Genomic DNA, 55,683 nt, shown 5'->3' with positions numbered 1-55,683 from the left:
GTCGCCGACGGAGGTGAGCAACGCGGCCATGTACTCGGCCGGGTGGTTGGCCTTGAGGTAGGCGGTCCAGTACGAGACGAGACCGTAGCCGGCGGTGTGCGACTTGTTGAACGCGTACCCGGAGAACGGGAGCATGACGTCCCACAGCGCCTTGATCGCCTCCTCGCCGAAGCCGTTGGCCCGCATCCCGTCGTGGAACCGGTCCCATTCCGCGGCCAGCACCTCCGGCTTCTTCTTGCCCATCGCGCGCCGCAGCAGGTCGGCGCCGCCGAGCGTGTAGCCGGCCAACTCCCGCGCGATGGCCATGATCTGCTCCTGGTAGACGAGCAGATGGAAGGTGTTCCCCAGGATCGGCTCCAGGGCTTCGCGCAGGTCGGGGTGGATCGGGGTGATCGCCTGGCGACCGGTCTTGCGGTGCGCGTAGTCGGTGTGCGCGTTCGCCGCCATCGGGCCGGGCCGGTACAGGGCGTTGACCGCCGCGATGTCCTCGAACCGGGTGGGTTCCATCTGCCTGAGCAGCACGCGCATGCCGCCCCCGTCGAGCTGGAAGACCCCGAAGGTGTTGCCCTCCGCGAGCAGCCGGTACGTCCTGGCGTCGTCCAACGGGATCACGACGGTCGCGGGGTCGCCGTCCATCGGGTCCACGGTGGCCAGCGAGATGCCCCGGTTCGCCCGGACGTTCTCGATGGCCTGGTCGATCACGCCCAGGTTCCGCAGCCCCAGGAAGTCCATCTTGATCAGCCCCATCGCCTCGCACGAGGGGTAGTCGAACCCGGTGATCCGCACACCGTCCGAGGCGCGCATGTGCAGCGGGATGCGGTCGCTGAGCCGGGTCTTGGACAGGATCACCGCGGCGGCGTGCACCCCGGTGCCGCGGATCAGGCCCTCCACTCCGCGGGCGGTGTCCATCACCCGCCGCACGTCCTGCTCGTCCTCGTACATCCGCCGCAGCTCGCCGGCCTCGGCGTACCGTTCGTGCGCCGCGTCGAAGACGGCGGCCAGCGGGGCGGACTTGCCGTTGTTGTCCGGCGGGAGCGCCTTGGTGATGCGCTCGCCGTGCGCGTACGGATAGCCCAGGATGCGCGAGGAGTCCTTGATCGCGTTCTTGGCCTTGATCCGGCCGAACGTGTTCACCATGGCGGTGTACTCGTCGCCGTACTTCTCGGTGACGTAGCGCACCATGCGGTCGCGCCGGCGGTCGTCGAAGTCGAGGTCCACGTCGGGCGGGTTGATCCGCTCGGGGTTGAGGAACCGCTCGAACAGCAGGCCGTGTTCCAGCGGGCACAGCTCGGTGATGCGCGTGGCGTAGGCCACGATCGAGCCGGTGGCCGAGCCGCGCCCGGGACCGAGCGGGATCCGGTTCTCCCGGGCATGCCGGCAGATGTCCGCCACGACCAGGAAGTACGAGCTGAAGCCCATCGGGCCGATGACCGACATCTCGGTCTCGAAGCGGTCCAGCACATGGTCGGGGACGGGGTCGCCGTAGCGCATGGTCAGGCCCGCGAGGACCTCCTTGCGCAGCCACGACTCCTGGCTCTCGCCCGCCGGCACGTCCGGGAAGTGCGGCATCTCGTCGACGTAGTCGAAGACGTCCTCGTAGGACTCGACGCGCTCGGCGATCAGCAGGGTGTTGTCGCAGGCCTGGGGCAGCTCGGCGAACAGGGCGCGCATCTGCGCGGCGGTCTTGAGGTAGTAGCCGGAGCCGTCGAAGCGGAATCGCCGGGGATCGTCCTTGTTCTTGCCCACACCGACGCACAGGAGGCTGTCGTGCGCGTCGGCCCGGTCCTCGGTGACGTAGTGCGCGTCGTTGGTGGCCAGGAGCGGGAGGTTCAACTCCCCGGCCAGGCGCAGCAGTCCGTCGCGGACGTCGCGCTCGATGGCCAGGCCGTGGTCCATCAACTCCAGGAAGTAGTTCTCCGGGCCGAAGATCTCCCGGTAGGCCGCGGCGGCGGCCTTCGCCTCGTCGTACTGGTTCAGCCGCAGCCGGGTCTGGACCTCGCCGGACGGACAACCGGTCGTGGCGATGATGCCGTCCGGCCGTTCGGCGATCAACTCCCGGTCCATCCGCGGCTTTCCGGCCGGGAACTGGCCCTGATACGCGGCCTGGGTGCTGAGCCGGAACAGATTGCGCAGGCCCTGGACGTTGCGTGCCCACATGGTCATGTGCGTGAACCGGCCGCCGCCGGAGACGTCCTTGGAACCCTCGCCGTCGTTGCCCACGGCGCGTCGGCCGCCCGGCCCCCAGAACTCCTGCCTCCGGGAGAACCGCGAGGACGGCGCCACGTAGGCCTCGATGCCGATGATCGGCTTGACGCCCTCGAAGCCCTTCGCGACCTGCGCGAACTCGTAGGCGCCGAACATGTTGCCGTGGTCGCTCATGGCGATCGCGGGCATGCGCTGCCGGGCCACCTCGTCGAACATCGGCTTCAGCTTCTGTGCGCCGTCCAGCATCGAGTACTCGGTGTGGTTGTGCAGGTGGACGAAGGAATCGGGCATGCGTGAGTCATCTCCGAGGGCGAGGGAGCGGGCGCCGCCCGCGAAACCGAGCGTTGACCGGAGACATCCAATCGAGCATTGCGGAGCGGGATCAAACAACCATCTCGCCCCTTGTCTACAACCCTTGGTTGTGTCTCTAGGATGTGCGACGTGGACCCCATCGCCGTGCGCACCTTCGTCGCCGCCGTGGACGCGGGACAGTTCCAGACCGCCGCCGCCCGGCTGTCGATCACCCAGCAGGCCGTCTCCAAGCGCATCGCCGCGCTGGAGCGGGAACTCGGGGTGCAGTTGTTCGTGCGCACCGCGCGCGGGGCCCGATTGACCATCGACGGGCAGGTGTTCCTGCCGCACGCGCGCGCCTTCCTCCTGGCCGAGGAGCGGGCCGCGGCCTCCGTACGTCCGGGCCGGCGCGTGTTGCGGGTGGACGTGGTCGGCCGACGGGCCGCGCCGGCCGGTCTGCTGCGCGGCTTCCACCGCGCGCACCCGGACGTCGGGCTCGACGTGGTGACCCTGTTCGGCGCCGACGCGGCCGTCGACGCGGTGCGGTCCGGCGCCATCGACGCGACCTTCCGCGCGGTCACCATGCCCGGGCGACAACTCCCGGACGGGGTCGAGGCCACCCCGGTCCTGGACGAGCCGCTCCGGCTGTTCACCGGCCCCGACCACGAGTTCGCCACGATGGCGGCGGTCGAACTCGGCCGGCTCGCCGGGCACCGAATCTGGATGCCGAGCAACACCCGCGGCACCGAGTGGGCCGCCTACTACGACGAACTCGCCGCCGCTTTCCGGTTCACCATCGACACGGTCGGCCCCGACTTCGGCCTCGAGGCGCTGCTCGACACGATCGCCGACTCGTCGACCCTGGCCACCTTCCTCAGCGAGCGCACGCCGCTGGTCTGGCCGGTCGGGCACGACCTGCGGCTGATCCCGCTGCGCGATCCGATCCCGGTCTACCCGCACTCGTTGGTCTGGCGCGCCGACAACCCGCACCCCGCGCTGAGCACGCTCCGCGAGTACCTCGCCGGACTGGAACCCGAACGCCTCGACTCCGAGGTCTGGACACCGACCTGGGCCCGGCGCCGCAGCCGGCGCGACGGCCGCACGGCGACAGCGGCGGCAGCGGCGGCAGTGCCGCCGGCCCGGTGAGGCACGTGCGCGGGTCCGGCATCCGGCCCGAAGTCCGCGCCCGGACCTTGCGGGTGCCGACGGCGGATGGACCCGACGTCATGGTGACTGAACTTTCAGTCGGACAAAAGGCCGACGGCGGGAGCGGACCGGGCCCGGCGGGCACCGGCCGGTCGATCTCCCGGGCGGGTCAGGGTTCGAGCCGGCTCAGCTCCGTGTCGATCGCCTCGGTGAGGAGGTCTCGGGCGTGCGATATCGGGAGGATCCCGGCCAGCCAGCGGCCGCTGAGGCCTTCGAGGAGGGCGGTCAGGCGCTCGGCGGCGGCCCGGGCCGCCGCCGGGGGCGCGCTCGGGACGGCCTCGGCGATCAGGTCGCCGATCTCGACCGACCACTCCGCGGTCGCGTTCGCCAGGTCGTCCCGGAGGGATTCGTCGAACACGGCGCTGGCGCACAGTTCGTTCCACGCGGTGCTGTTCTCCCGGACGATCGGGTCGTCCTGCAACTCCAGCAGCAGCCGGTGGGTCAGCTCGGCGCGCGCCGGCATCGGTGCCGCGCCCGGCTCCCGCTCGGTCGTGTACCGGTCGGCCCGGTCGTTGATGAAGCCCAAGGTGGCCCGCAGGACTCCCGTACGGTCCTTGAAGTGGTAGTAGATCAGGCCCGTCGACACGCCGGCTTCGGCCGCCAACTCCTCGACGCGCAGCCCTCGTACCCCCCGGCGCGCGATGACGCGCGCGGCGGCTTCCATGATCGTGATGCGACGGTCGGACACAAATCGACACCCTAGCGCGTGTCCCCATGCCCCCATCCGACCCCAGCCGCGACGCCCGAGAGGCACCGGTGACGATCGCCGTCGCGTCACGATCGAGACCGGCCGCGAGCGGTCGTGGTCGGACAGGAAACGCGAGCCGCACAGCAAACTGTCGCCCAAACGAATCAACCGGTTACCGGGTGTCGTGTGTGCCGTGGGGCGGGGTAGCTATCGAGATGCTCGACGGGCAACCACGGGACGTCGATGTCGACTGGGGGGCGAACATGATCCGGGTTCTGCTGGTGCACGACACGGAGCTGATCCGTTCGGCGCTCACCGCGCTGCTCGATCGGGAGGAGGACATCGAAGTGGAGGCGGAGAGTTGGGACGGTGCCGCTCGACGGGCGCGATCCCAACATCCACACGTGTGCGTGGTGGACGTGGACTGTCCGGGAGCCTCGCTGTTACCGATGCGGCCGGTCGACCCGGACTGCGCGCTGCTGGTCCTGGCCACCACCGCCCGGCCCGGCAGTCTGTGCCGGGCGGCCGAGGCCAAGGCGCTCGGCTTCGTGGACAAGGACGCCCAACCACCGCAACTGCCACGTGCGATAAGACTGGTGGCCGCCGGCCGGCGCTACGTGGACGGCTCGCTCGCGCTCGACCTGCTGCGGGCCGCGACCGCGCCGCTGACCCCGCGCGAACTGCGCGTACTCTCGCTTGCCGCCGAAGGGGCCTCGGCCCCGGAGATCGCCCGCAACTTGCGGCTGAGCATCGGCACGGTGCGCAACTACATGTCCGCGATCACCCGAAAGACGGGTGCGCGCAACCGGATCGACGCGATCCGGATCTCACAGGACGCGGGCTGGGTGTAGACCGGCCCGGTCGGATTCGGGCGCCGCGCCGGAGCCCGGGTTCAACCGCACTCGGTGTGCGGGTACCCGCACGGTTGCCCCGCCGAGACCGCGATCCGGATGTCGTTTCGCTCGGATCCGTTCGACTCGGATCCGTTCGACTCGGATCCGCTGCCCTCGGATCCGCTGCCCTCGGGGCCGTTGCCCTTGGATGCCTGGCGCCGGGATTCGCCGTGTCCGGATCCGCCGCCTTCGGGTCCGGCGCGACCGGACGCGTCTCGGATTCCGTTCCGCTCGGATGCGTTCCGCTCAGATGCGTTCCGCGTGCCAGTGTCCGACCAGATCGCGGTAGAGCGGTGAGCGGTCCAGGAGTTCGCGATGGGTGCCGCACACCGCGTGTGCGCCGTCCAGGACCAGGACGCGATCGGCGCGGCGGGCCGAGGTGATCCGGTGGGCCACCACGATCAACGTCCCGGGCCGGGCGGCGAAGGCCCGTTCGGCCCGCTCCTCGGCGATCGGGTCCAGATGACAGGTCGCCTCGTCCAACAGCACCAGCGGGGCCGGCGACAGATGCGCCCGGCCCAGCGCGATCAACTGGCGCTCGCCCTGGGACAGGGACGCGGGGTCCACGAGCGCGTCCAGGCCGCCCAGCCGACGAATCAGCGCGAGCAGGCCGACCGCTTCCGCCGCGGCGGTCAGCGCCGCGTCCTCGGCGCCGTCCGGGCACAGGTACAGCAGGTTCTCCCGCACGCTGCCGGTGAACACGTACGCCTGCTGCGGGATGAGCACCCGCAGCCGGGACGGATCGCCGCCGATGGGAGGCACCGAGCGACCGCGGACGCGCACCTCGCCCCGGTCCGGGGCCAGCAGGGCGGCGACCAGCGCGACCAGCGTCGACTTGCCGATCCCGCTCGGTCCGACCACCACGATGTGCTCCCCGGGCTCGATGCTCAGATCGAGGTCGCGCAGGACCGGCTGCGCGTGCGGCCCGTAGGCGAAGGTCACCCCGCGCAACTCCACGCGGGGCGGCCCACCCGGATCCGGGACTGCCCGCGCGGTCCGCGCCGGGGGGTTCGCGGCAGGCTCGGTGAGCCGATCGAGCACCACCAGGAGCCGGGTGCCCGCCGCGCCGAGCGCGTTCATCAAGGTGTGCAGAGCGGGCAGCAACGACTGGGTCAGATAGGTCAGCGCGCCGAGCAGGGCCCCGGCGGTCAGTCCTCGGCTCAGCAACCACGGGGTGCCGATCAGCAGCAACAACACCGGAAGTTGCCCGGCCACCGCCAGCGCCAGGGCCCGGGCGGCGGCCCAGCGGGCGAGCGAGCGCGCCGCCCGGGCCTCGGCCTCGATCAGGCTGTGCGTCCGGGCCGCGACCGGCTCGCGAGCGCCGGCGGCGAGCACGTCGCGCAGGCCCTCCGCGACCTCGCCGAGGCGCGTCGACAGTGCCTCGTCGGCGTCCAGGAAGGTGCGCTGCCGGGCGGCCATCGGCACCAGCGTGGCCGTGAAGAGCAGCAGTCCGAGCACCAGCGGCGGGCCCACCACCAGCAGCAACTCCGGTGCCAGCGCGGCCAGTCCGAACAGCGCGCCGAGCGCGGTGAAGACGAACGACCGGGCCACCAGGACCAGTCCGGCGAAGCTGTCCCGGGCGATCTCGGTCTGGTTGGTCAACCGCGACACCACCGCGCTGCCCGACCCGCGGGAGGGCGCCGCGATCGCATCGCCCAGCGCCCGCGCCGCCACGCGCCGCACCAGGCCGTCGCGCAACGGCTCGACCAGATCCGCCAGACCGCGAAAGATCCCGCCCGTGGCCAGGCCGCCGAGTACGATCGCCGCCGCCGCGACCGCCAGCCAGAGCAGGCCGAGCCCGGTGTTCCCGGCCAGGAACCCCCGATCGACGGCCATCGCCACGCCGTAACCGACCAGGAACGTCTGCGCCGCCTCCAGCAGCGACCAGGCCGCGAGCCGGGCCACCACCAGCCGCCGTCGCCCCAGGAACCGCCGGGCCAGGGTCCACACGCGAGACCGTTCGCTCCTCATCCGCGGTCCCCGTCGTGTCCGGTCGCGTCGACCCGGTCGCCGGAAGTCGAATTCGTCGCAGCCGGATTCGCGAACACCGCCCGGTAGTCCGGGTCCTCCCACAACCGCTCGTGCGTCCCGACCGCCCGCACCCGGCCGCCGGCCAACCACACGACCCGGTCGGCCCGGGCGGCCGAGGAGGCCCGGTGGGCGACCAGCAGTCGGGTGCCCGCGCGCACGTCCCGGACCAGCGCCCGGCCCACCCGCAGTTCGGTGACGCTGTCCAGACTGGAGGTGGCGTCGTCCAGCACCAGGAGTCGGCCGGCGTGCGCGAAGGCCCGGGCCAGGCCCAGGCGTTGCAGCTCACCGCCGGACAGGGGCGCGGTGCCCAGGGGCTCCGCGTATCCGGCCGGCAACAACCGGATGAAGGCATCGGCTCCGGCCGCCTCGGCGGCGGCCTCGATCTCGACGTCGGATGGTGCGTACGGCCCGAAGCCGATGCCCTCGCCGATCGTGTCGCCGAACAGCGCCGGTCGCTCGAACGCGTAGCCGATCTCCCGGCGCAGCCGCTCCGGTTCGATCTCGGCCAGCGGCACCCCGTCCAGCAGCACCGTGCCCGCGTCCACGTCGGACAGCCGCCCGGCCACCGCGGCGAGCACGGACTTGCCCGCCCCGGAGTGGCCGACCACGGCCATCGTGCTTCCGCCGGGCACGACCAGGTCGACGCCGCGCAGCACCGGTGTCCCGCCGCGTACGACGGTGACCCCGCGCAGTTCCAACCGCCCCGGGCCGTCGGGCGGCAGGTCGCGGTCGCCGGAGCGCAGCGCGGGTACGGCGAGCAGTTCGGCGATCCGACCGGCGGCGGCGCGGCTGCGCACGAGCGAGTCGAGGGCACCGACGGCGGCGCCCAGACCGGCGGCGAGCACCGCGTAGCGCGACGCGGCGAGCAACTCGCCGACGCTCAACTCGCCCTGGGCCAACCGCATTCCGCCCACGGCGAGGACCGCGGTGGTGAGCAGCGGCACCAGCACGCCGGCGCCGGCCATGGCGCGCCCGTAGACCTGCCACATCCGCCGCCCCTGGGCGCTCAGTTCGGGCAACGGGGCCAGGATGCGGTCGAGTTCGCGCCGCGAGCTGCCTGCGGCGGCGACCGAGCGGGCGCCGCCGAGGGTTTCGACCAGTCGGGTGGCGATCTCGGCCTGGACGCGCTGATAGTGCGACACGCTGTCCGAGGAGCCGCGGACGAAGACCCGCAACAACCAGAGCAGCAGCGGTACGCCGGCCAGGAACACCGCGAGCAGGCGCGGGTCGATCAGCGCGAGCGCGACCAGTGCGCCGAGCGGTACGCACAGCGCGGCCAGTGCGTTCGCCGCGGTGGTGGGCGCGGTGCTCGCCTCGGCGACGTTGCCGGTCAGCCGGGTGACCAGGTCGCCGGGTGTGCAGCGGGCGGCGGCGCGATGGGGGGCCAGGGTCAGCAGATGGTCGACGCCCCGGCGGCGCAACCAGGCGGCGGTGCGCGCCCCGGTGACCCCGCCGAGCAGGGTCTCCAGGGTGTCGAAGACGACCCCGGCGACGATCAGGAGCACGCACAGGGTGACCGCGCCGCGCTGCCCGGGGGCGTCGTCGAGCAGCAGGTCGAGGGCGTGTCCGAGGACGGCGGGCAGTGCGATCGCGACACCGGCGGAGCCCGTGCCGCAGACGAACCCGGCCGAGGTGCGGCCCGCGCTGTGCCGCAGCGCGCCGGCCAGGAGCCGCCCGGTACCGGGGTACGCGGGCGACGCGGGGTCGGGGGTCCGGCGCGAGTCGGCCATGCTGGTGCGGTTCCTCGCCTTCGGGAGAGGGGTACGGCACGGGCAGGTCCCGGGCGGAATGCCGCCGCCCGGGACCGCGGTGCCCTCGTCACCTCGGGGTGTTCACCCCTGGGTGCGGGTGCGTCAGTGGCAGGTGATCAGGCTCAGGCTGCTGTTGCCGCAGAGCAGGACGCTGAGGTAGCTGCCGCCACCGCCACCGCCGCCGCCGTTCAGCTCAACCTCTTCGGTCTCCATCGTCTGCAGGTCGAGAAGTGCCATGGTGTCGTTTCCCTTCGGTTGTCGTGCGCGATGGTTCGAGATGGTGCGCCGGCCCCGTGCGAGGCCGGTCTTGCCTCGATCCCGCAAGGGATCGGCTTCAGGGCCGCCGGGTCGGCGGCGGGAGGAAGGGCAGGTGCACGGGTCGGTCGTGCAGCGCGCTGCCCAACGCGAGCAGGCAACCGGCGGTGCCGGTGCTCAGGTCCATCGACAACCGCATCATCTGCTCGCCGGCGAAGGCCAGTTCCCCCCGATAGGGGAGCGCCCCGCAGGCCAGTGAGTCGATCTGGCGGCGGATGTCCGCCGGTTCGGTGCCGGGTCCGTCGATGGTGGTGCGGCTCAGGTGCAGGACCATGCCCGCCGCGCCCCGGAACAGTCCGGGTTGGGCGTAGAACCTGGCCTGCGCGGCCCGGACGATCTCGCCGCGGGCGGCCTCGAACTCGGGGTCGGCACGATGCGCGAGGTAGTCGTCGAGCACCATGCCGATGCCGACGCTGCCGGCCCCGAGGTAGGGCATCGTCCGTCGACCCTCGTCGACCTGGAGGGTGCCGCCGACGGCGATCACGCAGCGGGCCAGATCGCCGCGCAGCGCCTCCGCGGCGGCGTCCAACAGATCCGGCTCACCCACACGTTCGTACAGCCGCAGGTACAACAGCGCACTTCCGGTGGCGCCGTACAGCAGGCCGGCCCGGGTCGGCGCCGGTTCCCTGCGGGTCCGCTCGGCCAGCTCCTCGGCGCACGCGAACGCGTGGGATTGCAGGGCTTGTTCGCCGGTGGAGGCGGCCAGCGCGTCGAGCGCCAGGCCGAGGCCGGCCAGGCCGCTGTGCAGGTCGCGGGCCTGCGTGCGGCGGTCCCGGGCGAGGATCAGGTCGACCAGTTCCAGAGCCTGTTCGCGATGACCGAGCCGGTCCAGTGTCCAGGCCACCCCGGCCAGGCCGTCGTAGAAGCCGATCGGGGTGCCGGCCCGCGGGTTCTTGGCGGCGCGCAGCAGCCATTCCTCGCCCTCCGGACAGGCCTCGGCGCCGGTCTCGGCCAGCGCGTACAGCACCCCGGCCGCGCCGTGGCCGAAACACGCGCCTCCGCCGGGACTGGCGAACTGCGCGATGTCGCCCGGGAAACAGCGGTCCTCGCGGTCCGGGGTGGCCGACGCCCGGATGGCCCGCGCCATCGAATCGCGGCTCTCGGGCCAGTTCGCGGGAGCCACCGGGAGGTAGTCGTGCGTCGACTCCGTGCCATGCGTCGACCCCGTCCGGTGCGACACCGCCGGAGCCGCGGGCCCGGCCTGGCCGGCGGGCCCGTCCGGGTGCCGGTCGCGCAGGATCTCCTCGACCGCGGAGTCCAACCAGCCCTCGGGGATCGGGAATTCCGCCATGGCGATCCGGACCAGGTGCCGGGCCTTGCCCCGATCCACGGTGAACAGGCTGGTCAGCGGCAGGAACAGGGCGATGCGCAGGCACGCGAGCGCGTACCGGTCCACATCCGCGCCGCGCCGGTCGGCGGGAGCCAGGAAACCGGGGTTGGCGACCACCTGCCGGCGGGTCTCGTCGTCGATAGTGGCGGCCTCGAAGTCGAGCAGCGTCACCGAGCTCTCGTCCTCGGCCATCATGATGTTGAACAGGTGCAGGTCGTTGAACACCACACCGCGTGCGTGGATCTCCGCCACGGCGTTCTCGACCAGCCCGTACACCCGCATCGCCCACTGGGTGTACTCGGCGAGGCGCTCGGGCGAGGGATCCGTCTCGATCAGCGGGTGGCGGTGCGCGAAGAAGGTGTTCAGCGGGCTGCCCTGGACGAACTCCAGGACCAGGAAACGATGATCCCCGAGGGTGAACCAGTCGTGCACCTCGGGCGTGCACACGAGTCCGCTCAGTCGGCGCAGCGCGTCGCGTTCGCGCTCCAGGCGGGTGACCGCGTCCGCGCCGTCCGCGCCGAGTCCGGCGTGCGGGCGGGCCTCCTTGAGCACGACCTGCTCGTCGGTGCGCAGGTCCCGGCCGATGTAGACGCCGCCGCCGTTGGAGAAGTGCAGCGCGCGCTCGATCCGGTACGGGAGTTCACCGACGGTGGTCGCGGTCCGGGCGGCCAGGTGCGGGGCCAGGAACGCGGGCAGGGTGAGCCACGAGGGTACGTGGAAGGTGGGTTCCCTGCGGTCCGGGACCAGGGTGCCGGTGTCGTCCTCGATCGCGGGGCACAACACGCCGTTCGCGTCGTGACACGTGCGGTCGGCGAAGCTGCCGTAACGCACGTACACCGGGCCCTCGCCCCAGCGCAGATCGCTGAGGATGTACGGCCCCGGCTCGCCGTCCAGCAGCGCGGCCAGGTCCGTCGCGACGACCCGACACTGCTCGTCGTCGGCCGGGTAGACGGTGACGAACTTGCCGCTCCCGGCCCGATCGGCGTACTTGGCGTTGCGGGTGTGCAGCAGGTACGGACTCGGCATGCACTTGAAGGCGATGCCACGCGGGACGCAGTGGTCCCGGACCGCGGCGAGCACCTTGTCGGCGTTGTCCAGGCACGCCGACACGTGGATCTTCCAACCTTGGTCGGGCAACCGGCAGTCCACCGGGCGGAAGGCGAGCCAGTCGCCGGAGCGGTAGCGCAGCCAGCCTTCGGGGAGTTCGCGACGGGCACTCTCGTAGTGCGCCGCAGGGCCACCCTCGTCCGTGCGAAGGCGATGCGGCGCGTCGTAGAACTGCCGATCGGCGTCGCAGTAGGCCGCGTAGCCCTTGTCCATCGTGCTCCCTTCCCGGTGGCCGGGGTGCCGTGGGGAACACTGCCGGCGGGCGGGAGCGGCGGACAGTCGCAAACATCACGAATCATCGGTGAGGAACGAATGCCTCCGGGCGTGAGGAAGTCACGGCCGCGAGGGTCGAGTTGCCGGTCACCGGCGGCGGGGTGCCGGACCGGCGCACCCATTTCTCGGTGCGCGGCGACGGTGATGAACGGGCACCCCGTCGTCGGTGCGTGGTGCGTGGTGCGTGGTGCGCGGCGATGGTGATGCGAACGGGAGCGCCCGTGCGGTCGGTGCGGGGTGACGGCGACGGTGATGCGAACGGGAGCGCCCGTGCCCTCGGTGGGCGAGCGACGGCGATGCGAACGCCGCCCGTGCCGTCAGTGCGCCGTGAGGGTGAAGCGCACCGGAGTGCCCGGAACCGCCTGGGCGGCGTGCGCGAGGTACTCCTCGGGGACCACGCCGATCACCGGATAGCCGCCGGTGACGGGGTGATCGGCCAGGAAGAGCACCGGGCGCCCGTCCGGGGGCACCTGAACCGCACCCAACACCATTCCCTCGCTGGGCAGTTCGTCGGTGCGTGCCCAGCCCAGCGCGGGTCCCTCGGTGCGCAGCCCGATCCGGTTGCTCGCCGACGCCACCGTGTAGCGCGCGGCTCCGAGCGAGGCGAGGGCGGCGGGGGTGAACCAGTCCTGCCGGGGGCCCGGGATCAGCGGCAGCACCAGTTCGGTGGGCGGCCCCGGCCGCCGCGAGACGTCCGCGCCCGCCGGGGTGGGCCCGGACGGCTCGCCCAGCGCGAGCACGTCGCCGTCGGCGAGCGGAGCCGGGCCCAGGCCGGACAGCAGGTCGGTGGAGCGGCTGCCCAGCACCGGTTCGACCGCCACCCCGCCGGCGAAGGCCAGATAGCCGCGCAGCCCGGCGGTCGCGGGGCCGACGTCCAGTACGGCGCCGGCCGGCACCCGGATCGCCGCGCCCCACGCGACCGGGCGGCCCTGTACCCGGACCGTGCAGGGTGCGCCGACCACCGCGGCCACGGTGGTCGTGCGCACCCGCACGGCGGTGCCGGTCAGCGTGGTCTCCAGGGTCGCCGCGTCGAGCGGATTGCCGACCAATCGGTTGGCTTCGCGGTGCGCGGGCAGGTCCAGGGCCCCCGAGCGCGGCACACCCAGGTGCGCGAACCCGTCCCGGCCCAGGTCCTGAACGGTGGTCAGGGCTCCGGCCCGGACCACCTCGACGGCGCGCGCGCTCATCGCTCCACCGCCACGAAACGCACCCGGACGCCGGGCGCGAACAACGCGGCGGGCTCCCGGGCGGCGTCCCACAACACCGCGTCGGTGCTGCCGATCAACTGCCAGCCGCCGGGCGACGAGCGCGGGTACACGCCCGCGTACTCGCCGGCCAGCGCCAGCGAGCCGACCGGCACGGCCGTGCGCGGGGTGGACCGGCGGGCCAGGTGGTAGCGCTCGGGCAGGCCGGTCAGATAGCCGAAACCGGGCGCGAAGCCGCAGAACGCGACGCGGAAGGTGATCCCGCCGACGATCTCGGGGACGCGCTCGACCGGCACCCGCCACAGGCCGGCCACCTCGCCCAGGTCGGGCCCGTCGTAGCGGACCGCGATCTCGATCCGGTCGCCCGCCTCGGCGGACAGTGGCGGGATCCGCCAGTCGGGCACGTCGGCGGCCAGCGCGGCGGGGTCCGCGAGCCCGTCGAGCAGCACGGTACGCGCGGCCGGGACGATCTCGCGTACCGCCGGCAGCGTGCCCGCGGCGCGTCGGCGAAGCAGTTCGGCGTGCAGCGCCTCGGCCCGGTCGGCCGTGTCCACCTCCAGGAGCAGCGCGTGTCGGCCCACCGGCAGGGCCCTCACGCGAACGGCTCCAGGGACACTTCGGCGGCGAGCAGTGCGCGGCGGACCCGCAGCGCCAGCTCGGCCGCGCCCGGGGTGTCGCCGTGCAGGCACAACGACCGGGCCGAGACGGCGACCCGCTCTCCCGTGATGGCGACGACGGCGCCCTCACGCGCCATCGTCAACGAGCGGGACACGACCCGGTCGCCGTCCTGGACGACGGCACCGGGCTCCCCGCGCGGCACCAGGGTGCCCTGCGCGGTGTATGCGCGGTCCGCGAACGCCTCGGGTACGCAAGGCAGTCCGGCGGACTCGGCGGCTTCGAGCAGACGTGAGCCGGGCAACCCCAGCACCGGCAGCGCGCCGCCGGCCAGCAACACGCCGGCGACCACCGCGCCGGCCTGATCCCCGTCCCACACCGTGCGGTTGTACAACGCGCCATGCGGCTTGACATAGGCCACGCGGGCCCCGGCGGCGCGCGCGAACACCTCCAACGCGCCGATCTGGTAGGCCACTTCGGCGGCCAGCTCGGCGGCCGGCACATCCATCGCGCGGCGACCGAAACCGGCCAGGTCGCGGTAGGAGACCTGCGCGCCGATCCGCACGCCGCGCTCGGCGGCCAGTTCGCACACCCGGCGCATGGTGACCGGATCCCCGGCGTGGAAACCGCACGCGACGTTGGCGCTGGTCACCGCGGACAGCAGTGCCTCGTCGTCGGTCAGCGTCCAGCGGCCGAAGCCCTCGCCCAGGTCGGCGTTGAGGTCGATCACGGTGTCACTCACGCGCCGTCCATTCGCATCGCCGCGCAGATCATCTCGCACGCGTCGTCCAGATACCGCTCCAGGATCACCGCCGCGCCGGGCGTGTCGCCGGCCGTGAGCAGGTCGACGATCTCCCGGTTGCGCCGCAGGAACGGTTCGTGCAGCGCGCGGGCCGAGGGCATGGCCAGGAAGGCCAGGCGCAGTTCGGCGATCAGCCGGGTCATGTACTCGTCCAGCCGCGGGCTGCCCGCGAGCGCGACCAGGGCCCGGTGGAAGCGCAGGTCGGCGGTGCCGACCTCGGGCCAGTCGCCGATCTCGGCCGCGGCCTCGCCGCCGGCGACCGCCGCGTGCAGCGCGGCGAGCCGTTCCGGACCGGCCGAGACGGCGGCCCGCAGGCCGGTGCCCTCCAGGGCCCGGCGGACCGCGTAGATGTCGGTCACATCGTCGGGGTCGAGCATCCGGACGAAGACGCCGCGATTCATCTCGTGGACGACCAGGCGGCCGTCCACGAGCGTGCGGAACGCCTCACGCAACGTGTTGCGGGAGACGCCGAGGGCCGCGCCCAGGGCCTGTTCGGACAGTCGGGTGCCGGGTGGCAGCGCGCCCTCGGCGATGCGGTCCCGCAGCACCTCGGCGACGCGCTGTGCGGTGCCGGCGCGTCCGAGCAGGTCGCGATCGGCGGCAAGGCGTCCGAGCGTGTCGTCGGCCGACGGCCGGGCGAGGTCGACGTCTTGGCCCATGTGGGGTCCCCCAGAATGCGACGAGCGGTGCGGGAGGAGTAGATCAAGTTCCCGCACCGTTCACAAGGTCTTGTGGGATTGTTCAACAATAGCTTAGCCTCCTCGGCACCTCCTCGTCCCCCTGTTCGAGGACCCGAGCGTGGAAGGCTGCGCAATGATTGTGCTCCTCGGCGTCCTATTGGTGATCGTAGGGTTCGCCACACGACGCAACCCCCTGCTGGTGGTCGGTGTCTCCGGCGTGGCCACCGGCCTGCTCGGTGACCTGTCACCGCGTGAAGTGCTCGCCGCGTTCGGCAACGGCTTCGCGTCCAGCCGGGGCGTGACGATCTTCGCGATCACCCTGCCGGTGATCGGCCTGCTGGAGCGCAACGGCCTCCAGGAGCAGGCCCGGACCCTGATCGCGCGGTTCGGCAAGCTCACCACCGGGCGCTTCCTGGTCCTGTACCTGGGCCTGCGCCAAGTCACCGCCGCCGTCGGCCTGGTCAGCCTGGGCGGCCCGGCCCAGACGGTCCGGCCGCTGGTGGTCCCGATGGCCGAGGGCGCCGCCGAGCGCAGCCACGGCGCGCTTCCGGACAAGACGCGCGAGAAGATCCGTTCGCACGCCGCCGGCGCCGACAACGTCGGCCTGTTCTTCGGTGAGGACTGCTTCCTCGCGGTCGGCTCGATCCTGCTGATCACCGGCTTCGTGAACACCACCTACCACCAGCACATCGAGCCGCTGCACGTGGCGCTGTGGGCGATTCCCACCGCCGTCTTCGCGTTCCTCATCCACGGCGGCCGACTGCTGCGGCTGGACCGCACGCTGGCCCGCGAGTTCGCGACGGTGTCCGCCGCCGGGCCGCCCGCCGAGTCCGCCACCGTATCCGCCGTCGCAGGTCCCGCCGCCGGCACCGTCGCCGAGGGGAAGCTCAAGTGATCAAGGTCGAGTGGTTCTTCTGGCTCGTCGGCGCCGTCTTTTTGGTGATGGCCGCGCAGATGCTCGTGGACCGCAGCAATCCCAAGCGGTTCGGCAGCGCCGCGTTCTGGGGCCTGCTCGGCGCGGGCTTCATCTACAGCACGCGGGTCGTGGAGAAGACCTCCCCGGCCGAACCGCTGGGCGTGGCCGTACTGGTGATGGTGTGTCTGGCCGGCTTCGGGTTCACCGGCAAGGGCACCGTGCACACCACCGACCGCGAGCAGCGGGTGGCCATCGCGGCCCGACTCGGCAGCCGGATCTTCATCCCCGCACTGACCATCCCCGTGGTGGCGATGGTGTGCGCGGTGCTCGTGAAGAAGTGGCACATCGGCTCCGAACCGATCCTGCAAAAGGGCAGCGAGACCATCCTGGGCCTGGGGGTAGGCGCGATCGTCGCGCTCGTGGTGGGCATGCTCGTGGTCCGCGAGAAGCGGGTCAGCGTGCCGATCCACGAGGGCCGTTCGATGCTGGAGGCGATGGGCTGGGCACTGCTCCTGCCGCAACTCCTGGCCACCCTCGGCTCGATCTTCCAGGTCTCGGGGGTCGGCAAGCAGGTCGGTGTGATCACCTCGAAGGTGTTGCCGGACGGCAAGATCTACGTCGCGGTGATCGTGTACTGCCTGGGCATGTTCCTGTTCACCACGATCATGGGCAACGCGTTCGCCGCGTTCCCGGTGATGACCGCGGCGGTGGGCTGGCCGGTGCTGGTGGTCGAGGGCGGCGGCGACCCGGCGGTGGTCCTCGCCCTGGGTATGCTCGCCGGCTTCTGCGGCACGCTGTGCACACCGATGGCGGCCAACTTCAACATCGTTCCCGCGGCACTGCTGGGACTCAAGGACCAGTACGGACCGATCAAGGCGCAACTGCCCACGGCGGGCGCGCTGTTGGTCGTCAACATCGGCATCATGTCGGCATTCGCCTTCTGAGCCGGCCGCACCCGCCCCGCCACCCGCCCAGCCGTTCCAGGAGACCGCAGCCATGACCCGCGTACTCGTCACCGGATTCGACACCTTCGCCGGTGAGGCCACCAACCCCTCGTGGGAGGCGGTCCGCCTGCTCGCGGACCTGCCCGAGCCGGGCCTGGAGGTGACGGCGGTACGGCTGTCCTGTGTGTACGGGGTCGCGTTGGAGGAACTGCGGGCGGCCGTCGAGCGGGTCGATCCCGACCTGGTGCTGTGCGTGGGCCAGGCCGGCGGCCGGCCGGACGTCACCGTGGAGCGCGTCGCGATCAACGTCGACGACGCGCGGATCCCGGACAACGCCGGCCGGCAGCCGATCGACGTCCCCATCGTCGAGGCGGGCCCCGCCGCGTACTTCGCCACGCTGCCGGTCAAGGCGTGCGTCGCGGCGGCCCGCGCGGCCGGGGTGCCCGCGTCGGTGTCGCAGACCGCGGGCACCTTCGTCTGCAACCACGTCTTCTACGGGCTGATGCACCTGCTCGCCACCGAACGCCCGACCACCCGGGGCGGCTTCGTGCACGTCCCGTACTCCTCCGACCAGGTCACCGAGCGCGCGGCACCCTCCCTCCCGCTGCCCACGATCGCCGCCGGCCTGCGCGCCGTGGTGACCACGGCCGCGACCCGCACCCGGGACATCACCACCGCCGGCGGCGCCACACACTGAACCCGGCCGCCCGCTCAGGCGTCCGCGGCCGACCGGAACACGCCGACCTCGTCCCCGGCGACCACGACCGGTCCGACATCGCCGGCCACCGATCACCCGTCTCGCGCGGTGACCAGCCGGGCGGGGGCCGGCGGCGGGACGCGCTCACTCCCGGCCCGCGCGGGGGACCGCGGCGAAGGGCGGGAGGGTGAACCACGCGGGGACCCGGCGGCGCAGGGCCTCGGGGCCGGTGATCGCCACGGCGCCGCAGCGCAGTGCCTCGGCCCAGGTCGGGTCGCCGTGCCATACCTCGATCAGCGGACGCAGTCCGGCGGTCACCGTCACCGACACCTCGTAGCCGAGATCCGTACCGCACCGTGACGCCGGGGGCCGGCACCGAATCCCGACGCCGGAACGCATGCGGCGTCGGCGGTCACCCGTTCGGGTAGGCGGGCGCGGAGTTGTCCGAACGGCGCTCGCGGACCGGGTCTCGCGCGGAAACCCGGGGCCGCGCGCGTGACACAGTGTAGCCGGCCGACTCCGATGCGGCATTCTCCGCATGCGCGGGGTCGGACGCCCGGCTTGGCTGGAGGCCGCGAGCACGGCTGTCCCAGCGGTAGGTCGCTACCGCGTCCGGGCTCGCCGGAGGTTGCATCATGCGTTCGATCAACACGCTTGTGGGCACCGCGCTGCTCGGCGCGAGCCTCGTGCTGGCCGGCCCGGCGGTCGGCCACGCCGCCCCCGCCCGGCCCCAGGTCGACCCGGCCGACTGCGCCAAGGCGGTCGCCGCCGCCGCGAAGGCCCAACTGCAGTACGACGCCGCGGTCGCGGAATACGGCAAGGACGCGGCCGCCGCCGGCGGGAAGCCCGACAAGTCCCGGCAGGAGCAGCTCGACCGCGCCAAGCACGAGTTCGACGCCGCGGCCTCGGCCACCGCCAAGGCGTGCCCGGAGGTCGGGTCCGCCGGCGGGAAGAGCGGTGCCGGCGACAAGACCGGTTCCGGCGAGAAGGCCGCCACCACCGAGAGCGGCCACGACAAGGACGGCGAGGACTCCGCCGAGGACACGCCCGGCAGCACCGGTGGGTACCAGGACGGCCGCGCCGCGGCTCCCTCGGGCAGCATGCACACCGGTGCCGGCGGGACCTCCACCGGTGCCGGCGGCAGCGAGGTTGCCCTCGGCGCCGGCCTGTTCGCCGCCGGCGCGGGTGTCCTCGTGCTGCGTCGTCGTCGTCGACGCGCCGCCGGCCGGATCTGAGCGGATCCCCCCGGCCGCGGCACCGCGGCACCGCGTTCCCGCACCGCCCGACCACGGCCGGGCGGTGCGGGAACCGGGCGGAACACATCCACCACACCGGCGACTTCGGGCCGAGGCCGGTCGCCGGGCACAGTTGTTCAGGAGCATTCGTGGACCCTTCGGCGCCGGCCGACGCCGCACCCGGGCGCAAGCGCGGCACGGGACCGGTGGGCGCCGCCGCGGCAGCGATGTGCCTGGGCCTCGTACTCGTCGTCAACGGCACCGGGGCCGCCGACCCGCCGCCGCAGCCCGGCGAGGCCCGGGTCTATCCGGACGTGCCGCGCCCGGCGCCGCACGATCCGCCTCCGCTGGCCCCCCTGTCGGCCGCGGCACCGATCCGGGTGCGGATCCCGGCGATCTCGGTGGACGCCCCGCTGACCGGGCTGGCGCTCGAGGACGGCGGCCGACTCGCGGCTCCGCCGGACGACGAGGGCAATCTCGCCGGCTGGTACCGCGAGGGCACCGCGCCGGGGGCCGGCGGCACCGCGATCGTGGCCGGACATGTGGACACCCGGCAGGGTCCGGCGGTCTTCCACCAGCTCGGCGAACTGCGCCGGGGGAACACCGTCGAGGTCGATCGTACCGACGGCGACACGGCGATCTTCACCATCGACGCCATCGAGGTCTATCGCGCCGAACGGTTCCCCGACCGACGGGTCTACGGCGCCGCGAAAGGGGCGGAGTTGCGGCTGATCACGTGCGGGGCGGGCTTCGACGAGGTCGAACGGCGTTACCGGGGCAACGTGGTCGCGTTCGCCCACCTGACCGGCCGCCGCCCGACCGACGCGCCGGACGGATGACCTGCCGCCGCCCCACCGGCCGGGTGGCCGTCGGGGCGGGCCGGCAGCGTTGCGGTTCGAGTCGGTTGGCCGGGCCCGCGGCGACGGCGAGCTCGTACGTGTCCGCCTCGTTCGTGTCCGCCTCGGGCGCGTTGGACCCGGATGCGTCGGACCCGGGCTCGCGGATCAGGATCAGGGCGAGCGCTGCGGCGGCCAGGACGCCGGCGGCGCCGGCCCGGAAGCCGGCCGACATCGCGCTGGTGAAGGCCTCGCGGGCGGCGTCCGCCAACCCGTGGTCGCCGGAGGCGTCGGCCGGGGCGAACGCGTCGGAGATCGACTCGCGGGCCTTCTCGGGCGCCGAGTCGGGCATCGCGCCGGTGTAGGTACCGGAGAGGAGCGACCATGGCCACCGCGCTCCACGCGGTGATCGCCTTGTGTCGCTCCTCGTCGTCGAAGACGGTGATCAGGATCGACAACGTGCACCCGGACGGGCCGGTCGGACCGGGCGCGGCACCCGGCGGCGGGTCACCACATGCCCGGCCGGATCCCGGTGCGCACCGGGACCCGGCTCACGGCCGAGGCCGGGGATCGATGATCCCCGGCCTCGGCCGTGCCGTGCGCGTCGGTCAGTCCCGGTGCGAGCCCTGGACGTCGACGAAGATCGGGTTGCTGTAGAACCAGATGTCGCGCCACGGGTCGCCGTCGTTGTTCGGGTGCTGGATCGGCCCGGCCGGGTCGACGCGCGGACCGAACGGGCCGACGCCGTGCCGGTTTCCGTCGCTGCCCCGGAGCCGGACGTAGTACGGCTTGTTCCGGCGCGGCAGTTGCACCTTCAGGGTGTAGGTGCCGGTCCGGCCGGCCACGTCGATGCGCTTGCTCACGCGCGTGTCCGGGGCCTGCCACGCGTCGGCGTCGCGGGACTTGCCGGTGACGGTTCCGGTGATCACGTCCACATGCGCGAGCCGGGGGATCTCGCCGTGGTAGTTGGGCCGGCTCGCCGTGGTGACCCGGATGTAGAGCGTGGCGCCCCGGTTGGCCGCCAGCGGCAGCCGGCCGCCCAGGGTGACCGGCTCGGCGCGGCCGTTGTCCGCGACCAGCCATACGTCCAGACCGTCCAGCAACTGACCGTGGTCCACCCACACCCGCCCGGCGCGCAGGCCCGCCATCACGTCGCGGTAGCCGAAGCGCTCCACACCCACGTGGGTGCGGCTGAACTGCCCCGGCCAGAAGTCGCTTCCGGGCTGCGGGACCCCGGTGTCCACCGGCAGCGGCTTGGAGCCGAGATCGTCGAAGCCCTTGCCGGGCGGGTAGGCGCCGTCCGCGTAAGTGTCGAACATGGTGCGGTGGTTGTCCGAATTCGAGGTGACCGACCACAGCCGGCCCTCGGCGAGCAGCGCGTCCCACATGCCGCCGACCGTCGCGGTCATCCAGTCGAAGCCGCCGTGCGTGCGGTAGCTCTCGATCGGGTACCTCGGCCAGCTCTGCGGCGACGGCGCGTTCTGGTACTCGCCGCGCTGGAAGCTGCCCGGCCCCGACTGCCCCTCGCGGAACTTCACCCATTCCGGGTCGGCGTTGGCCTGCGAACCTGGCGCGCCCTCGAAGCCGAGGAAGATCGACGGGTCCGCGTCCTGCCACGCGCGCAACTCGTGCGGGGAGACGATGCCCAGCCGGCTCGGGTGGTTCGCCAACACCAGCACGTCGTCCACGTAGCCCTCGCGCCGGCGCTGCCCGAGCCAGCGGATCGCCTCCACGGCCTTGGCCTCGTTCGCGGCGGTGGCCGGGTCGCCCACCGCGCCGACGTCGAACTTGTTCAGCTTCGCGTCGAACTTCAGCTCGAACTGCCGCAGCAGCTCCACCTCGTTGGCGCCGGGCGCGACCATCAGGGTGGCGTGCTCGGCGGCGGGCACGTACCACTCCAGGCCCTGGAAGATCAGGACCCGGGGGTTCTCCTTGCGCGCCTTGACGATCTCCTCGTGCTCGCGCTGGGCGCCGCCCGCGTTGGCGTGGCCGAAGTTGGCGTGCTCGGTGTAGACGATCCAGTCCAGGCCGAACTGGCGACCCTGCGCGGCCGACTGGGCGAAGCCGTACTTGGCGTCGTGGCTGTAGACGGTGTGCACGTGGTGGTCGCCCACCAGGTAGGCGTACTTGGCGGGCGGGCCGTCGTGACCGGGGCGCGAGCTCGCCTGCACCCCGTCGTCGGACTCGGCCGCGGCGGCCGAGCCGGCGCCGACCGCGCCGAGCGCCGACGCGCCCAGGAAACCGGCCCCGAACAGCCCCGCCCGACCGATCAGGCCGCGTCGGGACACGCCCTGCGCGTCGAGCCGGTCCTCGGCCACCTCCGGGTCGGCCCACTCCGGCAGTCGCACAGCGGGGTGATCGGGTCGGTTCGAGTGGTCGGCGGTCGCCATGTGGGGTCCTTGCGGTCGGGGGCGTCGGGGGATGCCGCCGTGACGCTATGGGCCGCAGGTGGCGAACGGGCGACGAACATCCCGCGCGCACGTGACGGGCGCAATGATCTTCGGGTGTGCGCCTCCCGCGCGAGGGCCCCGCGACGACACGGAACGCCTCCACTCCACCCCGCCGTGTGCGCTCCCCCGAACGGAGGGCCTTGCCTCACTCGGTCCGAACCGGCGGATCGGGTGCGTCGCCGGGACGCCGCCGCGTCGCCGACCGACCCCGCCCGTTCCGACGCAGCAGCAGCTCGACCACGATCAGGTTGGGCACCCAGCACAGGAACGGAACAACCTTGTACGCGCTTTCGAAGTCGGTGAACGGGACCAGGGCCACCAGCCACAGCCGCAGCGTCACCGCCGCGTAGGTGAACGCGAAGGTCCGGTGCATCCACCGGCGGTGCTCCTCGACCGCGCCGCGCAGGATGGCCCGTACGGCCGACAGCGCGCAGGTCGTCCACAACACCGCGAGCATGCCGAACCCGGCCGTGCCCACCGCGCCGGCGTAGCTCATCGGCGCGAGCACCAGGCCGGCGACGCCGCCGACGGTGATGCACGCCACCACCACCCGACCACAGACCCGGTGCAGCCGCGGGGCGCGGGCCCGGGCGCGGGCCGAGAGCTGCGCCGGGGACAACAGCAGGGCCGCGGCGGCGGGCACGATGTGGGCGTAGAAGGCGGCGCGGACCCACGCGGGTCGGTCCGCGTAGTTCGCGGCGATGTCGCCGTCGTCCGCGGCCAACTCGGCCAGCGAGTCGGTCAGGTAGGGCAGCGGCGCGAAGACCGCGATGGCCAGGGCCGTCAGGGCCAGCCACCAGACCCCCGCCGTGCGCCCTCGGGTCGAGTCGTGCGTCACCACTGCCATGTCCGTGCGTCCTTTCGCTGCATGCCGGCAACGCTAGGAAGCGCGAGGTGCCGCGCTCGCCCCTCGGGACGGGGGAACCGTCTCCCTCCTGCGAGGGAGGGGGGTCTCCGCCGAGGGGAGGTGGACCGATCCGACCCCGATCGGTGCAGGATGGGCCATGCGTATTTCCGACGCCTGGCTGACCGTGGCATTCGTGGTCTGCGCGGCCTCGGTGACCGTGTTCGTGCCGGCCGGTTCGCCCTATCGCGGCCCGGACGCGGCCGGTCTGGCACTGGCGGTCGCGGCGGCGGGCTGCCTGTGGTGGCGCCGGACCGCGCCGGTCCTGGTGGTGGTCGTCGCGTCGGTGCTGGTGGTGGTCAACTCGGTGGCGGGTTATGCCACCACGGTGACCCAGTGGCCCGCGTGGATCTCGCTGTTCACCCTCTTCTCGCTGCGCGGCGCGCTCGATCGATGGGTGGGCGCGGTGGCGGGGCTGGCCGCGGTGAGCGGCTACGTGTTGTCCGATCGCGAGCCGGTCGGCGCGGTGGAGGTGTTCAGCCTGCTGGTGTGCTTCCTGATCGCCACCGTCACCGGCGACGCGGCGCGCAGTCGGCGGGCCGCCACCGCCGCCGAACACGCCCGGGTCCGGGCCGAGGAGCGCACCGAGTTGGCCCGTGAGCTGCACGACTCGATCGGGCACGCGGTGAACGTGATGGTCATGCAGGCGGGGGTCGGGCGCCGGGTGTTCGCGGCCGATCCGGCCTTCGCGCGCGAGGCGCTGGGCAACATCGAGAGCGTGGGCCGCGAGGCGCTCGGCGAACTCGACCGCCTGGTCCGGGTGATGCACGCGGCCGAGCCGGTGACGGACCTGACCGGCCTGGTCGATCGGGTCCGGGCCGCCGGGCGGGAGCTGCGGCTGGACGCCCGGGAGGTCACGATGAGCGCCGGCGTCGCCCGGGCGCTGCACCGGATCGTCCAGGAGGCGCTGACCAACGCGCTGCGCCACACCGAGACGGGCCGGATCGACGTGCACCTGGCCCAGGTCGGCGCCACCGTGGTGCTGGAGATCGTCAACCAGGGCGGAAACCTTCGGATCGGCCCGCCCGGTCGCGGCCTGGCCAACATGCGCGAACGGGCCCGCCTGGTCGGCGGCGAGGTGGAGGCGGGCCCGATTCGCACCGGATTCCGGGTACGCGCGACCCTGCCCGCACAGGCGGCCTCGTGATCCGGGTCCTGCTGGCCGACGACGACGCGCTGGTACGCGGCGGCCTGAAGGCGCTGCTTCGGGCCGAGCCGGGCATCGAGGTGGTGGGCGAGGCCGCGAACGGCGTCGAGGCGGTGCGCGCCGCGCTCGCACTGAAACCCGACGTGGTGGTGATGGACATCCGGATGCCGGTCCGCGACGGGGTCTCCGCCACCCGCGACCTGATGGCCGCGCCGGATCGCCCGAGGGTCCTGGTGCTCACCACGTTCGACCTGGACGAGGTGGTGGACGACGCGATCACCGCCGGCGCGGACGGATTCCTGCTCAAGCGGGCCACCCCCGAGGAACTGGTCACGGCGATCCGCGCGGTCGCCGCCGGCGACGCGGTGGTGTCGCCGGCGGTGGCCCGCAGATTGTTCGCCTCGCACGCCGCGCGGGTGGGTCCCGACCACGAGCGCGCGGACCGGCTCACCGATCGTGAGGCGGACGTGCTGCGGGCGATGGCGCTGGGTCTGTCGAACACCGAGATCGCCCGCTCGCTGCACCTGTCCGTGGAGACGGTCAAGACGCACGTCAAACACGTGCTGGCCAAGCTCGACGTGCGCGATCGCACCCAGGCCGTGGTGTGGGCCTACCGGACGGGGTTCGCCTATCGCGGCACGCCCACCGTCGTGGAGTGAACCCGGGTCCCGTCCCGCGCGACCGGACCCGGGTGCGGGACTCCGCCCGCAGGCGGAGCCCCGCACCCTTCCCGACCGCTACGCCGTGCCGGCCTTGGCCAGGATCGTCTCCGCGACGTGTCCGGGCACCGGGGCGTACGAGTCGAACTCCATCGTGTAGCTCGCCCGACCCGAGGTGCGGCCCCGCAGGTCGCCCACGTAGCCGAACATCTCGGCGAGCGGCACGAGCGCGGCGACCACCTTGGCGCCGGAGCGCTCCGACATCGTCCTGACCTGTCCGCGACGGGCGTTGAGGTTGCCGATCACCTCACCGAGGTAGTCCTCGGGCGTGGTCACCTCCACCGCCATCATCGGCTCGAGCAGGGTCGGCGACGCCAGCCGCGCGGCCTCCTTGAAAGCCAGCGATCCGGCGATCCGGAAGGCCATCTCGGACGAGTCGACGTCGTGGAAGTCGCCGTCGAGCAGGGTCACCCGAAGTCCGGTGAGCGGGTAGCCGGCCAGCACCCCGAACTCCATCGCGGCCCGGCAGCCCGCGTCCACCGACGGGATGTACTCCTTCGGGACCCGCCCCCCGGTGATCTTGTCGACGAACTCGTAGCCGTCTCCCTCCAGTGGTTCGATCGCGATCCGGACCTTGGCGTACTGGCCCTTGCCGCCGGTCTGCTTCCGATACGTGTAGTCGTGCCCGGGTACCGCCGCGCGCACCGTCTCGCGGTAGGCGACCCGGGGCCGGCCGACGTCGGCTGCCACGTCGAACTCCAGCCGCATCCGGTCGACCAGCACCTCCAGGTGCAGTTCGCCCATGCCCGATACGACGGTCTGGCCGGTGTCCCGGTCGGTCTTGACCCGGAACGACGGGTCCTCCTCGGCCAGGCGCTGGATGGCGGCGCCCAGCTTCTCCTGGTCGGCCCGGGACTTGGGCTCGATGGCCACCTCGATCACCGGGATCGGGAAGTCCATCGACTCCAGCACCACGGGGTGCGCCGGGTCGCACAACGTCTCGCCGGTGGTGGTCTGGCGCAGCCCCATCACCGCGACGATGTCGCCCGCGCCCACGGACGCGATCTCCTCTCGTTTGGCGGCGTGCATACGGTAGATCTTGCCGACCCGTTCCTTGCGGCCCTTGACCGAGTTCTGCACCTGGTCGCCGGTGCGGAGCCGGCCCGAATACAGCCGGATGAAGGTCAGCTTGCCCAGGTGCGGATCACTCGCGATCTTGAACGCGAGGGCCGCGAGCGGCTGTTCGTCCGAGGGCAGGCGGACGACCCGGGGCTGCGTCGGGTCGACCGCGTGGCCCTCGATCGCCCGTACGTCCAGCGGGGACGGCAGGTAGCGTGCGACGGCGTCGAGCAGTGGTTGAACTCCCTTGTTCTTGAAGGCTGTTCCACAGAGCACGGGGGTCACGGTGCGACCCTCGTCGAGGCCGGAGGCGATGGTGATCCGGCGGATCGCGGCGTGCAACTGCGCGTCGGTGGGCTCATCGCCCGCCAGGTACAGCTCCAACATCGCCTCGTCGTGTTCGGCCGCGGTCTCCAGCAGTCGGGCACGCCACTCGAGTGCGGTCGCGCGATGCGCGGCCGGGATCTCGACGTCCTCGTACGCCTCGCCCGGTCCGGTCTCGGCCGACCAGAGCAGGGCGCGCATGCGCACCAGGTCGACGACGCCGCGGAAGTCGGCCTCGGCGCCGATCGGCAGTTGCAGCACCAGGGCCACCGCGCCCAGTCGTTCGCCGATCATCTCGACGCAGCGACGGAAGTCGGCGCCGGTGCGGTCGAGTTTGTTGACGAAGCAGATCCGGGGCACCCGATAGCGGTCCGCCTGACGCCACACCGTCTCGGACTGCGGCTCGACACCGGCGACCCCGTCGAAGACGGTCACGGCGCCGTCCAGGACGCGCAGGCAGCGCTCGACCTCGACGGTGAAGTCGACGTGGCCGGGCGTGTCGATGAGGTTGATCCGGTGCCGCACACCCTCCAGCGTCCAGTCGCACGTGATCGCGGCGGACGTGATGGTGATGCCGCGATCGCGTTCCTGGGGCATCCAGTCCGTCGTGGTGGTGCCGGCGTGTACTTCGCCGATCCGGTGCGAGGCGCCCGTGTAGAACAGGATCCGCTCGGTGGTGGTGGTCTTGCCGGCGTCGATGTGGGCCATGATCCCGATGTTGCGGATGCCGGCGAGGTCGCGGGCGGTTCCGGTCATGACTGGTTCTTCTCTCCTGCTCGATGGATGGGTGGTGACGAATCCGGGCAGCCGCCATCGACCCGTGGCCCCGTCGGCGTGACCCGGCACACGGCAGAGCCGCGTGCGGTGGGCGAACCGCACGGAGGGAAACGGACTTCGTCGCACGGCGGGTGCGGACGCAAGCGCGAGCGCGGACGCGGAGGCGGGCGCGGGCACCGGCTCAAGGGGCCGCCGGGGCCGGTCGGGACGCGACCGGGCACACCTCGTCGACCCATGGGCGCGCCGCGCGCAGCGGTCGACGACACCGGCGCGCCGTCGGGACGGCGTGGCGGTGTGGCCGGACCGATGCGGCGCGGGGCGCGGCATGGATGGTCGGTGAGGGTTCGACGTGCGCCGGCGAAGCCGGGACGAACCGGGCTCAGCGCGGGGCGGCGGCCTTCGGGTCGGCTCGGTGGCGGCTGTGGCGTCGCGGGCCGGCAGGTGGGGCGACGGGTGTCGTCCCCCTGGCTACCGGCGGCGAATCAGCCGCGAGGCGACCCGGAGCGATCGGGCCAACGGCCCTTCCACGGCTCCCGGTTCGACGTCGGACGCGCGCTTCGCGGCCGGGTGCCGAACGCGGGGCGCGGCGCTCCGATCCGCTTGCAGGTCACGTCCATGTGGCCACCATAGATCGACAACTCCGGTGCCGTCACCTGGATTTCGGGAGCGCCCGGCCTAGGGGCCCCGGCGTGGGGAGGGCGGTGGGTCGGCAGGCGGTTCCCGAGGCTGCCGCCGGGCCGGGCCGGGCCGCGCCGGTGTCGGATCGCACTCGCCCACAGGACGAGCGGGGTGGGGAAGGCGAAGCCGCACCGGGCGGCGAGGACGCCCCGGGCGCCCGGCGGGGTCGCCGTCGGACCCGCGGTCGGCGCCCGATCGCGCTGGGCGGGCCGCGGCGAACAACCGGTCGAGCGGTGGCACACCGGTGGCGGCATCAGTGGGCAGGTGGCGCAACCCCGAGACGCCCCGGGTCACGCCGAGTCACCCGGGCATCGCGCGATGTGGTCGAGTTCGGCGAAGTCGGCGTGTCGGAGTGCGGATGTGGGCAACAATGCGCGCAACGGCGGGCCCGGGAGGACGGGCTCGACGACACGGTTCGAGGTGCGTGCGGCGCGCGTCGGCCCACCGTCTCGGTGAGGGACAGCTACGGGGGATGGCGTGGAAGCGGAACTGATGACACTGGCGACGTCCGGCGCGACCACGATGGTCGGTCTGATGGTGTCCGAGTCCTGGGCTCAGGCGAGGGCCCGGATCGCCGCCCTGTTCGGCCACGGGGATCCGGCCCGGGAGACCGTGGTCGAACAGGAACTGGAGATCTCACAGCGCGAGTTGATCGTGGCCCGGGAAGCCGGCGACGACCTGGTGGCGGCGGACATCGAGGCCGAGTGGCGGACCAGGCTGCGCCGACTGCTGCGGGAGGATCCGGTCGCCGCGGCGGAACTGCGCGCGTTGCTGGCCGAGTTGACCCCGGCGGGAGAGGGCGCGTCGGACGCGGTGCACAACACGATCAGTGGCGGGACCCAACTCGGTCCGGTCGTCCAGGGCCGGGACTTCAACGGCTTGACCTTCAACGCGCCCGGAATTCCGCCATCGGTCGATCGGGACCCGGGCGGTCCGGGCACGCGCCCCTGACCGAGGTCGCCGGATCGATCGGTGACGTGGTGCGCACCGGCCGCTGTCGGGACCGAGCGGGCCTTCGCCCCGTCCCCGTCCCCGTCCCCGGCGCCGCCGTCTCGCCGCGCGCCGCGGGCCCGGGCGTACCAGGGTGGGATGTGGCGGCCTCGTAGCCCTTTTCACCCGCCGCACCGGACTCGTCAGGATGCCGAGGACTTCGAGATGAACGACTCCCAGGGCCACGGCCACGGCCACGGCCACAGTCACGACCACGGTCTCGGCGCCGGTCGATGGATCACCGTGCCGACCGGCGACGGTCCGATGCGGGTCTACACGGCACACCCGCACGGCTCCCACGGCCCCGACGACGGCCACGGCGGTCACGACGACCCCCACGCCCGGGTCGCCGGTGCCGTCGTGGTGCTCCAGGAGGCGTTCGGCGTCAACGAGCACATCCGGGCCATCACCCGCCGGCTCGCCGCCCGCGGCTACCTGGCCCTGGCGCCCGACCTGTTCCATCGCAACGGGGTGCGTACGCTCGACTACGAACAGCGCGCCGAGGCGATGTCGCTGATCGACGCGATCGGCCCGGCGGCGATCGCCCTCGACATCCGTGCGGTGTTGGCCCACCTCGCCGAGCACGAGTCGATCGGCACCGATCGCACCGCACTGGTCGGCTTCTGCTTCGGGGGCCGGGCCGCGTTCACGGCGGCCACCGCGATCGCCGGCCTCGCCGGCACCGTGGTCTTCTACGGACCGGGCATAGCCGCGGGGCCGCACGCCGTACTCGACCGGGCCAAGTACCTGGACGCACCACTCCTGCTGCACGTGGGCGCCGAGGACTCGACCATCCCCGCACCCCGGGTCGAGGCGATCGACGACGCGCTGCGCGCGGCCGGCGCGAGCTTCGAGAGCCACGTGTACCCGGACGCGGGTCACGCCTTCGCGTGCGAGGCCCGCCCGCACCTGTACCGTGCCCGGGCCGCCGAGACCGCGTGGGCCCGGACGTACGCCTTCCTCGACCGCCGCCTGCCCGCGATCGGCTGACCGCCTCGAACCGTCCCTACAGGCCCATCCGGGCCACCTGGGCGGACAGTTCGGCGGCCGATGCGCAGACGGCCGCGACGTACTCCGGCACCCGCTCGTCGGAAACCCGGTGGGACAGCGCGGCGATGCTCACCGCGGCCACGACGGCGCCGTCCTCGCGGCGCACCGGGGCGCCGATGCCCAGCACGTCCGGGTCGAGTTCGCCGCGTGCCACCGTGTACCCCTCGGCGCGGATGTCGGCGAGGCGCCCGCGCAGCTCGTCGGGATCGGTGACGGTGGCGTCGGTGAGGCGGGGGAGCGGGCGGGCGAGCAGTCGCTCCACCTCGGCGTGGTCGGCCCAGGCCAACAACGTCAGCGCCGCGGCGCCGGCGTGGACGGGCAACACCTGACCGCGCTCGTAGGACAGGCGCAGCGTGTGCGTCGCCTCCTCGCGTTCGAGGCACACCACCGATTCGCCCGTCCGCCGGGTCAGCAGCACCGGCTGGCCGACCGTGCGGGCCAGCTCGCGCATCAGCGGCCGGGCCAGGTCGGACAGCCCGACCCCCTTGCGGGCCAGCCGGGCCAGGTCCAACACCCGCGGCCCGAGCCGGAAGCCGGAAGCGCCGTCGTTCTCCTCCAGGAACCCGTTGGCGGTCAGGCTCTGCAGGTAGCGGTACGCGGTGGAGCGGGCGACGCCCAGGTGTTCGGCGACCTGGTTCGCGGACACCGCGAGTCGCTCCTCGTCGAACAGCAGGAGGATGTCCAAGGCGCGGTCCGCGGTGGAGTTGCGCCCGCGGTAGGCCTGGCCATTTCCAGCTTCCCGGGGAATGGTTCCTGACATGCGAAAACGGTATCAGCGGGTGCGCCGGCCGCGGCCCGCCGAACTCCCCGCCGCGCGCCCCGCTCGGTCCGGCCGGCGGCTCCTGGAGCGTCCGGATCGGCGGCTGCCCGGATCGGCGGCTGCCCGAACCGGCGGCTGCCCGGATCGGTGCGAGCCGGGCGGGACGCACCGGTTCAGCCCGGTGCGGGCAGTGACTGCTCCGCCCAGATGGTCTTGCCGTCACCCGTGTAGCGGGTGCCCCAGCGCTGGGTGAACTGGGCGACCAGGAACAGCCCGCGCCCGCCCTCGTCGGAGGTGCGCGCGTGGCGCAACCGGGGGCTGGTGCTGGTGGCGTCGGACACCTCGCAGATCAGCGTGGCGTCGCGGATCAGCCGCAGGCGGATCGGCCCCGAGGCGTACCGGATCGCGTTGGTGACCAGTTCGCTGACCACCAACTCGGTGGTGAACGCGATGTCGTCCAGTCCCCACTCGGCGAGTTGCCGCCCGGCCAGGGTGCGCGCCTCGGCGACGATGGCCGGATCGGCGGGCAGGTCCCAGGACACCACCTTCGAGGAGTCGAGCGTGCGGGTGCGCGCGACGAGCAGCGCCACGTCGTCCCGCGGCGGATTGTGCGACAGGGTGCCCAGTACCGAGCGGCACAGCTCGTCCAACGGTCGGTCGGGCTCGGCCAGCGAGGCGCGCAGTCGGTCCATCCCGGATTCCACGTCCCGATCCCGCGTCTCGACCAGACCGTCGGTGTAGAGCACCAGCAGGCTGCCCTCGGGCAGTTCGAACTCGGCCGACTCGAACGGCAGGCCGCCCAGGCCCAGCGGCGGTCCGGCGGGCAGGTCGAGGAACTCCACCGCGCCGCCGGGCCGGACCAGCGCGGGCGGCGGGTGCCCGGCGCGCGCGATCGTGCACACCCGGCCGACCGGGTCGTACACCGCGTACAGGCAACTGGCGCCCAGCGCGGTGGTGTCCACGCCGCCCTCCCCGATGCCCTCCTCGTCGACGAACCGGATGACCAGGTCGTCGAGATGGGCGAGCAACTCGTCCGGTGGCATGTCCAGGTCGGCCAGCGTGTGCACGGACGCGCGCAACCGGCCCATCGTCGCCGCGGCGTGCGTGCCGTGCCCGGCCACATCGCCCACCACCAGTGCGACCCGGGCCCCGGACAGCGGGATCACGTCGAACCAGTCGCCGCCGACCCCGGCCCGGTCGTCGGCGGGCAGGTAGCGACTGGCCACCTCGACCGCGGTCTGTCGGGGCAGGCCGTGCGGCAGCAGGCTGCGCTGCAGGGCCAGCGCGGCGGCATGCTCGTGGGTGAAGCGGCGCGCGTTGTCGATGCACACCGCGGCGCGCGAGACGAACTCCTCGGCCAGGATCAGGTCGTCGCCCTCGAACGGGTCGGGGGTGTCCCGGCGGAAGAAGTGCGTCACGCCCAGGATGGTGCCGCGGGCCCGGATCGGGACCACCATCATCGAGTGCAGGCCCACCGTGCGGGTCCTGTCCGTGGACACCGTGTCCTCCGCCAGCCAGGGCAGGATCTCCGGGTCCAGGACCGGTTCCAGGACCGCCTTGCCGTCGACCAGGCAGCGGGCGCCGGGGGAGTTGCGGGCCACCGGGGCGGGCTCGCCGATCCGGGCGATCGACTCGGCCAGGTCGCCGCCCGCCCCGCCCTCGCGACCCTCGCGGGCCGAGCGCTGGCCGAGCCGGATCAGGTCGGGGTTGTCCCGGCGGACCGGGCCCGGCGCCGGCTCGACTCCGCTGAGCACCGGCTCCAGCAGGTCGACCGCGACGAAGTCGGCCAGGTCGGGGACCGCGACGTCGGCGAGTTCCTGCGCGGTGCGCGCGACGTCCAGGGTGGTGCCGATCCGCGCGCCGATGTCGCTGAGCAGCGCGAGCCGCTGCCGGGCCCGCCATCGGTCGGTCACGTCGATCACGAGGTAGGACACCCCGGCCGGCGCCCCCGTGCTGTCCTCCAGCCGGAAGAACGAGGTCGAGTACGCGTGCACGTGGTCGGGATCGCTCGCGGTGCGGCCCTGGTACTCGTGGTCGATCAGCGGGACGCCGGTCTCCAGCACGTCGCGCATGACCGCCTCGATGGTCTCGGCCGGCAGGCCGGGCAGCACTTCGCTTATCCGCCGACCCAGACGCAGCGCGCGCGGGATCCCGCCACTGCGTTCCAACTGGTCGTTCAGCCACACGCAGCGCAGCTCGCGGTCGACCACCGCCATGCCGATGGGTGCCCGGTTGAGCAGGTGGTCGAGCAGCGCCCGGTCCGCGCCCCAGGGAACGGTGGACGCGTCGGCACCGCCATCATCGGCACCGGCGGTGTTGGGTGTGCCCATCGAGCCCTCCTGTTCCTCCTCTTTCCATGGTCCCGCGTTTGCCGCTCAGCGCAGATCGGCCGACGCCGCCGGGCCCGGGCCCGTTCCGGCCGATCCCGGCGGCCCGTCCCGGGGCGTCGGCCGACGGCTCAGGAGTACGGCCACGTCGTCGGCCCGCTCGGTCAACCTGCCCGCGTCGCGCAGCATTCGATCCGCGAGCTCGGCCAGGCTCGCGTCGGCGGCGCGCGACAGCGACGCGCGCATGCGGTCGATGCCCAGGTCCAGGTCGGCGCCGACGTCCTCGACGAGGCCGTCGGTGTACAGCGCCAGGACCGAGCCGGGGTCCAGGGCCAAACGGGTCACCGGGTACTCGGCGTAACGGTCCACCCCGAGCAGGGTGCCGCCGTCCAGCTCGAGCACCCTGGTCCGCCCGTCGGGGTCGCGCAGCAGCGGCGGCGGATGGCCCGCCCGCACCGCCTCGGCCGTGCCGTCGGCCGGATCCAGTTCGATGTAGCAGCAACTGGCGAACAGGCCGGTGTCCAGGTCGGCGAGCAGCCGATTGGTGCACTTGACCACCTCGTCGGGCCGCTGCCCTCCGGTGGCGAACGCGCGTACCGCGCTTCGCAGTTGGCCCATGGTGCCGGCCGCGGCCACGCTGTGTCCCTCGACGTCGCCAATCACCAGGACCACCCTGTTCCCGGTGTCGATCACGTCGTACCAGTCGCCGCCGATCTCCATGCCCTGGGTGCCGGGGAGGTAGCGGGCGACCACCTCCAGGTTCGGCAGGCTCGGCAGCCGGTGCGGGAGCAGCGCGTGTTGGAGACCGCGGGCGAGGGCGAATTCCGCGTCGTAGAGCCGGGCCCGCTCCAGCGCCTGGGCGATCAGGCCGCTCAGCGCGGTGAGCACCGAGCGCTCCTCGGGGGTGAACGCGTGGCGCCGGTCGAAGCCGAGGATGCAACTGCCCACCGGGCGGTCCGAGGCGATCAGCGGCAGGAACGCCCACGCGGACATCTCGTCGAGCGGGATGCCCGGGTACGCCGCGGACAGTTCCTGCGCCGATTCGAAGAAGATCGGCACGCCGTGGGTGAGCGCCTCGACGCCGGGCAGCGCGGCGTCGAGTTGTACCCCCTCGAACCGGTCCAGGAAGCCCTCGGGGTAGCCGGTCTGCAGGGCCAGGAAGAAGCGCTTGTCCTGGACGATGTAGACGGCCAGTTCCCGGCCGCCGAACGCGGGCAGGATCTGGTCGGCGACCACTTCGCACACCTCGCCCACCGACACCGCCTCGGTGAGCGCGCCGGCCATCTGGAGCACGTGGTAGATCGCGCCGAGTCGGGGTGGCGCCACTTCGGTGTCCACCCGGGCCGCCTCGCTGCCGACCGTGCCCCCCGCACCCGGCGGGGCGCCCACCGGGACCACCTTGCCGGTCAGGCCGTACGGGTCCGGGTACAGCGAGAAGGCCAGCCAGCGGTCGCGCGGGGTGCGGGCCAGGAACGAGCCGGGCTGCTGGGACAACATCGCCGCCCGGTAGCGGTCCTCGTAGGAGGGGTCGGCCAGCCAGGGCAGGGCGTCCCACGGGGTCCGGCCCAGCACGTCCTCCATCGCGACGCCGAGCAGGTCCGCGAGGTTGCGGCTGGCGTAGGTCACCCGGCCCTCGGGGTCGAGCGAGAAGACGCCGTCGCGCAGCCGCTCCACCGCCTCGGCGGCCGCCGCCCCGGTGCCCAGGTCCAGCACCGCGCCCACCAGGTGCCGTGCCCGGCCGGTGGCCTCGTCGTCGGGTACCCGGCCCCACACCTCCAGGGGGCGGTTGGCGCCGTCGGGGCCGGTCACCTGGAGTCGCCAGGCGAGTACCCGCCCGGTTCGCACGGCCTGCTGGGCGGCCTCGCGGAATTCGCGCCCGCCACCGGAGACCACCCGGGCGGCCAGCGTCGTCGCGCGTCCATCGAAACGGGCCGGGTCGACGCCGAACAGCTCGCACAGTTCCTCGTCGGCGTCGAAGTCGCCGGTGGCCACGTTCCAGTCGAACAGGCCGACCCGGATCAGCGGGAAGGTGTTGGGGGGCAGCAGTGTCACCGTCGGCGGGCCGTCGTACTCGATGCGCGCGCCGCGGTCGGCCCGTGCGCCCAGTGCGTTGCCCAGCCGTTTGGCCGCCGCGCGCAGTCCGCGGCGCCGGGAGGCGGGCAGGCCCCGCCCGGGCGAGGCGGGCCACATCACCGTCACCACGCCGAACGTCTCGGTGCCCGCGCGCACCGGTGCGGACGCGGACGCGTAGGCGTACGGCATGCCCAGCGCCAGTTGCGGGAAGCGCCGCATGGTGTCGCCGTCGTCGGCGAGGAAGACCAGGTGCCCGGTGCGGTACGCCTCCGGGGCGGGCAGCGCGCCGGTCACCGGGACCCGGCTCCACGGGCCGAGCAGCGACACGGCCAGCCCGGCGACCTTGGCCAGCACCAGCGAGCGCCGATCGGGCGAGCGCAGGTAGACCACCCCGGCGTAGGCTCCGGTGGCCCGTACCGCCATGTCCAGGGAGGTCGAGCACTCGGCCAGGATCGTGTCGGACTCCTCGTGGCGATCGGCCTCGGTTCGCAACGCGCGCAGGGGGCGGGACCCGGAACCGGATCCGGGCACGGTTCCGGTCATGGGCGCCACCCACGTCCGTGGCCCGGGCGTCTTCCTGGCGTGCGGCGCGGCGGCCGCTCCGCTGCTTGCGCGCGCATAGTCTCGGAGTACGCCTGCGCGAAGCCGATGTCAAACGGGCGCAATCGTGGTGAGACGGGCATATCGCCGAGTGTGACACGGGTGCGGTGACGGGCCGCGACAGGCGTGGCACGGTGGGGCATACGGGTGAAATCAGGGCGGGGCGACGCGTGTCGCCGATGGGGCGGCGCGTGCGCGCGTCACGGTCGAAATGTCCCGTCTTCAGGTGATTCGACGATCCGTCGTCCACCCTCTCCGTGGAGTGCCATTGTGATGCCATCCCCCTGCCACAGTCCGTCCACCCGCCTGCGGCGGCTGACCGTCGCCGCGATCGCGGCGGGCGCCGCCACGTTCGCCGGTACCGGCACGGCGCACGCGCTCCCGATGGCACCCGGGGACAACGGAGACGTGAAGGTGCACAAGAGCACCACGTCGCCGACGGACCAGAACAACGAGCCCAAGGTGTGCCGGTTCCACCTGGCGGCGTTCAACTTCGACGGCCTCCAGGCGGTCACGTACACGATCGCCGCGCAGCCCGCCGACGGCAACGGGACCCTGCTGGGCGGCAACATCACCCTCGCGGCGGACGGGACCGGGCACACCTCGACACTGTCCCTGCCGAACGGGCAGTACAAGCTCGTGTGGACCTTCGAGGGCGAACAAGGTGCGGGCAAGCAGAAGGTGTTCCAGGTCGATTGCCCGAACGGCACCACCACCAACGGCGGGGCCAACGGCGGCAGTTCGGGCGGGCGGCCGGCAGGCAGCGTCGACGCCGGTGGCGGCGGTGGTAGTTCGCAGGTCGACGCGGGTGAGGTGACGGCCGGTCTGCTGGTCGGGGGTGCGGCCCTCGGTGGCTTCGGCTTCTACCTCCACCGTCGTCGCCGTGCCGCGGGCGATGGGTCGAACTGAACCCAGGCCGGCGCACCGCAAGCGTCGCTCCGGCCCGTTCGCGGCCGGAGCGACCGCGTTGGCACTCCTCGCCGGACTGTGGCTGGTACAGCACGGAACCGGTGACGGCACGGTCGAGCGGCCGCCGGCTCCCGTCTCGGACGTGGCGCCCGCTCGCGCCCGTGTCCCCAACGACGCGCTGCACAGGGTGGACGTCGCGCCGATGGCGGCGTCGGCGGCCACCCGGATCAAGATCCCGTCGATCGGCGTCAACGCGCCGATGAGCCCGCTGGGCACCGGCCCGGACCACCGGCTGGCCACACCCCCGGTGGGCAACAAGAACCTGGTCGGCTGGTATCGCGACGGCGTCGCCCCCGGCGCCCGAGGAAACGCGATCACCGTCGGCCACGCGGACACCCGCTCCGGCCCGGCCGTGTTCTTCAAGCTCGGCCTGCTCCGGGTGGGCGATCGCATCGAGGTTCAACGGCGGGACCGACACACCGCGGTCTTCACCGTCGACGCGGTCCGGTCCTACCCGAAGGAGGAATTCCCGGACGACGTCGTCTACGGCCCGACCGACGCCGCCGAGCTGCGGGTGATCACCTGCGGCGGTCGATACGACAAGCACACGGGCTACGCCGCGAATGTCGTCGTCTTCGCGCATCTGACGGGCAGCCGCTGAGAGACGCCCGGGGGCTGCCCGATACGCCCGCGAGGCCCGACCCGCACCCGCCTCGGCGGGGCGGGATCGGCGCGGGCGGATCGGCCCGGCCGCCGCCCCGGGCTCGGACGACCCGAGCCCGGGGCGGCGACCGGGGAGCCGCGCCCGCCCGGACTCGGCGCCCGCGCCTCCTCGGGCGCCGGTGAAGCGGCAGGTCGGGGCGGACGCGGATCGAGCGTCAGGCGTTCGCGGCGCGGAACCAGGCGACGGTGCTCGCGATCGCCTCCGCGTGGGGGGTCGCGGGCAGCGGTCCGAAGGTCTCGGTGAACTTGGTGGAGTCGACCACGAACGGGCGGTCGTGCTGGTACCAGGTCTCGCCGAGGGCGCGCACGGTCGGATTCACCAGGCCGAGCACGCGCTGCATGGTGCGGCTCACCGAGGCGGACTTGTCCGGGCTGCCCAGCTCGGCGAAGACCAGGTCGAGGAATCGCCGCCCGGTGAGCGGCTCGGCCGTGGGGATGTGCCACACCTGTCCGTCCGCCCGCGCGTCCTCACCGAGCAGCACCAGGCCCTTGGCGAAGTCGGGCAGGTAGCTGAACGAGTGCGGCTGGTCCAGGGGCCCCACCCAGCGCGCGACCTTGCCCCGCACCGCCGCGCCGAACACGGTCTCGCCGACCGTGGTGTTGACCCCGCGCGGGCCGTAGTAGTCGGACGCGCGCCCGATCGCCACCGGCAGCTCGCCGGCCTCGTGCGCGGCCAGCAGCGAGCGCGCCATCGCGGCCCGTACCCGGCCCTTGGGATTGCTCGCGGCGGACGGCATGTCCTCGGTCATCGGCGCGCTCACCGGCCCGTACGCGAACAGGTTGTCCGCGAAGACCAGCTTGGCCCCGGCGGCCGCCGCGCCGCCGCGGATCTCGTCGGTCATCCGCGGAAACTCGCTCACCCAGGCGGTGTAGGCCGGAGTCGCGCAGTGGTAGACCACGGCGGCGCCGGCGCAGGCCGCCTTCGCGCCGTCGGTCGTGGTGATGTCGCAGCGTTGGACCTCGACGCCGTCGGGAACGGTGAGCCCGCCACCGCGGTTGACCGCGCGCACCCGCCGGCCGCGGGAGTGGAGTTCGTCGACGACGGTCCTGCCGACGGCACCGCCGGCGCCGAGGACCACGTGCAGATCGGACGCGTTGGACGCGCTGGACATGAGGACTCCCCGTGGTTGTGCCCGCCCGACGGCTCGTGGCCCGTTCCGGGAGGTGATTTTGATTACGGTGTTATGAAACAGCGTTGCGGTACTCTTGTCAACATGGGACGGCCACGGACGCGCGATTACGACGAACTCCGCCGGGAACTGCTGACCGCCGCCGGGCGGCTGCTCGCCGAGGAGGGCCCGCAGGCGATGAGCACCCGGCGCGTCGCGCACGAGGTGGGCACGTCGACGACTGCCGTGTACAACCTCTTCGGGGACAAGGCCGGGCTGCTGCGGGCGATGTTCCTGGACGGGTTCGCGGCTCTGGAGGCGCGATTCGCCGAAGTGCCGGTCGACGGCGATCCGGAGGCCGACCTGCTCGCGCTCGGCTACGCCTATCGGGCCGCCGCGCGCGCGAACCCGCATCGCTACGATCTGATGTTCGGCCGCCCGGTCGCCGACTTCCGTCCGGACGAGGCGGATCTGGCCCGGATCCAGGGCACCTTCGACACCCTGGTGCGCGCCGTCGAGCGCTGCGTGGCGGCCGGGCGGTTCGCACCGACCGATCCGCACGACACGGCCACCCATCTCAGCGCCCTCGTGCACGGCCTGGCCGGCCTGGAACTGCGCGGCGCGCTGGGCGATAGGGAACGGGCCGGGCGCCAATGGCGGGTCGCGCTGGAGGCGGCGTGCCGAGGCCATCGCGCGACGCCCGGAGCCGTCGGGTCGGCGGCCGCCGCGTCGGGCTGACGTCGCACCGGATCTCCCGCCGCGTCGGGCCGACGTCGTACCGGATCTCCCGGCGCGCGCTCGCGCGGAAATCCGCTCGCCGTTGTCGGTGCGCTTGCCTACGCTCGTGCCATACCACGCGACGACACCTCGGGGGAACCCTCATGAGCATGCCGAACTACACCCAGGACCCACTGGTTCGACTCGACCGCCACCGGATCGAGTTCACCACCTATCCCGGAGACCACGCCGCACTCGGCTTCGTCGCCACACGCGCGACCTGCTCGTGCGGTACGTGGGCCTCGAACCGCCCGTGGGAGCGCGGCGATCACCTGCGCGCGTTCGGTCGGCACATGAACGACGTCCAGGTGATCGCGCACACCGTGCCCCGCGAATACGAGCAGCTCGCGGTGGTGCCGCTGCGCTGCGTCGACGCCGACCGGGCCGCCGCCGTGGTCCGCGACTGGCCGGAACCGCAGGACGCCGAACACGGGTTGTTCCGGCGCGAGGAGACCGTGTTCATCGCCTACCGGGACGGCGAGTTCCCCTGCTCCGTCGCGGTCTGGGCACACCTGCGCGGCCACGTGAGCGACGTGTACGCCGGGCGCCTGCTGCGCGACGTGTCCTGACCGGTTCGGCCGGCCGCGACGCACGAGTAGGCTGAAACCATGATTTGACGCCTGCCCGGCTGCCGGGCACCTCCATCACCTCCTTCGTACCCGTGAGAATCCGGAACCCACGAAGGAGAAACCCGATATGAGTACGTCGATTTCCGTCGACGTCCCCGCCGCTTTCGCCCGGTCCTACGGCCGCCAGGGCGCCGATGCCCTGGCTTGGCTCGACGCGCTGCCCAGGCTGGCCGCGGACACCCTGGATCGCTGGTCGCTGCGGCCGGACGGCCCCGCCGGGCACGGCATGGCCGCGCTGGTGCTGCCGGTGACCCGCGCGGACGGCACACCGGCGGTGCTGAGACTCCAGCAGCCCACCGAGGACAACGCCGGTGTCGCACTCGGTCTGCGGACCTGGAACGGCGACGGCGTCGTGCGCCTGCTCGACCACGACCCGGACGACGGCGCGATGGTGCTCGAACGACTGGACGCGACCCGGTCGTTGTCGTCGGTGCCCGATGACGACGACGCGATGCGAACCCTCGCCGAGCTGATGGCGCGCCTGGTCGCGGTCCCGGCGCCGGCGGGTCTGCGGCACCTGGCGGACATCGCCGCGGCCATGCTCGACGAGGTGCCGCGTGCGGTGCCGGCCCTGCGCGACCCGGCCGAACAACGCCTGGTGCGCACCTGCGCGGGCGCCGTCGCCGAATTGATCGGCGAACCCGGCGACCGGTTGCTGCACTGGGACCTGCACTACGACAACGTGCTCGCCGCGGAGCGCGAACCCTGGCTGGTCATCGATCCCGAACCGCTGGCCGGCGACCCGGGGTTCGAGTTGTGGCCGGCGCTGGACAGCCGATGGGCGGGCGCGGTGGCCGGCGGTGACGTGACCCGCACGGTGCTCCGCCGCTTCGACCTGCTGACCGAGGTCCTGGACCTGGACCGGCAGCGGGCGACCGGGTGGACGCTCGGCCGGGTGCTCCAGAACGCGCTGTGGGACATCGAGGACGGCGAGACCGCGCTGAACCCCGAGCAGGTCGCCTTGGCGGAGGTGCTGCTGGGCAGATGAGGCGCGGCCGCGGATCGGTGTCCGCGGTGTGCGCGGGGTCCCCGGCGTCGTTCGCCGGGCCGCTCCGGCGGGCCCGCCGTACCGTCTCCGCTCGGGATCGGTACGGCGGGCGCGGGCGGTGTGGGGGCTATCGGTTCGCGGCCGGGCCGGCGGCCGGATCCGGTCCGAACGGGCCGTCCAGGGCCGCCCATTGCAGCAGCATGATGGTCTTCGCGTCGGCGATGGAGCCGTCCCGGATCATCGCGAGCGCGTCGGCGAAGGGGAGTTCGAGGACGCTGATGTCCTCGCCCTCGGCGGCGATCCCGCCGCCGGCGTCGGTGGCGGTCCCCGAGCCGTAGGGCGCGGCGAAGAAGTGCACGCGCTCGGTGACCGAGCCGGGGCTCATGTAGACGGCGAAGACGTACTCGGGCTTGCCGACGGTGTGCCCGGTCTCCTCCGCCGCCTCGCGCCGGATGGCCTCCTCGGGGCTGTCCCCGTCGAGCAACCCGGCGGCGGTCTCGATCAGCATCCCGTCGGGGTGCCCGTTGACGTAGGCGGGCAGCCGGAACTGGCGGGTGAGCAGCACGGTGCGGCGATCGGCGTCGTAGAGCAGGATCGTGGCGCCGTCGCCCCGGTCGTAGTTCTCGCGCTGCTCACGGCTCCAATGCCCGTCGGCGTGTCGGTAGTCGAAGGTGGTCTTGCGCAATACGTACCAGTCGCAGGCCAGTACCTCGACGTCGCGGATCCGCACCCTCGGGTTGCCGGTCAGGTCGCGGCCGTACCGGTCCAGTCCGGTACGGCCGCGACGGTCGGGAATGTCGATGCCCTCGGTCATCGGCTGCCGGCCGGGGCATCGGGGGTGCGACGGGTCGTGCTCATGGCGGTGTCTCCTTGCGTCGGACGGTCCGGCGGCGGGCCGGAGACCGCGTGGGCGGGAGCCGACCCGGCTCGGGACCGCGCGGGTGCCGGCCTCGCGCGGGGCCGCCGACGGGGAGACGCGTGATCGAACGGGGTCATGGGGGAATGATCGCCCGGCGTCGCGTGTGATGGGTGTGTAGGGCGCCTCGGGTGGGTCGGTCGTCGGTGATCGCGGGTGGTGGTCGGCGACCGTCGGAGACGGACTCGACGGCGGGGCGGGCGGCCCGGGGGCGACCCGGTCAGCGGAAGGCCGCGATGTTGCGGCCGGCCCAGTCGGTGAAGGTGCGGGCCGGGCGGCCGAGGATCAGGCCGACGTCCGAGGTGACGGACTGTTCGGCGCGGGTGGGTGTGCCCAGGATGGCGAGGGTCGCGTCGGCCACCGGTTCGGGCATGACGTGCAGGAGGCCGACCCGCGCCTCGTCCCGGGTCTGCTCGACGAAGCGGATGGGTTCGCCGAGCGCCTCGGCCAGCACCTCGGCGCGTTCGCGCGGCGACAGTGCCTCGGGGCCGGTGAGTTCGTAGGTACGTCCCTGGTGGCCCTTGCCGGTCAGGACGGCGACCGCGACCTCGGCGATGTCGGCCGGGTCGATCGGGGGCAGCGCCACGTCGGCGAACGGTGCGGCGACCTCGCGCCGGGTCCGGATGCCCTCGATCCACTGGAACGTGTTGGTGGCGAAGCCGCCGGGACGCAGGACGGTCCAGGCCAGGCCCGAGTCCCGGACGGCCTGTTCGAACGCGACCGGGTGTGCGTACGCGTCCGGGCGGGTTCCCGCGCCTTGCGAGGACAGCAGGACGACGCGCTTCACACCGGCCAGGGCGGCGACGTCGACCACGCCGCGCGGGTTGTCGCCGGCCACGAGCAGGAACAGCGCCTTGGCACCGACCAGGGCCTCGGTCAGGCTCGCCGGGTCGGCGAGGTCGGCGAGGTGGTGCCGTACGCCGTCCGGCAGCGCGGCGGTGGGGGCGTTGCGGGAGACCGCGACGACCTGCTCGCCGGTGGCGGCGAGTTGCTCGACGACGGCGCGGCCGACGTTTCCGGTGGCACCGGTGACGACGATCATGAGCGTTCTCCTTGTGTGCTTCGGATGCGTTCTTCGGGTTGTGTGCTTCGGATGTGTCTTCGGGGTGCCGCCCGCCGGCGCGGCGTGGACGCCCGCCTCCGGCGAGTGAGTTAGTTGACTAACTAAGAAGGGAAGCTAGCAAGGGCGCAGGTCGTTGTCTATGGTTGTTAGTGAGATGACTGACTCAGTGCAGAAGAAGAGCCGGGCCCGGACCGATTCCCGGCCCGGCAAGCGGGAGCGGCTGGTGACGGCGACGGCGCGCGTGCTGCATCGGCAGGGGGTCGAGCGCACCACCCTGGCGGACATCGCGACCGAGGCCGACGTACCGGTGGGCAACGTCTACTACTACTTCCGGACCAAGGACCAACTCGTCGAGGCCGCCATCGGCGACCACGAACGGCAACTGCGCGAACTGATCGCGACGCTGGCCGAACTGCCCACCCCGCGCGAGCGGTTGCGGGCGTTGGTCGCCGGTTGGGTGGAGCAGCGCGAGCTGGCGGTGCGCTACGGCTGCCCCTTCGGCACGCTGGTCTCGGAACTGGACAAACGCGACGACGACCTGGACCGACACGCCGCCGCCGTGCTGCGGCGACTCCTCGACTGGGTCGAGAACCAGTTCCGCGAGATGGGCCACGACGCGGACGCCCGCGACCTCGCCCTCGCCCTGATCGGCGCCTACCAGGGCATGTCCCTGCTCACCAGCGCCCTTCGGGACCCGGACGTGCTGCTCACCCAGGGCCGGCGCCTGGGGGACTGGATCGACTCCCTGGCCTGAGCCCGCTCGGGCGGGCTTCGACGTCCGCGGCGGGCCGCGGACCCCGGCGTCCCGATCCGTCCCGATCCGTGCCGATACCGCGCGTTACACGCGGCTGGTTACGCGTGGCTGGTTGCGCGTGGCGCGTGGCGTGGAGAGGTCGTGGAAAGTTTTTTCGGGGAGGTGTCGATTCGGTCGGTGCCCGTTCGTCGTCATGGTGTGCGGCAGGGTGCCGGGCGAGGATGTGGACAGGACGGACGGGAGCCGGACATGAAGTACATGTTGTTGATTCACAGTGGTGCGGTCGACGCGGACGGCGGCGCCGAGGGGTGCACCGTCGAGGACTGGATGAGCTACGACAAGGAGGTCAAGGACGCGGGGATCTTCGTGTCCGGGGAGTCGTTGGCGGACCTGATCACCGCGACGACCGTTCGGGTCGGGCCGACGGGTGAGCGGACGGTGACGGATGGACCGTTCGCCGAGACGCGGGAGGTGCTCGGCGGCATCTATGTGATCGACGTGCCGGATCTGGATGTCGCGCTCGACTGGGCCGCGCGTTGTCCCGGTGCGCGCGGCGGTGGGTCGATCGTGGTGCGGCCGATCGCCGACTTCGACGCCTGACGGCCCAGGGCTGAGGGCGGACGGCGATGAATGAGCGAGCAGCCGATGCCGGGCGGCCCGCGGGCGCGGCCGGGGACGGATCCGAGGGTGTCGGTCGGGGAGCGCGGGACGGGGCGGTGGGTGCGTCCGTCGAGTCGGTGTTCCGGGAGGAGCGGGGTCGGCTGCTGGCGTCACTCGCGCGCCGATTCGGTGATCTCGACCTGGCCGAGGAGGTGGCTTCCGAGGCGATCGAGGCGGCGCTGGTGCACTGGCCCGTCGACGGCGTGCCGGACCGGCCCGGGGCCTGGTTGTTGACCACGGCGCGCCGTCGTGCGGTGGACCGGCTGCGGCGGGACCGGACGTACGCCGCTCGGCTGGCCGTGTTGCAGGTGGAGGCGGATCGGGCCGATCCCGCGCCGCCGCCGGAGGCGGACGCCGACCTGCCCGACGACCGGCTGCAACTGTTCTTCACCTGTGCCCACCCCGCGCTGCCCGCCGAGGATCGCGGCGCGTTGACGCTGCGCTGCCTGGCCGGGCTGACCACGCCCGAGGTGGCCCGGGCGTACCTGGTGCCGACCGCGACGATGGCCCAGCGGATCGTTCGGGCGAAGAAGAAGATCCGCGAGGCGCGGATCCCGTTCCGGGTGCCCGGCGCGGACGAGTTGCCGGAGCGCCTGCCCGGCGTGCTCCAGGTGGTCTATTCGATCTTCACCGAGGGCTACGCGGCCAGCTCCGGACCGGAGTTGCAGCGGCTCGACCTCGCCGAGGAGGCGATCCGGCTGGCCCGGATCCTGCGTCGGCTGCTGCCGGCCGAACGCGAGGTCGCCGGGCTGCTCGCGCTGATGCTGCTCACCCACGCGCGCCGCGCGGCGCGGACCGATCCGGACGGCGCCATCGTGCTGCTCGACGACCAGGACCGCGGGCGGTGGGATCGGTCGATGATCGAGGAGGGCCGGGGCCTGGTGGTGGCCGCGCTGACCGGTGGGCCGGCCGGGCGGTACGGGGTGCAGGCCGCGATCGCCGCGCTGCACGACGAGGCCGCGGACGTCGCGACCACCGACTGGCCGCAGGTGGTGGCGCTGTACGACGTGCTGCTCGTGCTCACCCCGTCGCCGATCGTCGCGCTGAACCGGGCCGCGGCGGTGGCGATGCGGGACGGCCCGGAGGCGGGTCTGGCGCTGCTGGACGAGTTGGCGGGCGAGCCGAGACTGCGCGGCCATCACCCGTATCCGACCGCGCGGGCGGATCTGCTGGGCCGACTCGGCCGCTTCCCCGAGGCGGCGGCGGCCTACCGCGAGGCGCTGGACCTGGCCGGCACGGAACCCGAACGGGCACACCTGCGGCGCCGGTTGAGCGCGGTCGAGCCGGCTCCGGGGCCCGAGTCGCCCGAGCCGCCCGAGCCGGGCGAGCCGGGCAAGCCGGGCGGGCGGACCGGCTCGGACGCGGCCGGCGATCGCTGACGGTCGAGACCGTCACCACACCCGCTACGACACCTGTACGGCAACGACATGACCCGAGGAGAACCGGACATGGACCGCGACGAAATCCTTGCGTGGGTACGGGACGAACGACTGAGCCTCGCCGACTTCCTCGACACGCTCGACGCGGACGACTGGCGCGTGACCTCGCTCTGTTCCGATTGGACGATGCACGAGTTGGCCGCGCACCTGACCACGTCGACGCGTACGACGCTGGGGAGCATGATCAAGGGCGCGATCCGGGCCCGGGGCGACTTCGACCGGATGACCGCCGACGAGGCCCGGGAACTGGCCGCCAGGTTCACCCCGGCGGAACTGATCGACCGATTCCGCGAGACGGCGGGCTCGGCCCGCCGCGCACCGTTGGCGGCGCCGCTCGATCCGCTCGTCGACGTGCTGGTGCACGGGCAGGACGCCGCGCGACCGCTGGGCCGGGTCCGGGAGATGCCCACGGAGCGAGCCATCGCCGCCCTGGGGCACGTGCTGGCCAGCCCGTTCTACGGCGCCCGGAAGCGCTGCCGGGGCACGCGGCTGGTGGCCACCGACGCGGAGTGGTCGGCGGGTACCGGCCCCGACGAGGTACGCGGCCCGACCGCCGACCTGCTCCTCCTGGCCACCGGCCGTCCCGCCGGCCTCGCGAGCGTCTCCGGCCCGGGCCGCGCCCGGATCGCGGGTGCGCTGTAGGGCATGGCCGTCGGGCATGCGGCCGTCGGGTATGTCCTCGGCGGCGCTCGGTGCCGGGGGAGCCCGGATGCGAAGGTGTGGCGGTGACTGTTTCGGCGGTGTGGCATGGCGTGGGGTGGCGGCGCGTGGCGGGGTGGTGGCGGTGAGCGAGGCGGAGGAGCGGTTGGCTCGGGTCGCCCGGGGATGGGACGCGGCGGCCGAGGGGTACGACAACTATTTCGTGCCCCGGTTCGCGCCCTGGGTACGGGCGGCGGTGGCGGGCGTCGGCGGCGCGTCGCTGCCGGAGGGACCGATTCTGGTGCCCTGTTGTGGGACGTTTCCCGAACTCGACGTGCTGACGGAGGATTTCGCCGAGCGCGAGATCGTCGGCATCGACCTGGCCCCGGCCATGGTTCGGCGGGCTCGTGAGCGGGCCGCGGGGCGCCCTCGGGTCGGTGTGGTCGAAGGCGATGCCACGCTGCCGGCCGCCCGGTGGTCGGGCCGATGCGCGGCGTTGGTATCGGTGTTCGGCCTGCAGGCGCTCGCCGAGCCCGAACTCGCGATGGCGTCCTGGGCGGCGGCGCTTCGGCCCGGCGGGCGGCTTTCCGTGCTGTTCTGGCCCGAGCGTACGGAGACCGACGGGCCGTTCGCGCTGATGAGCGACGTGCTCCGGGCGCACGTGCCGCCGGGGGACCGCTCCTGGGAGGGGCGAGTCGCGGACGTCTTGACGGCGCGCGGTGCGGTGATCGAGCGGGACGAGTATCCGGCGTACCGGATGTCGCACGCGGACGCGCCGACCTTCTTCGACGCCTTCACCCGGTCCGGGCCGCTGCGCGTGCTCGCCATGGAGCGCGGAGACGAGTTCGTCGCGCGGGTGCGTGCGGAGTTCCTCGGGCGGGCTCCGGTCGGCGTCTGGAACCATCGGCCGCGCGCCCGGCTGATCGTCGCCCGCGGCTGACCCCGGGTGGCCCCGGGGTGACTCCGGGCGGCGCCGGGACGGTCGCAGTCGACGCCATGGGTCGGCGGCGCTACTCGTCGGTGTCGCCGAGGAATTCCATGCCGTCGAGGACGGTCACCACGACGACCACCATGACCCCGCGCAGTACGCCGTACTCGATGAGCAGCGCCGAGGCGACCATGGCCTGACGCGTGTCGTCGTCGGGGCCGATCGGGGCGGACGCCTTGGTGTACGGATCGCGGGCCAGGACCCGGAGGGCCTTGGTGAGCTGCTCGCGGCGCTCGGGTGGGAGCGAGTCGCGTACGGCGGCGGCCGTTTCCGTGTACTCCACGCGGTACGGGCCGCTCGGGTGCGCCTTCACGGTGCCCTCCCTTCCCCTGGCGTTCCGGTCCTGAGGGGACGGTAGCCGGTACCCGACACGGAGGCCAGATCGGGGGGCGGGGCGAGGTGCGGCGGAATCCGGGTCGGCGCTCGTCGGTCGTCGGTCGTCGGGTGTCGGGTGTCGTCGGTTGTCGAGCATCGTGGCGCAGTGGGTACGCCTGGATGCGTGATCGGCGTTCGGCGGTCGGTGATTCGGGTTCGGGATCCGGTGTCGGTGGGCGTGGCCTCTGGCGAAGATACCGACCAGTCGGTACCTTCAGGAGTCGGCGGGCGCGGTGCCGCCACCCGGTCGTACTCACACCGGTCGCACCCGCGCCGGCCGCACTCAGGCCGGTCACACTCACAGCAGGGATGCCGTCATGCCCGAAGCAGTCATCGTCTCGACCGCTCGCTCGCCGATCGGGCGTGCGTTCAAGGGTTCGTTGAAGGACGTCCGGCCGGACGACCTGGCCGCCATGATGGTTCGGGCCGCGTTGGACAAGGTCCCCGGTCTGGACCCGCACGACATCGCCGACCTGATGCTCGGCTGTGGCGGGCCCGGTGGCGAGCAGGGCTTCAACATGGGCCGCAATGTCGCGGTCATGCTGGGCATGGACCACCTGCCCGGGACCACCATCACCCGCTACTGCTCGTCCTCGTTGCAGACCACGCGCATGGCGATGCACGCGATCAGGGCCGGGGAGGGCGACGTGTTCGTCTCGGCCGGTGTCGAGTCGGTCTCCCGGGCCGCGCTCAAGGGCAGCAGCGATTCGCTTCCCGACACCCACAACCCGCTGTTCGCACCGGCCGAACAGCGCTCCGCCGAGCGTTCCGGCGCCGCTACCCCGGACTGGACCGACCCACGCGAGGACGGCCTGCTCCCGGACGTCTACATCGCGATGGGCCAGACCGCCGAGAACCTCGCGCGACTCAAGGGCGTCTCGCGGGCGGAGCAGGACGAGTTCGCGGTGCGCTCGCAGAACCTCGCCGAGCGGGCGATCGCCGACGGTTTCTGGGCCGAGGACATCACCCCGGTCACCCTCGCCGACGGCACCGTGGTGGCCAAGGACGACGGCCCGCGGGCGGGCACCACGCTGGAGGGCGTCTCCGGCCTGAAGCCGGTCTTCCGCCCGGACGGCACGGTCACCGCGGGCAACGCGTGTCCGCTCAACGACGGCGCCGCGGCGTTGGTGGTCATGTCCGACACCAAGGCGCGCGAGTTGGGCCTGACCCCGCTGGCCCGGGTCGTCTCGACCGGTGTCACCGGCCTCTCGCCCGAGATCATGGGCTATGGCCCGGTCGAGGCGTCCCGGCAGGCGCTGCGCAACGCCGGTCTCACCGTCGCCGACATCGACCTGGTGGAGATCAACGAGGCGTTCGCCGCGCAGGTCATCCCCTCCTACCGCGACCTGGGCTTCGATCTGGACAAGGTCAACGTCAACGGCGGCGCGATCGCGGTCGGCCACCCGTTCGGGATGACCGGCGCGCGGATCACCAGCACGCTGATCAACTCGCTCCGGTGGCACGACAAGCAGTGGGGCCTGGAGACCATGTGCGTCGGCGGCGGCATGGGTATGGCGATGGTGCTCGAACGGCTCAGCTAGGGCGTGCCTTGGGTCGACCCGCCGAGATCTCCCGGACCGGCCCTCGGGACGGGTCGGCCGGTGTCGGTGCCGGTGTCTTGTCCGGGTGGTTGCCGGCGGTACTGCTGGGCTCCCTGGCGGTCCCGGACGGTGACGCCCAGTTCGCGCAGCCCGTCCAGGGCCTCCTCGGCCGCGCCGGTCCGCTTGTCGGCCAGGGCCCGCCTGCGAGTGCGCAGCAGGGTGTGCGCGGCCGGGTCGAGGTCGGGGGTGCCGTCGACCCAGGCGGCGAACTCCCTCTCGCGCGGGTCGGTCGTACCGCGCCACGGGTAGTCGAATCGGGCGAAGGCCTCGCCCAGCCGTTCCGCCGGCAGGTCGGTCGCGCGGACCCGGGCGAGTTCGGACTCGCCCTTGTCCAGGGCGATCAGGTCTCGGCCGTCGGTGAAGACGGCGTCGATCCGGTCCCGGCGTACGTGCAGGCCGGAGCCGTCCCGGTGGATCGCGACGTGGTCGGCGGCCACGGTCACCACGGGGCTCTCCCGGAGGGCCTCGGTGATCAGCCACGCGCCGACGACCGCGCCGAGCACGGTCGCGATCGGTACCGCCCAGGGGGTGGGCAGGCGTGCGGCGAGTCGAAGCGGGCCGGGCGCCGAGCCGACCAGGTCGATCAGCCAGTCGACGAGCGGCCCGACCGCGAAGCCGGCGCCGAGGCCGAGCAGGGTGGTGCCGATTCCGATCACCCAGAGCCACACCGGCGGCATCCGGACCGTGACGGCCTGCCTATCCGTCGTTGCGCTGCCCATCCTGCCCCCATGGCTAGTGCGGTTTCGCTTTCGGTCTGTGGTCCGGCTTCGCCATCGGCGTTCGGTCGAGTGCCTGGTCCCGCTTCCCGCTCGGGGTGGGTGCCCGGTCCCGCTTCTCGTTCGGGGTGGGTGTCAGGTATCGCGCGACGGTGCGGCGCAACGCGGGCGTGGCGTCGCGGGCGGGTTCGGCGTTCAGGTACACGGCGTCGACCATGCTCTGGAGCCATGCGGCCGCTTCGGCCGGGTCGAGCGTCGCGTCGATCGTGCCGTCGGCGATGCCGCGCTCGATCAGGTGGGCCAGACCGTCCCGGACGATCCGGGCGGTGCGGGTGACCACGTCGACCAGTTCGGGATCGCGGTCGACCTGGCGCAGCAGTTCCACGAGCAGCCCGGCCGCGCTCGGGTCCCGGGCGTCGGCGGCGAGAGTGGTGGTGAGTTCGACGATCGCCTCGACAGGGTGTTCGGCGTCGGCGAAACGGGTCACCAGGTCGCGGGACAGTGGCAGATCGCGCTCGAAGATCGCGCGGAACACCGCCCGCTTGTCCGGGAAGTAGTAGAAGACGCCGGCCGCGCTGATGCCGGCTGCCCCGGCGATGTCGGCGACGGTCGTCGGCTCGAACCCCCGCTCGGCGAACAGCCGCGCGGCGGCGAGCGTGATGGCCTCACGTCGCCGGGCCGTTCGTCCGGCATCCACGGTGCGGGGCACTGGGGGCTGCCTTCCGGTTCGATAACTGATTGATCATTCGAAGAATAGCAGCCGCACTTGGCCGGCGACGGAGAAGTGGTCGGGGTCGTGGGCGGGCCGGGGAGTGGGCGGGTCGGCGCGTCAAGGAGTCGGGACTTGTCGCGGTGCGGGTGCCGGTGCCGGTGCCGATTCCGGGTCGGGTTCGGATCCGGGGTGGGGTTCGGATTCGGGTTCCGTCTCGGCGAGGTAGTCCTCGTAGACGCCCACCTTGTACCCGATCAGGTCGAGGCACTTGTGGAGTTGGTCGATCTGGGCGTGGATGTGGGACTGGTGTTCGCGCAGGATGGCCAGGCGTTCGCGTTCGGTGCCCTCGCCGGTGCGGGCGAGTTCGGTGTAGTGGCGGATGGCGGGGATGGGCATGCCGGAGCCGCGCAGGATCACGCACATGTTGAGCCAGGCGATGTCGTGCTCGGCGTACAGGCGTCGGCCGCCGGGGTCGCGGCGGACCGGGTTGGCCAGGATGCCTTCGCGTTCGTAGAAGCGCAGTGTGTCGATGCTCAGGCCGGTACGGGTCGCGACCTGGCCGATGGTCAGGTCCTCGTGGGTGTCTGTCACGGGTCCAAGGATGGGACTTGACCTGGAGTCGGGTCCAGCTCGTAGATTTCCGGTCGGGAACGCCGCCGGGGATCGGGGGCGGGCGCACTTCCGTCGGGCTGCCGGCGTCGTGTCGCACGCCACCGGCCGGCCCGCGGACCGTCGCCGAACACGTCCGCACGAGCATGCCCGGGCCGAAGGCGCCCGCACGAGCATGCCTGTACGAACACGTCCACACGACCGCGCCCACCCGAACAGGCCCGCACGACCATGCCGGTGGAACATGCCCGTTCGAGAATCGGCGCCGGCGAGAACACCGAAACCAGAGGAGCACGATCATGCGTTACCGCACCCTCGGCCGCACCGGCATCCGGGTGAGCGTGCAGGCCCTGGGCACGATGATGTTCGGGGCGGTCGGCAATCCCGACCACGACGACTGTGCCCGGATCGTGAACGCCGCGCTGGATCACGGGATCAACTTCGTCGACACGGCCGACATGTACTCGGCCGGTGAATCCGAGGAGATCGTCGGCAAGGCGTTGCGGGGGCGGCGTGACGACGTGGTCCTGGCGACCAAGGTGCACTTCGCGATGGGGGAGGGGGTCAACCGGGGCGGCAACTCGCGGCGCTGGATCACCACGGCGGTGGAGGACAGCCTGCGGCGGTTGCGGACCGATTGGATCGACCTGTACCAGGTCCACCGCCCGGACGAATCGACCGACATCGAGGAGACCCTCTCCGTCCTGACCGACCTGGTGCGGCAGGGCAAGATCCGCACGTTCGGCTGTTCGACCTTCCCGGCCGAGGACGTGGTCGAGGCCCACCACGTGGCCGAGCGGCGCGGATTGCAGCGGTTCCGGACCGAACAGCCGCCCTACTCGATCCTGGCCCGGGGCATCGAGGCCTCGCTGCTGCCGGTGTGCGAGCGCCTCGGCATGGGCGTGCTGACCTGGAGCCCGCTGGCGTCCGGCTTTCTCACCGGCAAGTACCGCAAGGGCGGCCCGATCGATCTGACCTCCGGTCGGGCCGGCCTCAACCCCGGACGCTTCGACCCGAGCCTGCCGGTGAACGCCGCCAAGCTCGACATCGTCGAGCAACTGGTCGAACTGGCCGAGGAGATCGGCTGCACGCTGCCCGAACTCGCGGTGGCCTTCCCGACGGCGCACCCGGCGGTCACCTCGGTCATCATCGGGCCGCGCACCATGGAGCAGCTCGACGCGCTGGTCGAGGGCGCGACGCTCACCCTGGACGACGCGGTGCTGGACCGCATCGACACGATCGTCGCGCCGGGCACGAACACGTACCACCCGGACGGCGCGTGGACCCACCCCGCGCTGGCCCGGACCGCCCTGCGCCGACGCCCCCTCGCCGACCGCGCGGCCGGCTGAACTCCCCGGACACCGGATGCGGTCCGTAGCCGTTCCGGTGTTCATCCGTGCGGACCGCGCAGTCCTCGCAGTCCTCGCAGTCCGCGCAGTCCGCGGAGTTCGCGGAGTTCGCGGAATCCGTCAGGGGCGTTCCGGGTGGGGGTCCGGTGCGCTCGGTCTGTGGGAGAGGCGGGAACTCGACCTCGGCGGGAACTCGACCTCGGTGGGAACTTACCCGGGGTCTCGACCGACTGAGTGTCCGGGTTCGCGTTTGCGGGTCGACCGTCGGTACTTCTGGGGAGCGAGACTGTGCGGGGCAGCAAGGTGTGTGGCATGGCCGCCGTGGTGGTTTTGTTCGCGACGGCGTGTGGGGGTGACTCGAAGGACACGGACACCGCCGCTTCGGGCCCGACCGCGTCCGCGACGGGGCCGGGCGGGGGCGGGGCGTCGGGGTTCCCGGTGAAGGTGACGGACTGTGCCGGCGCGGAGACGACGTTCACCGAGGCGCCGAAGAAGGTGGTCACGAGCAACGCTTCCAGCCTGGAGATGTTGTTCTGGCTCGGCGCCGGGGACCGGGTGGTCGGCACCGGCTTCCCGCCGGGCAAGGGCACGATGCCGGCGCAGTTCGCGGCGCGGGCCGACAAGGTCCGGGTGCTCGGCGACATGGTGATCCCCAAGGAGCAACTGCTCGGCTCGGGCGCCGACCTGTACATCGACACCTTCGCCGACATGGGCGGCATGGGAGCGATGGGCTCGGGGCCCTCGGCCAAGGAGTTCGCCGCCGCCGGCATCAAGCACATCTATCTCAAGTCCACCGCGTGCGCGACCAAGCGCCCCGGCCCGCAGCAGGACCTGAGCGCGGTGGAGGCGGACATCAAGGAACTCGGTGCGGTGACCGGGACGTCCGCCCGGGCCGACGAACTCGTCGCGGGCATGGAACAGACCCTGGGCACGGTGCGCACCGCGCTCGCCGGCGTGCCGCAGGATCGGCGGCCGAGCTACTTCTTCTTCGACTTCGACGCCGGTACCAAGCAGCCGATCGCCGTATGCGGCAAGCAGGTGGCCAACGCGGTGATCACCCAGGCCGGGGCGCGCAACGTGTTCGCCGATTGCGCGGGCGACTTCAAACCCGTCGCGTGGGAGGACGTGGTCGCCAAGAACCCGGACTGGATCCAGCTCGGCGTCCGGAACAAGGGCAGCGCCGAGGCCAACGCCAAGGCCTTCGACGACGCCGAGCGATTCCTGCGCACCTTCGACGCGACCAAGGGCCTGAACGCGGTCCGGGACGGCAGGTTCGTCCGGATCGGTTCGGAGAGCACCACGATCGCCGGGGTCCGCAACGCGGAGACGGTGCGGCAGATCGCGAGCACGATCCACCCGGATCTGGTCCGGCCCGCACCGGCCGCGGGGTAGGCCCGGTGTTGTCGGTATCCGAGCGCAGGACCCGACGTCGGGACCGGGCGGCGGCGGCACCGCCGGCCGCCGAGGACCGGCCCCGCCCGGCGCGCACCGCGTGGGTGGTTGCCGTCCTGGCCGTGCTCCTGGTCGTCGCGTTGACCTCGGCGGTGTCGTTGGGTTCGGTGGACATCCCGATCGGCGAGGTGTGGTCGGTGGTCGGGCGCCGGTTGACCGGCGAGCCGCCCGAGGCCGGTACGCGCGACTTGATCGTCTGGCAACTGCGTTTGCCGCGTGCCCTGTTGGCGGCGGTGGTCGGTGCCGGGCTGGGCCTGGTGGGTACCGCCGTACAGGCGTTGGTGCGCAATCCGCTCGCCGACCCGTACCTGCTCGGCATCTCCTCCGGCGCCTCGCTCGGCGCCATCGCGGTGATCGTGCTCGGCGCGAGCACCGGTGGGCTGCTCGGACTCGGCCTGTCCGCCTCGGCGTTCGCCGGTGCGTTGGCGGCGTTCGCCCTGGTGTGGGCACTGGCCCGGCGGGGCGGCGGGTTCTCCCCGCTGCGCCTGGTACTGGCCGGGATCGGGGTGGGCCAGTTCCTGTCCGGCTTCACCAGCTTCCTCGTGCTTCAGGCGGGTGACGAACAGCAGACGCGCGGCGTGCTGTTCTGGTTGATGGGCAGCCTCAGCGGTGCCCAATGGGAGCAACTGGCCCTGCCGGCGGCGGCCGTGGCCGTGGGGCTGATCGGGCTGCAGGCCCGGGCCCGGGCGCTCAACGCGCTGCTGATGGGCGACGAGACGGCCGCCGGGCTGGGCGTGGACGTGGCCCGATTGCGGCGTGAACTGTTCGCGGTGACCAGCGTGTTGACCGGTGTCCTGGTCGCCGTGTCGGGGGCGATCGGCTTCGTCGGACTGATGGTTCCGCATGTCTGCCGGCTGCTGATCGGCGGCGACCACCGCCGACTGCTGCCGGTCTCCGCGCTGTTCGGCGCCGTGCTGCTGGTCGCGGTGGACACCGTGGCCCGGACGGCGGTCAGCACCCAGGAGTTGCCGATCGGCGTGGTCACCGCGGTGATCGGCGCCCCGGTCCTGCTGCTCCTGCTCGATCGACGGCTGGAGACACGATGACGGGCGGCGGCGTGGGCGATCGGGTGGGTGGCGGGGCGGGCGACGACGTGCACGGGGCGGGCGACGAACGCACGCGAATCACCGTGCAGGATCTGCGCGTCACCCTCTCCGGACGGGACATCCTGACCGGGGTCGGGCTGATCGCGGCCGGCGGTGAGATCACCGGCCTGGTCGGCCCCAACGGCAGCGGCAAGTCCACCCTGCTGCGCACGATCTACCGACACCTGAAGCCGCGGGCCGGCCGGGTCCTGCTCGGCGATCGGGACCTGCGGGCGATGGCCCCGGCGGCGGCGGCCCGACACGTCGCGGCGCTGCCGCAGGAGCGGGAGAACGACTTCGACTTCACCGTGC

51 protein-coding genes (2 of these 51 running past the window's edge) are annotated in these 55,683 nt (G+C 72.8%); 27 read left to right on the top strand and 24 right to left on the bottom strand.

The annotated features are described in order from the left end of the window. A protein-coding gene (dnaE, locus tag ACWCPW_RS28310; RefSeq protein ID WP_449764426.1) for a DNA polymerase III subunit alpha crosses the window boundary here: on the bottom strand, window positions 1–2,496 show its 5' portion. Its footprint begins 1,101 nt before the window's first position; the window shows 2,496 of its 3,597 coding nt (coding positions 1–2,496); its start codon is at window positions 2,494–2,496; its stop codon lies off the left edge, out of view. Between the two features lie 150 nt (window positions 2,497–2,646). Between dnaE and ACWCPW_RS28305 the strand changes: the two genes are divergently transcribed. After that, on the top strand, window positions 2,647–3,642 hold the full coding sequence (locus tag ACWCPW_RS28305; protein WP_449764425.1) for a LysR family transcriptional regulator: 996 nt from the start codon (window positions 2,647–2,649) through the stop codon (window positions 3,640–3,642). A 169-nt stretch (window positions 3,643–3,811) separates the two neighbouring features. Here the strand turns inward: ACWCPW_RS28305 and ACWCPW_RS28300 are convergent, their stop codons facing one another. Further along, a complete protein-coding gene (locus tag ACWCPW_RS28300) occupies window positions 3,812–4,390 on the bottom strand; it encodes a TetR/AcrR family transcriptional regulator (protein WP_449764424.1) in 579 nt (192 codons plus the stop codon). A 263-nt stretch (window positions 4,391–4,653) separates the two neighbouring features. On the opposite strand from ACWCPW_RS28300, the gene ACWCPW_RS28295 reads away from it, so the two are divergent. Then, entirely contained in the window at window positions 4,654–5,241 is a 588-nt protein-coding gene (locus ACWCPW_RS28295) for a response regulator transcription factor (RefSeq protein WP_449764423.1), read from the top strand. A 288-nt stretch (window positions 5,242–5,529) separates the two neighbouring features. On the opposite strand, the gene ACWCPW_RS28290 is transcribed toward ACWCPW_RS28295, so the two are convergent. The 8 genes from ACWCPW_RS28290 to ACWCPW_RS28255 all read right to left on the bottom strand — a co-directional run bounded on the left by ACWCPW_RS28290 (window position 5,530) and on the right by ACWCPW_RS28255 (window position 15,371). Beyond that, on the bottom strand, window positions 5,530–7,254 hold the full coding sequence (locus ACWCPW_RS28290) for an ATP-binding cassette domain-containing protein (protein ID WP_449764422.1): 1,725 nt from the start codon (window positions 7,252–7,254) through the stop codon (window positions 5,530–5,532). Then, window positions 7,251–9,044, bottom strand: a complete 1,794-nt coding sequence (locus ACWCPW_RS28285) for an ABC transporter ATP-binding protein (RefSeq protein ID WP_449764421.1) — start codon at window positions 9,042–9,044, stop codon at window positions 7,251–7,253. The genes ACWCPW_RS28290 and ACWCPW_RS28285 overlap by 4 nt, the downstream gene beginning before the upstream one ends. Before the next feature lie 123 nt (window positions 9,045–9,167). Next, on the bottom strand, window positions 9,168–9,302 hold the full coding sequence (locus ACWCPW_RS28280; protein WP_331770670.1) for a SapB/AmfS family lanthipeptide: 135 nt from the start codon (window positions 9,300–9,302) through the stop codon (window positions 9,168–9,170). Between the two features lie 97 nt (window positions 9,303–9,399). Beyond that, window positions 9,400–12,030, bottom strand: coding sequence for a class III lanthionine synthetase LanKC (lanKC, locus tag ACWCPW_RS28275; RefSeq protein ID WP_449764420.1), 2,631 nt, complete (start codon window positions 12,028–12,030; stop codon window positions 9,400–9,402). Window positions 12,031–12,407: 377 nt separating this feature from the next. After that, on the bottom strand, window positions 12,408–13,277 hold the full coding sequence (locus tag ACWCPW_RS28270; protein WP_449764419.1) for a 5-oxoprolinase subunit C family protein: 870 nt from the start codon (window positions 13,275–13,277) through the stop codon (window positions 12,408–12,410). Then, window positions 13,274–13,891 carry a 5-oxoprolinase subunit B family protein gene (locus ACWCPW_RS28265; protein WP_449764418.1) on the bottom strand — a complete coding sequence of 206 codons (618 nt, stop codon included), beginning with the start codon at window positions 13,889–13,891 and terminating at the stop codon, window positions 13,274–13,276. Before ACWCPW_RS28265 ends, ACWCPW_RS28270 begins: the two co-directional genes overlap by 4 nt. Beyond that, entirely contained in the window at window positions 13,888–14,652 is a 765-nt protein-coding gene (locus ACWCPW_RS28260; protein ID WP_449764417.1) for a LamB/YcsF family protein, read from the bottom strand. The genes ACWCPW_RS28265 and ACWCPW_RS28260 overlap by 4 nt, the downstream gene beginning before the upstream one ends. Further along, the gene (locus tag ACWCPW_RS28255) at window positions 14,649–15,371 is read right to left on the bottom strand and encodes a GntR family transcriptional regulator (RefSeq protein WP_449764416.1); all 723 of its coding nucleotides are present in this window, start codon (window positions 15,369–15,371) and stop codon (window positions 14,649–14,651) included. The genes ACWCPW_RS28260 and ACWCPW_RS28255 overlap by 4 nt, the downstream gene beginning before the upstream one ends. Before the next feature lie 154 nt (window positions 15,372–15,525). Here ACWCPW_RS28255 and ACWCPW_RS28250 point away from each other — a divergent pair, with 154 nt between their 5' ends. Genes ACWCPW_RS28250 through pcp form a run of 3 tightly spaced genes read left to right on the top strand, consistent with a single transcriptional unit; the run spans window position 15,526 to window position 17,949 of the window. Next, window positions 15,526–16,287, top strand: a complete 762-nt coding sequence (locus ACWCPW_RS28250; RefSeq protein WP_449764415.1) for a DUF969 domain-containing protein — start codon at window positions 15,526–15,528, stop codon at window positions 16,285–16,287. Then, entirely contained in the window at window positions 16,284–17,252 is a 969-nt protein-coding gene (locus ACWCPW_RS28245; RefSeq protein WP_331770664.1) for a DUF979 domain-containing protein, read from the top strand. The genes ACWCPW_RS28250 and ACWCPW_RS28245 overlap by 4 nt, the downstream gene beginning before the upstream one ends. Window positions 17,253–17,304: 52 nt before the next feature. Continuing rightward, window positions 17,305–17,949, top strand: coding sequence for a pyroglutamyl-peptidase I (pcp, locus tag ACWCPW_RS28240; protein ID WP_449764414.1), 645 nt, complete (start codon window positions 17,305–17,307; stop codon window positions 17,947–17,949). 144 nt (window positions 17,950–18,093) lie between these two features. Here the strand turns inward: pcp and ACWCPW_RS28235 are convergent, their stop codons facing one another. Further along, window positions 18,094–18,273 carry a hypothetical protein gene (locus ACWCPW_RS28235; protein ID WP_449764413.1) on the bottom strand — a complete coding sequence of 60 codons (180 nt, stop codon included), beginning with the start codon at window positions 18,271–18,273 and terminating at the stop codon, window positions 18,094–18,096. Between the two features lie 311 nt (window positions 18,274–18,584). Between ACWCPW_RS28235 and ACWCPW_RS28230 the strand changes: the two genes are divergently transcribed. The 3 genes from ACWCPW_RS28230 to ACWCPW_RS28220 all read left to right on the top strand — a co-directional run bounded on the left by ACWCPW_RS28230 (window position 18,585) and on the right by ACWCPW_RS28220 (window position 20,385). Next, the gene (locus ACWCPW_RS28230) at window positions 18,585–19,184 is read left to right on the top strand and encodes a hypothetical protein (RefSeq protein WP_449764412.1); all 600 of its coding nucleotides are present in this window, start codon (window positions 18,585–18,587) and stop codon (window positions 19,182–19,184) included. Window positions 19,185–19,333: 149 nt separating this feature from the next. Continuing rightward, complete coding sequence (locus tag ACWCPW_RS28225) at window positions 19,334–20,023, top strand: class F sortase (protein WP_449764411.1); 690 nt, start codon at window positions 19,334–19,336, stop codon at window positions 20,021–20,023. 98 nt (window positions 20,024–20,121) lie between these two features. Next, window positions 20,122–20,385 (top strand): hypothetical protein, encoded by a 264-nt coding sequence (locus ACWCPW_RS28220; protein WP_449764410.1) that lies wholly within the window; start codon window positions 20,122–20,124, stop codon window positions 20,383–20,385. A gap of 243 nt (window positions 20,386–20,628) precedes the next feature. Here the strand turns inward: ACWCPW_RS28220 and ACWCPW_RS28215 are convergent, their stop codons facing one another. Next, the gene (locus ACWCPW_RS28215) at window positions 20,629–22,410 is read right to left on the bottom strand and encodes a histidinol-phosphatase (RefSeq protein WP_449764409.1); all 1,782 of its coding nucleotides are present in this window, start codon (window positions 22,408–22,410) and stop codon (window positions 20,629–20,631) included. Between the two features lie 205 nt (window positions 22,411–22,615). After that, the gene (locus ACWCPW_RS28210; protein WP_449764408.1) at window positions 22,616–23,317 is read right to left on the bottom strand and encodes a DUF2306 domain-containing protein; all 702 of its coding nucleotides are present in this window, start codon (window positions 23,315–23,317) and stop codon (window positions 22,616–22,618) included. A gap of 157 nt (window positions 23,318–23,474) precedes the next feature. Here ACWCPW_RS28210 and ACWCPW_RS28205 point away from each other — a divergent pair, with 157 nt between their 5' ends. Then, window positions 23,475–24,521 carry a sensor histidine kinase gene (locus ACWCPW_RS28205; protein ID WP_449764407.1) on the top strand — a complete coding sequence of 349 codons (1,047 nt, stop codon included), beginning with the start codon at window positions 23,475–23,477 and terminating at the stop codon, window positions 24,519–24,521. Continuing rightward, complete coding sequence (locus ACWCPW_RS28200) at window positions 24,518–25,180, top strand: response regulator (protein ID WP_449764406.1); 663 nt, start codon at window positions 24,518–24,520, stop codon at window positions 25,178–25,180. Before ACWCPW_RS28205 ends, ACWCPW_RS28200 begins: the two co-directional genes overlap by 4 nt. 78 nt (window positions 25,181–25,258) lie before the next feature. On the opposite strand, the gene fusA is transcribed toward ACWCPW_RS28200, so the two are convergent. After that, a complete protein-coding gene (fusA, locus tag ACWCPW_RS28195) occupies window positions 25,259–27,379 on the bottom strand; it encodes an elongation factor G (protein ID WP_449764405.1) in 2,121 nt (706 codons plus the stop codon). Between the two features lie 1,191 nt (window positions 27,380–28,570). Between fusA and ACWCPW_RS28190 the strand changes: the two genes are divergently transcribed. Both ACWCPW_RS28190 and ACWCPW_RS28185 read left to right on the top strand, forming a co-directional pair. Next, entirely contained in the window at window positions 28,571–29,029 is a 459-nt protein-coding gene (locus ACWCPW_RS28190; RefSeq protein WP_449764404.1) for a hypothetical protein, read from the top strand. Window positions 29,030–29,233: 204 nt separating this feature from the next. After that, a complete protein-coding gene (locus ACWCPW_RS28185; RefSeq protein ID WP_449764403.1) occupies window positions 29,234–30,058 on the top strand; it encodes a dienelactone hydrolase family protein in 825 nt (274 codons plus the stop codon). Between the two features lie 16 nt (window positions 30,059–30,074). Here ACWCPW_RS28185 and ACWCPW_RS28180 read toward each other — a convergent pair whose 3' ends face one another. The 3 genes from ACWCPW_RS28180 to ACWCPW_RS28170 all read right to left on the bottom strand — a co-directional run bounded on the left by ACWCPW_RS28180 (window position 30,075) and on the right by ACWCPW_RS28170 (window position 35,821). Next, entirely contained in the window at window positions 30,075–30,878 is an 804-nt protein-coding gene (locus tag ACWCPW_RS28180; protein WP_449764402.1) for an IclR family transcriptional regulator, read from the bottom strand. A gap of 173 nt (window positions 30,879–31,051) precedes the next feature. Next, a complete protein-coding gene (locus ACWCPW_RS28175; RefSeq protein WP_449764401.1) occupies window positions 31,052–33,208 on the bottom strand; it encodes a SpoIIE family protein phosphatase in 2,157 nt (718 codons plus the stop codon). A 45-nt stretch (window positions 33,209–33,253) separates the two neighbouring features. Then, window positions 33,254–35,821: a SpoIIE family protein phosphatase gene (locus ACWCPW_RS28170; protein WP_449764400.1), complete on the bottom strand. Its 2,568-nt coding sequence runs from the start codon at window positions 35,819–35,821 to the stop codon at window positions 33,254–33,256. Between the two features lie 330 nt (window positions 35,822–36,151). On the opposite strand from ACWCPW_RS28170, the gene ACWCPW_RS28165 reads away from it, so the two are divergent. Both ACWCPW_RS28165 and ACWCPW_RS28160 read left to right on the top strand, forming a co-directional pair. After that, window positions 36,152–36,787: a hypothetical protein gene (locus ACWCPW_RS28165; RefSeq protein WP_449764399.1), complete on the top strand. Its 636-nt coding sequence runs from the start codon at window positions 36,152–36,154 to the stop codon at window positions 36,785–36,787. Then, entirely contained in the window at window positions 36,774–37,448 is a 675-nt protein-coding gene (locus ACWCPW_RS28160; protein WP_449764398.1) for a class F sortase, read from the top strand. Before ACWCPW_RS28165 ends, ACWCPW_RS28160 begins: the two co-directional genes overlap by 14 nt. Before the next feature lie 217 nt (window positions 37,449–37,665). On the opposite strand, the gene ACWCPW_RS28155 is transcribed toward ACWCPW_RS28160, so the two are convergent. Continuing rightward, window positions 37,666–38,622: an NAD-dependent epimerase/dehydratase family protein gene (locus ACWCPW_RS28155; protein ID WP_449764397.1), complete on the bottom strand. Its 957-nt coding sequence runs from the start codon at window positions 38,620–38,622 to the stop codon at window positions 37,666–37,668. 102 nt (window positions 38,623–38,724) lie between these two features. On the opposite strand from ACWCPW_RS28155, the gene ACWCPW_RS28150 reads away from it, so the two are divergent. From ACWCPW_RS28150 to ACWCPW_RS28140, 3 genes are all read left to right on the top strand, one after another. Continuing rightward, window positions 38,725–39,357 carry a TetR/AcrR family transcriptional regulator gene (locus ACWCPW_RS28150; RefSeq protein WP_449764396.1) on the top strand — a complete coding sequence of 211 codons (633 nt, stop codon included), beginning with the start codon at window positions 38,725–38,727 and terminating at the stop codon, window positions 39,355–39,357. 143 nt (window positions 39,358–39,500) lie between these two features. Further along, window positions 39,501–39,965: a hypothetical protein gene (locus ACWCPW_RS28145; protein ID WP_331770643.1), complete on the top strand. Its 465-nt coding sequence runs from the start codon at window positions 39,501–39,503 to the stop codon at window positions 39,963–39,965. 127 nt (window positions 39,966–40,092) lie between these two features. Then, entirely contained in the window at window positions 40,093–41,013 is a 921-nt protein-coding gene (locus ACWCPW_RS28140) for an aminoglycoside phosphotransferase family protein (protein WP_449764395.1), read from the top strand. A 127-nt stretch (window positions 41,014–41,140) separates the two neighbouring features. Here ACWCPW_RS28140 and ACWCPW_RS28135 read toward each other — a convergent pair whose 3' ends face one another. Beyond that, the gene (locus tag ACWCPW_RS28135; protein WP_449764394.1) at window positions 41,141–41,827 is read right to left on the bottom strand and encodes an NUDIX domain-containing protein; all 687 of its coding nucleotides are present in this window, start codon (window positions 41,825–41,827) and stop codon (window positions 41,141–41,143) included. Window positions 41,828–42,149: 322 nt separating this feature from the next. Continuing rightward, entirely contained in the window at window positions 42,150–42,971 is an 822-nt protein-coding gene (locus tag ACWCPW_RS28130) for an NAD(P)H-binding protein (protein WP_449764393.1), read from the bottom strand. A 175-nt stretch (window positions 42,972–43,146) separates the two neighbouring features. Between ACWCPW_RS28130 and ACWCPW_RS28125 the strand changes: the two genes are divergently transcribed. The 5 genes from ACWCPW_RS28125 (at window position 43,147) to ACWCPW_RS28105 (ending at window position 47,424) form a co-directional block, all read left to right on the top strand. After that, window positions 43,147–43,746 (top strand): TetR/AcrR family transcriptional regulator, encoded by a 600-nt coding sequence (locus ACWCPW_RS28125; protein ID WP_449764392.1) that lies wholly within the window; start codon window positions 43,147–43,149, stop codon window positions 43,744–43,746. A 249-nt stretch (window positions 43,747–43,995) separates the two neighbouring features. Further along, window positions 43,996–44,346, top strand: coding sequence for a YciI family protein (locus tag ACWCPW_RS28120; protein WP_449764391.1), 351 nt, complete (start codon window positions 43,996–43,998; stop codon window positions 44,344–44,346). 26 nt (window positions 44,347–44,372) lie between these two features. Beyond that, on the top strand, window positions 44,373–45,785 hold the full coding sequence (locus ACWCPW_RS28115) for an RNA polymerase sigma factor (protein ID WP_449764390.1): 1,413 nt from the start codon (window positions 44,373–44,375) through the stop codon (window positions 45,783–45,785). A 69-nt stretch (window positions 45,786–45,854) separates the two neighbouring features. Beyond that, the gene (locus ACWCPW_RS28110; protein ID WP_449764389.1) at window positions 45,855–46,487 is read left to right on the top strand and encodes a maleylpyruvate isomerase family mycothiol-dependent enzyme; all 633 of its coding nucleotides are present in this window, start codon (window positions 45,855–45,857) and stop codon (window positions 46,485–46,487) included. A 142-nt stretch (window positions 46,488–46,629) separates the two neighbouring features. Then, window positions 46,630–47,424 carry a class I SAM-dependent methyltransferase gene (locus ACWCPW_RS28105; RefSeq protein WP_449764388.1) on the top strand — a complete coding sequence of 265 codons (795 nt, stop codon included), beginning with the start codon at window positions 46,630–46,632 and terminating at the stop codon, window positions 47,422–47,424. 70 nt (window positions 47,425–47,494) lie between these two features. Here the strand turns inward: ACWCPW_RS28105 and ACWCPW_RS28100 are convergent, their stop codons facing one another. Then, a complete protein-coding gene (locus ACWCPW_RS28100) occupies window positions 47,495–47,785 on the bottom strand; it encodes a type II toxin-antitoxin system RelE family toxin (RefSeq protein ID WP_331770636.1) in 291 nt (96 codons plus the stop codon). Between the two features lie 379 nt (window positions 47,786–48,164). On the opposite strand from ACWCPW_RS28100, the gene ACWCPW_RS28095 reads away from it, so the two are divergent. Next, window positions 48,165–49,388 carry an acetyl-CoA C-acetyltransferase gene (locus ACWCPW_RS28095; protein ID WP_449764387.1) on the top strand — a complete coding sequence of 408 codons (1,224 nt, stop codon included), beginning with the start codon at window positions 48,165–48,167 and terminating at the stop codon, window positions 49,386–49,388. Here ACWCPW_RS28095 and ACWCPW_RS28090 read toward each other — a convergent pair. The 3 genes from ACWCPW_RS28090 to ACWCPW_RS28080 form a co-directional block, all read right to left on the bottom strand. Beyond that, window positions 49,385–50,167: a YqeB family protein gene (locus tag ACWCPW_RS28090; protein WP_449764386.1), complete on the bottom strand. Its 783-nt coding sequence runs from the start codon at window positions 50,165–50,167 to the stop codon at window positions 49,385–49,387. The two genes, ACWCPW_RS28095 and ACWCPW_RS28090, sit on opposite strands and share 4 nt — an antisense overlap. A gap of 13 nt (window positions 50,168–50,180) precedes the next feature. Continuing rightward, entirely contained in the window at window positions 50,181–50,873 is a 693-nt protein-coding gene (locus ACWCPW_RS28085; protein WP_449764385.1) for a TetR/AcrR family transcriptional regulator, read from the bottom strand. 120 nt (window positions 50,874–50,993) lie between these two features. Further along, window positions 50,994–51,467 carry a MerR family transcriptional regulator gene (locus tag ACWCPW_RS28080; RefSeq protein WP_449764384.1) on the bottom strand — a complete coding sequence of 158 codons (474 nt, stop codon included), beginning with the start codon at window positions 51,465–51,467 and terminating at the stop codon, window positions 50,994–50,996. 317 nt (window positions 51,468–51,784) lie between these two features. Here ACWCPW_RS28080 and ACWCPW_RS28075 point away from each other — a divergent pair, with 317 nt between their 5' ends. The 4 genes from ACWCPW_RS28075 to ACWCPW_RS28060 all read left to right on the top strand — a co-directional run. Next, window positions 51,785–52,834 carry an aldo/keto reductase gene (locus ACWCPW_RS28075; protein WP_449764383.1) on the top strand — a complete coding sequence of 350 codons (1,050 nt, stop codon included), beginning with the start codon at window positions 51,785–51,787 and terminating at the stop codon, window positions 52,832–52,834. Window positions 52,835–53,146: 312 nt separating this feature from the next. Further along, a complete protein-coding gene (locus ACWCPW_RS28070; protein ID WP_449764382.1) occupies window positions 53,147–54,226 on the top strand; it encodes an ABC transporter substrate-binding protein in 1,080 nt (359 codons plus the stop codon). Window positions 54,227–54,231: 5 nt separating this feature from the next. Next, entirely contained in the window at window positions 54,232–55,332 is a 1,101-nt protein-coding gene (locus ACWCPW_RS28065) for a FecCD family ABC transporter permease (protein WP_449764381.1), read from the top strand. Further along, window positions 55,329–55,683, top strand: the beginning of a protein-coding gene (locus ACWCPW_RS28060; protein WP_449764380.1) for an ABC transporter ATP-binding protein. The gene runs 572 nt beyond the window's last position; the window shows 355 of its 927 coding nt (coding positions 1–355); its start codon is at window positions 55,329–55,331; the stop codon falls past the right edge of the window. The genes ACWCPW_RS28065 and ACWCPW_RS28060 overlap by 4 nt, the downstream gene beginning before the upstream one ends.

Source organism: Embleya sp. NPDC001921 (assembly GCF_053594475.1).
The sequence above is the reverse complement of the archived record's forward strand: the minus strand, read 5'-3'. Positions and strand labels throughout refer to the sequence as shown.

What these genes read in the sequence shown, in the direction of transcription:
- ACWCPW_RS28170 (WP_449764400.1), bottom strand. Translation starts at nt 35,821, where the DNA reads ATGACCGGAACCGTGCCCGGATCCGGTTCCGGGTCCCGCCCCCTGCGC.
- ACWCPW_RS28180 (WP_449764402.1), bottom strand. Translation starts at nt 30,878, where the DNA reads ATGTCAGGAACCATTCCCCGGGAAGCTGGAAATGGCCAGGCCTACCGC.
- ACWCPW_RS28090 (WP_449764386.1), bottom strand. Translation starts at nt 50,167, where the DNA reads ATGGGCAGCGCAACGACGGATAGGCAGGCCGTCACGGTCCGGATGCCG.
- ACWCPW_RS28110 (WP_449764389.1), top strand. Translation starts at nt 45,855, where the DNA reads ATGGACCGCGACGAAATCCTTGCGTGGGTACGGGACGAACGACTGAGC.
- ACWCPW_RS28130 (WP_449764393.1), bottom strand. Translation starts at nt 42,971, where the DNA reads ATGATCGTCGTCACCGGTGCCACCGGAAACGTCGGCCGCGCCGTCGTC.
- ACWCPW_RS28185 (WP_449764403.1), top strand. Translation starts at nt 29,234, where the DNA reads ATGAACGACTCCCAGGGCCACGGCCACGGCCACGGCCACAGTCACGAC.
- ACWCPW_RS28295 (WP_449764423.1), top strand. Translation starts at nt 4,654, where the DNA reads ATGATCCGGGTTCTGCTGGTGCACGACACGGAGCTGATCCGTTCGGCG.
- ACWCPW_RS28150 (WP_449764396.1), top strand. Translation starts at nt 38,725, where the DNA reads ATGGGACGGCCACGGACGCGCGATTACGACGAACTCCGCCGGGAACTG.
- ACWCPW_RS28190 (WP_449764404.1), top strand. Translation starts at nt 28,571, where the DNA reads ATGACACTGGCGACGTCCGGCGCGACCACGATGGTCGGTCTGATGGTG.
- ACWCPW_RS28280 (WP_331770670.1), bottom strand. Translation starts at nt 9,302, where the DNA reads ATGGCACTTCTCGACCTGCAGACGATGGAGACCGAAGAGGTTGAGCTG.
- ACWCPW_RS28285 (WP_449764421.1), bottom strand. Translation starts at nt 9,044, where the DNA reads ATGGCCGACTCGCGCCGGACCCCCGACCCCGCGTCGCCCGCGTACCCC.
- lanKC (WP_449764420.1), bottom strand. Translation starts at nt 12,030, where the DNA reads ATGGACAAGGGCTACGCGGCCTACTGCGACGCCGATCGGCAGTTCTAC.
- ACWCPW_RS28135 (WP_449764394.1), bottom strand. Translation starts at nt 41,827, where the DNA reads ATGACCGAGGGCATCGACATTCCCGACCGTCGCGGCCGTACCGGACTG.
- fusA (WP_449764405.1), bottom strand. Translation starts at nt 27,379, where the DNA reads ATGACCGGAACCGCCCGCGACCTCGCCGGCATCCGCAACATCGGGATC.
- ACWCPW_RS28155 (WP_449764397.1), bottom strand. Translation starts at nt 38,622, where the DNA reads ATGTCCAGCGCGTCCAACGCGTCCGATCTGCACGTGGTCCTCGGCGCC.
- ACWCPW_RS28290 (WP_449764422.1), bottom strand. Translation starts at nt 7,254, where the DNA reads ATGAGGAGCGAACGGTCTCGCGTGTGGACCCTGGCCCGGCGGTTCCTG.
- ACWCPW_RS28175 (WP_449764401.1), bottom strand. Translation starts at nt 33,208, where the DNA reads ATGGGCACACCCAACACCGCCGGTGCCGATGATGGCGGTGCCGACGCG.
- ACWCPW_RS28095 (WP_449764387.1), top strand. Translation starts at nt 48,165, where the DNA reads ATGCCCGAAGCAGTCATCGTCTCGACCGCTCGCTCGCCGATCGGGCGT.
- ACWCPW_RS28145 (WP_331770643.1), top strand. Translation starts at nt 39,501, where the DNA reads ATGAGCATGCCGAACTACACCCAGGACCCACTGGTTCGACTCGACCGC.
- ACWCPW_RS28215 (WP_449764409.1), bottom strand. Translation starts at nt 22,410, where the DNA reads ATGGCGACCGCCGACCACTCGAACCGACCCGATCACCCCGCTGTGCGA.
- pcp (WP_449764414.1), top strand. Translation starts at nt 17,305, where the DNA reads ATGACCCGCGTACTCGTCACCGGATTCGACACCTTCGCCGGTGAGGCC.
- ACWCPW_RS28115 (WP_449764390.1), top strand. Translation starts at nt 44,373, where the DNA reads ATGAATGAGCGAGCAGCCGATGCCGGGCGGCCCGCGGGCGCGGCCGGG.
- ACWCPW_RS28230 (WP_449764412.1), top strand. Translation starts at nt 18,585, where the DNA reads ATGCGTTCGATCAACACGCTTGTGGGCACCGCGCTGCTCGGCGCGAGC.
- ACWCPW_RS28210 (WP_449764408.1), bottom strand. Translation starts at nt 23,317, where the DNA reads ATGGCAGTGGTGACGCACGACTCGACCCGAGGGCGCACGGCGGGGGTC.
- ACWCPW_RS28270 (WP_449764419.1), bottom strand. Translation starts at nt 13,277, where the DNA reads ATGAGCGCGCGCGCCGTCGAGGTGGTCCGGGCCGGAGCCCTGACCACC.
- ACWCPW_RS28255 (WP_449764416.1), bottom strand. Translation starts at nt 15,371, where the DNA reads ATGGGCCAAGACGTCGACCTCGCCCGGCCGTCGGCCGACGACACGCTC.
- ACWCPW_RS28070 (WP_449764382.1), top strand. Translation starts at nt 53,147, where the DNA reads ATGGCCGCCGTGGTGGTTTTGTTCGCGACGGCGTGTGGGGGTGACTCG.
- ACWCPW_RS28250 (WP_449764415.1), top strand. Translation starts at nt 15,526, where the DNA reads ATGATTGTGCTCCTCGGCGTCCTATTGGTGATCGTAGGGTTCGCCACA.
- ACWCPW_RS28075 (WP_449764383.1), top strand. Translation starts at nt 51,785, where the DNA reads ATGCGTTACCGCACCCTCGGCCGCACCGGCATCCGGGTGAGCGTGCAG.
- ACWCPW_RS28125 (WP_449764392.1), top strand. Translation starts at nt 43,147, where the DNA reads ATGACTGACTCAGTGCAGAAGAAGAGCCGGGCCCGGACCGATTCCCGG.
- ACWCPW_RS28120 (WP_449764391.1), top strand. Translation starts at nt 43,996, where the DNA reads ATGAAGTACATGTTGTTGATTCACAGTGGTGCGGTCGACGCGGACGGC.
- ACWCPW_RS28160 (WP_449764398.1), top strand. Translation starts at nt 36,774, where the DNA reads ATGGGTCGAACTGAACCCAGGCCGGCGCACCGCAAGCGTCGCTCCGGC.
- ACWCPW_RS28165 (WP_449764399.1), top strand. Translation starts at nt 36,152, where the DNA reads ATGCCATCCCCCTGCCACAGTCCGTCCACCCGCCTGCGGCGGCTGACC.
- ACWCPW_RS28140 (WP_449764395.1), top strand. Translation starts at nt 40,093, where the DNA reads ATGAGTACGTCGATTTCCGTCGACGTCCCCGCCGCTTTCGCCCGGTCC.
- ACWCPW_RS28205 (WP_449764407.1), top strand. Translation starts at nt 23,475, where the DNA reads ATGCGTATTTCCGACGCCTGGCTGACCGTGGCATTCGTGGTCTGCGCG.